The following is a 57,671-nucleotide window of genomic DNA, read 5'->3' on the forward strand; positions in this document are numbered from 1 at the left end:
CGGAAGGACTGTTCGCGCCGGAGCGCAAGCGGCCGCTGCCGCGCTTTCCGCGCACGATCGGCGTCGTGACGTCGCCGACCGGCGCGGCGGTGCGGGATATCCTGACGACGCTGCAGCGCCGTTATCCGCAAGCGGCCGTGATCCTGTACCCGGTATTGGTGCAGGGCAAAGGCGCGGCGCCGTCTATCGTCAAGGCGATCCGGGCGCTGAACGCCATGGGCGAAGCCGACGTGCTGATCGTCGGCCGCGGCGGCGGCTCGCTCGAGGAGCTGTGGGCGTTTAACGAGGAGCAGGTCGCGCGGGCGATCTATGAATCGGCGGTGCCCGTCATCTCGGCCGTCGGCCACGAGACGGACTTCACCATCGCCGATTTCGCCGCCGACCTGCGCGCCGCCACGCCCACCGCCGCCGCCGAGCTCGCCGTGCCGCATACGGCCGAGCTGCGCGCGCTGCTGCGCCAGCGCGAGCAGGTGCTGCAGCAAGGCTTGCAGCACCGCCTGCAGCAGGCGCGCGAACGGCTGCGCCGGCTGCAGCGCTCGCCGGCGCTTCTGCAGCCGCGGCGCAGCCTGCTCCAGCACGCGGAGCGGCTGGACCGGCTGTCCATGCGGCTGGCGAGCCGCATGGAGACGCGCCTTACGCTAAGCGGCGCGTCCCACGACCGCCTGCATCAGCGGCTGCTGCGATACCACCCGCAGGAGGCGCTGCGGTTCGTCAAGCGGCGGCGGCAAGAGGCCGACCGGCTGCTGCGGCAGGCGATGCTTGGCGCGCTTAAGGAGAAATCCCGGCTGCTTCAGGCGGGCATCCGCCAGCTTGACGCGCTGAGCCCGCTCAAAGTCATGGGCCGGGGCTACAGCCTCGTCTACGATGAGCGGGGGGAAAAGCTGATCAAAACGTTGGCGGATGTTGAGCCCGGCGATATAGTAAAGGTGAAAATAACGGACGGGGAACTCGATTGTGAGGTAAGGAGCATGATGCGGGAAGGAGCTGGACAAGATGAAGGAACGGGAAGCGCTTGACTTGGGGATGGCGGAGCAACCGGAAAAGAACTTTGAAGAAGCGATGAACGAGCTGGAGAATATCGTTTCGGAGCTGGAGCGCGGCGATGTGCCGCTGGAAAAAGCGATCGATCTGTTCCAGCAGGGCATGCGGCTTTCCCAGCTGTGCAGCCAAAAGCTGGCCCAGGTGGAACGCAAGATCGAAATGATCGTTGAAGAGGATGGAGAAATAGGGAAAAAGCCTTTTCAGCCGCCTTCAGGCGACAGCGAAGATTTCTAAGGAGAGCGGTGAATAGCTTTGCAAAATTCGGCGATTGAACAATATATGGCGGAGGTCTCGGAACTGGTGGCCTCCCGCCTGCAATCCGCGATCCCCGCGGAATGGACCGTGCCGGAGACGCTGGGCAGTTCGATGAAATATTCACTTATGGCAGGGGGCAAGCGGCTGCGGCCGCTGCTCGTCGTGGCTGCGGCGGAGGCGCTGGGAGGAAGCCGGGACGCTGCGCTGCCCGTCGCCTGCGCCGTGGAAATGGTGCATACGTATTCGCTGATCCATGACGATTTGCCGGCCCTGGACAACGACGACTATCGGCGCGGGAAGCTGACCAATCATAAAGTGTTCGGGGAAGCGATGGCGATTTTGGCCGGGGACGGTCTGCTCACCCACGCTTTTTACAGCATTGCGCAGGCGGGACGGGGGTACGGGGTGCCCGCGGAGCAGGTGCTCGCGATTGTGGAGGATCTGGCGCGTTATGCCGGCCCTTCCGGCATGGTCGGCGGGCAGGTGGCCGATATGGAAGGGGAGCAGGGCTTAACCGAACTGGAGCAGCTGCAGTATATCCACGAGCATAAAACCGCGGATCTGATCGTTTTTTCCGTCAAGGCCGGCGGAAGAATCGCCGCGGCGGCGGAAGAACAGCTGAAAGCGCTTGAACAATACGGCCGCTGCCTCGGACTTGCTTTTCAGATTCAGGACGATATTCTGGATCTCGTCGGCGACGAGCGCAAGCTCGGCAAAAAAACGCAAAGCGACGTCAAGCAGCAGAAAGTGACCTTTCCTTATTTTCTGGGCCTCGAAGCTTCCCGCGCCGAGGTGGAAAAGCTCACGGCCGCGGCCAAAGCCGCGATCGGAAGCGGAATCGTGCCTCATCCGGAGCGTTTGTTGGATATAGCCGATGTCCTGGTGCGAAGGGACCACTAAGTTTATTTTTTACCGTTAGACGGGGCTTGATCGATTTCGACAACATCGTGACATATGGTATAATGAACGTTATTAACATCCAGAGGGAAATCCATTTTAGGAAAGCGGGGAATGGCTGTGCTGCTTTCACAAATTCATGAGCCTGCCGATCTGAAAAACCTGTCCGTGGACCAATTGACTTCGCTTGCGGCGGAAATCCGCCGGTTTTTGATCGAAAAGCTGTCGGCGACAGGCGGGCATCTGGCTCCCAATCTGGGCGTGGTGGAATTGACGATCGCCCTGCACTACTGCTACAACAGTCCCGAAGACAAATTTATTTTTGACGTCGGCCATCAGGCCTATGTACATAAAATATTGACGGGGCGGATGGACCGGTTTGACACGCTGCGCAAGTACAAAGGGTTATGCGGGTTTGTCAAGCGGAGCGAAAGCGAGCATGACGTGTGGGAAGCGGGCCATAGCAGCACTTCGCTCTCGGCGGCCATGGGCATGGCTTTGGCGCGCGATTTGAAAGGCGAATCGCACCGGGTCGTCGCCGTCATCGGCGACGGTGCGCTGACCGGGGGCATGGCGTTTGAAGCGCTCAATCATATCGGTCACGAGAAAAAAGATCTCATGGTGATCCTGAACGACAACGAGATGTCGATTGCGCCCAACGTGGGAGCGATGCATAACTATTTGACCAAACTCCGCTCCGACCGCAATTATCTGCGAGCCAAAGACGAGGTGGAGCAGTTGCTCAGGAGGATCCCGGCGATTGGCGGCAAGCTGGCCAGAACCGTGGAGCGGATGAAGGACAGCTTGAAATACATGATGGTTTCCGGCGTTTTGTTCGAGGAGCTTGGTTTTAAATATCTCGGCCCGGTGGACGGTCATGATTTGCCGGGATTGATCGAATCGTTTAAGCAAGCTAACAATGTAAGCGGCCCTGTATTGGTTCACGTGTTGACAACCAAAGGTAAAGGGTATACGCCGGCGGAAATGGATTCGCACAAATGGCACGGCGTCAGCACGCCGTACAAAATCGAATCGGGCCAGCTGCTCAAGGCGGTCGGCAATCCGACATATACGGAAGTGTTCGGACAAACGCTGATCGAGCTGGCCGAACAGGATGAGCGCATTGTCGCGGTCACGCCGGCGATGCCCGGCGGCTCGGGGCTGGTGAAATTCGCCGAGCGCTTCCCGGACCGGATGATTGACGTAGGCATCGCCGAGCAGCACGCGGCGACGATGTGCGCGGCGTTGGCGATGGAGGGCATGAAGCCGGTTTTCGCCGTGTACTCTACCTTCATGCAGCGCGCTTACGACCAGATCGTACACGATATTTGCCGGCATAACGCCAACGTAATGTTCGCCATCGACCGGGCGGGATTTGTCGGGGCGGACGGGGAAACGCACCAGGGAGTTTTCGATATCGCCTTTTTGCGGCATATTCCGAACATGGTGCTGATGATGCCGAAGGATGAAAACGAACTGCGCCATATGATGAAAACCGCGCTGGAATACAACGACGGTCCGATCGGCTACCGTTATCCGCGGATTAACGTTCCCGGCGTTCCGCTGGACGAGGAGCTCGCCTTGATTCCGATCGGCAGCTGGGAAATGGTCCGCGAAGGGGAAGGACCGGCGATCATCGCGGTCGGCCCGATGGTGCAGGTGGCCGAAGAAGCCGCCGACATGATGAAGCGGGAAGGCGTGACGGCCTCCGTCGTCAACGCCCGGTTTTTAAAGCCGCTCGACGAAAGCATGCTGCTGAAGCTGGCGCATGGCAGCGGCGAGCTGATCGTGCTTGAGGAAGCGTCCCAGGCGGGCAGCTTGGGCAGCGCCGTTCTGGAGTTTTACGCCGAGCGCGGCATCACCGGGCTGGACATCCGCCTGATGGGAGTGCCGGACCGGTTCATCGAACACGGCAGCATTAAAGAACAGCTGGAGGAAGTCGGTTTGACGGCGGAGGGCGTTGTTATGGAATTGAAAAAATTCCGTTCCGATCAGCCGTATTCCCTCGCCAAGAAGGTTAAGCCGGTTTAAGTAAATGTGAGATAGACGGGAGATTTTATGTCGGTTTCCAAGGAACGCATAGACGTCCTGCTCGTGGAGCAGGGATTTTTCGACAGCAGGGAAAAAGCGAAGGCGGCCATTATGGCCGGGCTCGTGTTCGGCGGGCAGGAGCGGATCGAAAAGGCCGGCACGAAAATACCGCGCGATACGGAGCTTACGGTGAAGGGCGCGATCCATCCTTATGTCAGCCGCGGCGGGCTTAAGCTGGAGAAGGCGCTGAAGCGGTTCGGGATCGATTTGACGGGCCGGACGATGCTGGATATCGGGTCGTCCACCGGCGGGTTTACCGATTGTGCCCTGCAGCACGGGGCCGGCTACGTGTACGCCATCGATGTCGGATACAACCAGCTTGACTGGTCGCTCCGCAACGATGAGCGGGTTAACGTAAAGGAGCGGACGAACTTCCGCTATATGACGCCGGAGGATTTGGACGGGCCGAAGCCGGATTTTGCCAGCATCGACGTCTCGTTCATTTCGCTGAAAATCATTTTGCCCCCGCTCCTGGCTTTATTGGAAAGGCCTGCGGATATCGCGGCGCTGATCAAGCCGCAATTTGAAGCGGGGCGCGAAAAAGTCGGGAAATCCGGGGTCGTGCGGGATCCCAAGGTGCATCTGGATGTGCTGGAAACGGTGCTTTCCTTTGCCGAGGAGCTGGGGTATTGCGTGCGTGGATTGACCTTTTCACCAATCACCGGCGGGGAAGGAAATATCGAATTTTTGGCCCATCTTCGCCTTGAGACGAACGGCGGCTCAGCCGATCTGGACGGCAGCGGAGAAGCCGGACGGCGACAACGGATACGGGAAACGGCCGAGCGCGTCGTCATGGAAGCGTCCGAAACCTTTAGCGGAGGCCCATCGCAATGATGGGTCTTTTTTCTGTTGCAAACTATTGCCAAACGAACATTTGTTCCCTATAATAAAAGAAGATGAAGCTAGTCCCATATGACGATAAATTGTTGATTATTCCTGACAGGAGCTTGGGCGCAAGCGTCGAAATAGATTGTTTGAGGTGATTTGGAGTGGGGGCATTCTCTGACGGTCTATTGATGGTGCTTATCGCCGCGTTTGCGGTGTATCTGCTTTATCGCGGATTTCGCTCCTGGGTCCGCAAGCCGTTATCCTTAAGAACCAGCATCGGTTTTGCTTTGAACGAGGAAATCTTGGATCATCCGGCGGTCGACCTTCTGGAACAAGCCGGATATACGGTCGTCAGCGACAAGCTGAAGGTGCCGCTCGCCTTTCGGGTGAATCGGGATATTTTGCACAGCCGCTTGTTCATTGACTATATCGCGATCAAAGACGGGGAATTCTATCTGGTAAGGACGGCAAGGGACCGCATCGCGATCGAGTGGACGGGCAGCGGTGTGCGGAAAGAGCTTTTGCCTTACCTGCTCTTATATCCGGAATGCGCCGGCGTTCTTTATGTGGACGCGGAGCAGGGCGACATCCGGGAAATCTCCTTGACGACGGATGAAGACGAAGATGAAGACGAAGCAGCCTTGTAGGGCTTATGGAGGGCATTTATGAAAGGACAACGACATATTAAAATTCGCGAGATCATCGCAGCGAAGGAAATCGAAACCCAGGACGAGCTGGTGGAGGCTTTGCGTGAGGCCGGTTACCAGGTGACGCAGGCGACCGTATCCCGCGATATTAAAGAATTAATGCTGATCAAGGTGCCGACCGATGACGGCAGGTACAAATACTCGATGCCGACCGCGCAGCGTTACAATCCCGTGCAGAAATTGCAGCGGGCCTTGATCGACAGCTTCGTACATATCGATCACACGGGCAATTTGGTCGTGATGAAATGCCTGCCGGGGACGGCGAACTCGGTGGCTGTTCTGATCGACAACATGGAATGGCCCGACCTGCTTGGGACGATTTGCGGGGACGATACGATTTTGCTGATCTGCCGCAGCGAGGAGTACGGTTTATATGTGATTGAGCAGATTATGAGCTATATTTCCGGGTGAATTCCTGAAAATCTCTGATTTAAAGAGGGGAGTGGCCTTCACATGTTGGTTCATTTATCGATTCGCAATTTGGCTGTTGTTGAAGCGGTGGATATTTCGTTTGCTTCCGGTTTTCATGTACTGACGGGCGAAACGGGCGCCGGCAAATCGATTATTATCGATGCGCTTGGCTTGATTGCGGGAGGCCGCGGCTCGGCCGACTTAATCCGTTACGGCTGCGACAAAGCCGAAATGGAGGCATCCTTCGACCTGCCCGAGCATCATCCGGTTTGGACTGCGTTAAGCCGGTTAGGCATCGGCGGCGATCCCGGAGAACTGCTGATCATCCGCCGGGAAATCAGCATGCAGGGCAAAAGCTCGGCCAGAGTCAACGGCCAGCTCGTCAATCTGTCGATGCTGCGCGAAGTCGGCGATCAATTGATCAATCTGCACGGACAGCACGAGCATCAGACGCTGCTCCGCCCGGAGCGCCACCTGGAGCTGCTGGACGCCTACGGCGCCGGCGCGATCGAGCCGATCAAAACGAAATATCAGCAGACTTATGCCGAATTTGTCCGGATCGATAAAGAATACAGCGAGCTTCGCAATACGAGTCAGCAGGCCCTGCAAATGCTGGATCTGTACCGGTTCCAGATCAACGAAATCGCCGCGGCCTCCTTAAAACCGGGCGAAGATGAATTGCTTAACGAGGAAAAGGTCAAGCTATCCCATAGCGAGAAGATGATGGACTCGGTGTCCCGGGCTTATGAACTGCTGTACGGGCCGCAAGGGCTCGATGCCGTCGCCAAGGCGATCGCCCGCTTAAGCGAGGTCGCGGGCTACGACAGCAAAGGGATTGCTCCGCTGGTCGAACAGCTGCAGTCCGCTTATTACCAATTGGAGGACTCGGCATACGGTTTGCGGGGATACCGGGAGCGCATCGAATTTAACCCCGAACGGCTCGAGGAAGTGGAGGAACGGCTTGATTTGATTTCCACCCTGCGGCGCAAATACGGAGACGATGTTCAGGGGATTTTGGATTATTACGAAAAAATCCGCAAGGAAGCGGACACGCTTGAAAATAAGGACGAACTGCTGGAGCAGCTGCAAGCCAAACGTTCGGAAATGACGTCCAAGCTGTTGGCGGAGGCTGCCGAATTAAGCGCTGTACGGCAGCAAATCGCCACGGATCTTGCGGAACAAATCGAAAGCGAATTGAAGGATTTGCAAATGGAGCGGACCAGTTTGCAGGTCAAACTAACCTGGAATGAAGACCCGCAAGGCTTGGAGTGGCAAGGCAAAAAGGTAAGGCCCGGCAAGCAGGGAATCGACAGCGCGGAATTCCTCATTTCCCCCAACCCGGGGGAACCGCTCAGACCGCTGAGTAAAATCGCTTCCGGCGGCGAATTGTCCCGGATGATGCTGGCTTTAAAGAGCATTTTTGCCCGCCATGATCAAGTGCCTGTATTGATTTTTGACGAGGTGGATACGGGAGTTAGCGGGCGCGCCGCCCAATCGATCGCCAACAAGCTGTCGCGGTTGTCCGGCGCGTGCCAGGTTTTTGCCATTACGCATCTTCCTCAGGTGGCTTGTATGGCGGATCGTCAGTATTTAATCGAAAAAATTGTGGACGATGGCCGGACGATGACCCGCGTAAACCCCTTGGATGCGGCAGGGCGCGTAAACGAGCTTGCCCGCATGCTGGGCGGCGTGGAAATCACGAAAAAGACACGGCACCATGCTCATGAAATGCTGAAGCTGGCACAGGCGCAGAAGGATGGCTTATTAAGTACGGCACAATGATTGACAGTAATAAAAGACCTGCCCCGGGGTATCTTAAGGGTACGCAATTGGCGACCACCTTTTCGTCAAGCGAAAGAAGCTAAGGGAGCGTGACAGCCATTGAACCCGAACCTCAGGAAAAGAATGCTCGGTCTTTTACTTGCTTTCTTCTTTTGTTTCATCGGTACGTCCGCAGCAAAGGGACACGCGCCTGTTCTGCCGGACCAACTGCGCCTGTTCCAAGGCCAAGGCACGCAAATTTCGTTAGCACTTCCCGTACAGGCCGAAGTCAGCGTCGATCGGCCCGATGTCATCCGCTTAAACGGGCAGCCTAACCCTTCCATGAAAGTGTCTTTGGGACATCCGCTCAAGCTTTCGTCGCTTCGGAGCGGAGAAGCCAAACTCCGCATGAAATTATTCGGTCAAATTCCTCTTAAGACCGTAAAGGTCAACGTAATTCCTGATTTAAAAGTGATTCCCGGCGGTCAAACGATTGGAGTTAAAGTGAAATCAGCGGGAATTTTAGTGGTTGGCCACCATCAGGTGCTCACGGACACGAGCAAGCTGTCTCCCGGCGAGGCGGCGGGAATTGAGGCCGGAGATTTGATCACGCACATCAACGGCATTAAGTTGAAGGATGTTCGAGATGTGGCGGAAATCGCCGAAGCGGCCGGTAAGAGCAAACGACCGATGCAGGTAACCTACCAACGGGACAGCAAGGAATACACGACTTCTTTAACTCCGGCATTTGACAAGCAAGATCGCGCATGGCGGCTGGGGCTGTATATACGCGATTCAGCGGCAGGGGTAGGCACTTTGACGTTTTACGCTCCTGAACAAGGTGTATATGGGGCGTTAGGTCATATTATTACCGATATGAATACCCAAACGCCGATTGTCGTGGGCAGCGGTCAAATTTTGCAATCCAGCGTTACCTCGATTTCCAAAAGCGAAAGCGGGGAGCCCGGTGAAAAACGCGCCCACTTTTTGAAGGAAGGCAAAATGCTTGGTACTATTGAACGCAACACGCATTTTGGAATTTTCGGAAAGATGTCGCAAAATCCGGAGCACAGCGTTTATCAGAAACCGGTGCCCGTAGCGTTTGCCGAGGAAGTCAAAGAAGGTCCCGCTGAAATTTTAACGGTTGTGGAAGGACAGCGGGTCGAGCGTTTTAAAGTCGAGATCGTGCATGTTTCCAAACAAAGCGTGCCGGAAACGAAAGGACTGGTCCTGCGGATCACGGATCCACGGCTGGTCGAGAAAACCGGCGGGATCGTGCAAGGGATGAGCGGCAGCCCGATTATGCAAAACGGAAAGCTGATCGGCGCCGTGACCCATGTGTTTGTAAACGATCCGAAATCCGGTTACGGTTGCTTTATTGAATGGATGCTGCAGGATGCGGGAATATTGGAACGTCCCCAGAACACTTTCCAAAATCTTAAGGCGAGCTAAAAGCCTTAAGATTTTTTCCTTTTTGTCGACATGCGGCAAGCAGAATGATGTATAGGTTTGTCGAAAACATACGAACAACATCGCTTTGTGTAAATAAATAATTTATTATATCTTAACTCCGCAAAAAAATAAAGAAAAATAATTTTCGACAGAAGGAATTTACTTTTGTGTGTCGAATCCTTATTCTGGGAAGAAGAGAATAACAAAAAACTATCCATTTACTTGAAGGAGGAAGTTGGAAAGTGCAGAAAATCGAAGTGTTGTTGGCGGATGATAACCGGGAATTTACGAATTTGCTTGCGGAATATATTTCGGAGCAGGACGACATGATCGTCTCCGGAATCGCCTATAACGGAGAAGAAGTGCTGGAGATGATCGAAAACGCGGCCAAAGTACCGGATGTTCTGATCTTGGATATCATCATGCCGCACCTGGATGGTTTGGGCGTGTTGGAACGTATCCGTGATTTGAATCTGAATCCGCAGCCTAAAATCATCATGCTGACTGCCTTCGGGCAAGAGAACATTACGCAGCGTGCCGTCCAGCTCGGCGCTTCTTACTACATTTTGAAGCCGTTTGACATGGAGGTGCTCGCCAATCGAATTCGTCAGCTCGTTGGCGTACAGCATATGACGACCGGCGGAGCTCCTGCGGCCGTCTTTACGAAATCGAACGTTGTTCCGCTTGGCAAAGGCAAAAACCTGGATGCGAATATTACTTCGATCATTCATGAAATCGGAGTTCCGGCGCATATTAAGGGTTACCAGTATTTGCGCGAAGCCATCACGATGGTTTACAACAACATCGAAATTTTGGGTGCCATCACGAAAACGCTGTATCCGGCGATCGCGGAGAAATTCAAGACGACGCCATCCCGTGTGGAACGCGCCATCCGGCATGCGATTGAAGTCGCCTGGACGCGTGGCAACATCGATTCCATCAGCCATTTGTTCGGCTACACGATCAATATTTCCAAATCCAAACCAACCAACAGCGAATTTATCGCAATGGTGGCCGACAAGCTGAGAATTGAGCACAAAGTGTCGTGAAAGGGTAAGGAGTAATGGTACGGCAAAGGATTTCGGATTTTGGCAACGGCATCTAGCCAGTTTAATTTTGGAGGCAAATATCCAAAAAAACCAAAAATACCGCTTATTTATTGGTTCCTTCGGAAACCGGTAAAGGAGCGGTGTTTTTTAACATTATAGAAGGCTCAAAACCGAGATCAGTGCTTGACAAATAAATTATGACTGCCTTGGTATCCTGCATGCTGCTTTGCATGATTATCCCTCTTGTTCAGGGGGTAGAGGGTGGGGGATACTCACGGTCCTTTCATTTTTCTTCTCCTGAATTTATCTTCCTCTCTGCTTCCGGATCAAATGGGATAATCGTGCAAAGCGTCCGGACAGCGGATGTTGATCTGCTGACCAACTCTTTATGAAGCGGAACGCGAAGTTCCAAAAATTCGTTTACCTACAGGTTGTGCATAGAATGGCCTCCTTATTCTTCTGCAAATCAGCTGTTTTTTTGTTAAGCCGTGAGTTAATCCGAAATTGATATGGAGTCACGCATCGCTGATAACACTGACAGTAAGCTCGGAAAGTATTAATAACTTTTGAGCTTTTTTATTCGAACGGAATGCATGAAGCGTAACGGCGACACTAAGGCGGGGTCAAAGACAACAGATAAAACGAAATTTGTAAATCATCTTGCCGGAACATACATGTACTAGATCACCAATGCAAGCGGCCGCTTTTCATTTTTGCGGGTTGTGCGGGTTGACAAGATGCGCCGGCAGAGATATTCTGCCAAAGAACATATGCTCATGTACAATAATTGCTGGAGGCAGTTTTCATGGAAAAAGATGTGCATTCGTTTTTGAGTCCGGATACGCTCGAAAAAGTTTCGACGATTTTCAAAGCGCTGTCGGATCCTACCCGAATTAAAATTTTGTATTTGCTCTCCGAAGAGGAATGTTCGGTGACGCATATGTCGGAGGTGCTGAACTTGTCGCAATCGGCGGTATCCCATCAGCTTAGCATGCTGAGGAATTTGCGCCTGGTGAAATACCGCAGGGAAGCAAACACGCTGTACTACAGCTGCGATGACGGGCATGTCATCTCGCTGCTGACCCAGGCGATCCAGCACGCTAAATGCGATTAAGAGAGGATGAGGGGATGATGGAGAACGATTTGGAGTTGGATTTTGATTTGGAATCTTGCCGGGAATTGGCGGAGCGTTCCGGGCAAAGCGAAGCGGACAGACAACTTGTGCGCGAGCTGATCGGCCAAGCGGAAAAGCTGTCGGCGGAGAATGTCCGGCTGCGCAAAGCGCTGCTGCGGGCTTCCCGGAACGGGGCGCGGATGTCGAGCAAACTCAAAGAAGCGTTATACGAATAAACTAAAAAAAGCTGTCCCGCGTAAGTGAAGTCAATTCGCCGGGAACAGCTTTTATTCATGTGCCGGATTGATTTTGCTCTGTTTGCGCGGGTTCTTTTTTACGAAATCTTGGTCCAACATAATTGCGTTTGCGGTCGCGGAAAAAAATCCAGCCGCCCAAAAAGCCGACGCCTGCGGCAAACAGCAGCAATCCAAAACCGAATTGCAGCCAGTCGAACGTGACTTTGGCAAGCGAATCGTCACCGTGTTTGGACATATAATCAAATAGGGCATCCTTTATTTTAAGGAACCCGGTCATGGCGGCTATGCCTGGTATCACCAGCATAAGAATGGCAATGAACCGGGAAATCATCAGCTTCATGGAGCAGGATCGTCCTTTCCGATCAGAAATGGCATTCCTCTTCATCATACCTTGTTCGGCATGTTCTGTCCATTTCAGGACCGGATTTGTATTAAGGGCAAAACAGGGTAAAATAGGAGTTGGATTTATGGCGCAAACGCATGGGACTTATATATAGCGATTTTAAAAGAATGGTGGAGATTTGATTATGGCAATCCAATGTGATGTGGCGATTTTAGGAGGGGGCACGGGAGGTTATATTGCCGCGATTCGCGCTGCCCAACTCGGCAAGGAGGTCGTAATTATCGAACAGGACAAGCTTGGCGGAACCTGCCTGCACCGCGGCTGCATTCCGAGCAAGGCGCTGCTGCGGAGCGCGGAGCTGTATGCGCAAATGAAGGAGAGCGCCGCTTTCGGCATTGAGACGAGCGGACTGACATTGGTGTTTCCCAAAGTGCAGGAAAGAAAAGGGCAAATCGTCGAGCAACTGCACAAAGGTGTTCAATATTTAATGCGGAAGCATAATATCAAGGTGATTCAGGGCAGGGGCAGGGTCACCGGTCCTTCGATCTTTTCTCCGAAAAGCGGGGCGGTTGCCGTGGAGCTGGCGAATGGTGAAATGGAGACGGTCGTCCCGGCCAATCTGATCATCGCCACCGGTTCGCGGCCGCGTACACTGCCCGGTCTGGTTCCCGACGGAAAGCATGTGCTGAGCAGCGACGAGGCGCTCGTGTTGGAGGAGCTTCCGGGTTCGATGATCATCGTCGGCGGCGGGGTGATCGGTGTCGAATGGGCTTCCCTGCTGAGCGATTTCGGGGTGGAAGTCACGATCGTGGAAGCGGCGGATCAGCTGCTCCCGGCGGAGGACGAGGATGTGGCCCGCGAACTGCGCAAGCAGTTGGAGAAGCGGGGCGTAAAAGTGCTGACCGGGGTGAAGGTGGATCCCGAATCCTGCGAGATTCAGGAGGGGCAGGTACATATAGCGGCACTGCAGGGAGAAAAGCCGCTGCGGCTGCAGGCGGACAAGCTGCTGCTTTCGATCGGCCGGCAGGCGAACGTGGAGAACATCGGGTTGGAAAATACCGACATTGGTTTAGACCGGGGCTTCATCCGGGTAAATGAAAATATGCAGACGACGGAACCGCATATTTACGCGATCGGCGATTGCATCGGCGGTTTGCAGCTGGCCCATGCCGCAAGCCATGAGGGGCTGACGGCCGTGCATCACTTGGCCGGAGAGAGCTCGCATGCTTATCACGCCTCCCAAGTGCCGCGCTGCGTCTATACCCGCCCGGAGGTCGCTTCAGTGGGGCTTACGGCCAAAGAGGCCAAAGCCAAAGGATATGAAGTGAAGGAGGGCAAAGTTCCATTTTCGGCGATCGGGAAAGCGCTGGTGCAGGGGGAAAGCGGAGGGTTCGTCAAAATGATCGCCGATGCTCGCACGAACGACATTTTGGGCGTTCACATGATCGGTCCGCATGTCACCGAGCTGATCAGCCAGGCTGCGCTTGCGCAGCTGCTTGACGCGACACCGTGGGAAATCGGACAAGCGGTGTTTGCCCATCCGACGCTCTCGGAAATTATCGGGGAAGCGGCCTTGGTTGTCGAAGGAAACTCGCTTTCTTTATAGAGGTTGTGCTGAAAACCCGACTTTTTGAACACGCACTTATAAGCATTTCGCGGATAAAGTTTTCTTTTTGGCGGAAAAGCGTTTATAATAAGGTTATTCCAAGTCTTAGTACCAGGTTTTAAGATTAGATGTAACAAGGTGCTAATCTTGCATTTCAACCCAATGTAAGTTAAACAAAGGAGGTAACTCCCATGAACGCCAAAAGTTCAGTGCAAACCAAACCGCAACATGAGCAACTCGGATTGTCGGACACGGAAGTCGTCGAGATGTACAAATACATGGTGCTCGCGCGCAAATTCGATGAGCGCTGTCTGCTGCTGCAGCGGGCGGGGAAAATCAATTTTCATGTCTCCGGCATCGGGCAGGAAACGGCTCAGGTTGCCGCAGCGTTTGCGCTTGACCGGCAGCATGATTACTTTTTGCCCTATTACCGCGACTACGGCTTTGTAATGGCGGTAGGCATGACGTTGGAGGAACTGATGCTGTCGGCGTTCGCCAAAGCGGGCGACCCGAACAGCGGCGGACGGCAAATGCCGGGTCACTTCGGCAGCAAGCGGCTGCGCATCGTGACGGGCTCCAGCCCGGTAACGACGCAGGTCCCGCATGCCGTCGGCTTTGCTTTGGCCGCCAAAATGCAAAAAAAGACGAGCGTTTCGTACGTAACGTTTGGGGAAGGCTCCAGCAACCAGGGCGACTTCCACGAAGGCCTGAACTTTGCCGGCGTTCAGAAGCTGCCGGTCATCTTCCTGTGCGAAAACAACCAATACGCCATCTCGGTGCCGATCAAGAAGCAGCTTGGCGGCCGGGTGGTCGACCGGGCCCAGGGCTACGGCTTTCCGGGCATCCGGGTCGACGGCAACGACGCCCTTGAGGTTTACCGCATCGTGAAGGAGGCCAGGGAGCGGGCCGTTAGCGGAGAGGGGCCGACGTTGATCGAAGCGATGATGTACCGTTTGTCCCCGCACTCCACTTCGGATAACGATCTGGCTTACCGGACGAAAGAAGAAGTCGATAAGAACTGGAAAAAGGACGGCATCCCGAAAATGAAATCCTATCTGATCGAACACGGCTTATGGAGTGAGGAACGCGAAGAAGCGCTGCTTAAGGATATCCAGCAGCAGCTAAAGGACGCGCTGAAGGCGGCGGAAGACGCGCCGTACCCGAAACCGGAGGATACGCTGCTGCACGTGTACGCCAGCGAAGGAGAGGTGTAAGTTATGCCGGTAATGGAATATATCGACGCGATTCGTCTGGCGATGAAAGAGGAAATGGAGCGCGACGAAAGCGTGTTTGTGTTAGGGGAAGACGTCGGCGTCAAGGGCGGCGTGTTTACGACGACGAAAGGGCTGCAGGAGCAGTTCGGGGAGATGCGCGTGATCGATACGCCGCTGGCGGAATCGGCGATCGCCGGCGTGGCGATCGGCGCGGCCATGTACGGCATGAAGCCGATTGCCGAAATGCAGTATTCGGATTTTATGCTGCCGGCCACGAACCAAATTATTAGCGAGGCGGCGAAGATCCGCTACCGTTCCAACAACGACTGGAATTGTCCTGTCGTGGTGCGCGCGCCGATCGGCGGCGGCATTTTTGGCGGGCTGTACCATTCCCAGTGCCCGGAATCGATCTTTTTTGGCACCCCGGGCCTGAAAATCGTCGCCCCTTATTCGGCTTACGATGCCAAGGGCTTGCTGAAAGCGGCGATTCGCGACCCCGATCCCGTGCTGTTCTTTGAGAACAAGAAATGCTACAAGCTGATTAAAGAGGACGTCCCCGAGGACGATTACATCGTGCCGATCGGCCAGGCGAAGGTGCTGCGCGAAGGCACGGACATTACCGTGATCGGCTACAGTCTGCCGCTGCATTTCGCGATGCAGGCCGCCGCGGAGCTGGAGGCGGAGCAGGGCATCAGCGCGCATATCTTGGACTTGCGCACGCTCCAGCCGCTGGACCGCGAGGCGATTATTGCGGCGGCCCGTAAAACCGGCAAAGTGCTGATCGTGCACGAGGACAATAAAACCGGCGGCATCGGCGCCGAGGTGGCGGCGATCGTTTCCGAGGAGTGCCTGTTCGAGCTGGATGCGCCGATTGGGAGATTGTGCGGGCCGGACGTGCCGGCGATGCCGATCAGTCCGCCGATGGAGAAGTTTTTTATGCTTAGCAAGGATAAAGTCAAAGAAGCGATGCTTCAATTGGCGCTTTATTAACGGGAGTGAGGATTTCATGCCAAACCAAAAAACGTTAACCGACGTCGCGTTGCCCCAGCTAGCGGAATCGCTCGTTTCGGCGACCATCGGAAAGTGGCTGAAAAAGCCGGGAGATCCGGTTGAGCAATACGAACCGATTTGCGAAGTGATCACGGATAAAGTCAACGCTGAAATTCCGTCGACGGTGGACGGGATTATGGGCGAACTCCTGGCCCAGGAAGGTCAGGAAATCCAGGTGGGAACGGTCATCTGCCGGATCGAGACGGCTGCGGAGGCGGCCGGTTCCGCAGCCGGCGATACATCCCTGGCTACCGCCGGACCAGGTTCGACGGTGGCCCCTGCGCCGAGCCTCGCGGCAAGCGACGGTACGCAGCGCAGCCGTTACTCGCCGGCGGTGCAGACGCTGGCGGCCGAACACGGCCTGGATCTGCGCAAGATCGCCGGCACCGGGCTGGGCGGGCGCGTGACCCGCAAGGACGTGCTGGCCTTTATCGAGCGCGGCGGGGCCGCTTCGGCGGCTTCTGCATCCGCGGGAGCAGCGGCCAACCAGCCGGCGCAGCCATCGCAGCAGCAGCCGGCTCAGCCGGGCGCAGCATCTGCGGCAGCGGTTGAGCCGGCCCCGTACGCCGCTCCGGCCAGCCCGATCCCGGCCGGACTGAACGCCGCCGTTTCCGAGCCGGTTCGCAATTCCGGCCTGCATTTGACGGAAACGCCGCGTATTCCGACGATCGAAGTGGAGAATGGCGACCGCTCCGAATATTTCATCGACGTGACCCCGATCCGCAACACGATTGCGACGCGGATGCGCCAAAGCGTGTCGGAAATTCCGCACGGCTGGATGATGATCGAGGTGGACGTGACGAACCTCGTGCAGCTCCGTAATAAGCTGAAGGATGAGTTTAAGAAAAAGGAAGGCGTCAATTTAACGTATTTGGCTTTCCTTCTTAAAGCCGTTGTCGGCGCGATCAAGGATTATCCGATCATGAACTCGGTCTGGGCGGTGGACAAAATCATCGTCAAACGGGACATCAATATCTCGCTTGCCGTAGGCACCGAAGATTCCGTCATGACGCCTGTGATCAAAAAAGCCGACCAGAAAAACATCGCCGGCCTTGCCCGGGAAATTGAAGAGCTGGCGTCGAAAGTCCGCTCCGGCAAGCTGAAGCTGGATGATATGCAGGGCGGAACGTTTACCGTGAACAACACGGGGTCCTTTGGTTCTATTTTGACGCAGCCGATCATCAATTATCCGCAGGCCGCTATTCTAACGTTCGAGTCGATCGTCAAAAGACCGGTCGTCATCAACGACATGATCGCCGTACGTTCCATGGCCAACCTTTGTTTGTCCCTTGACCACCGCATCCTGGACGGGGTCATTTGCGGCCGTTTCATGCAGCGGGTGAAGGACAATATGGAAAGCTACTCTTTGGATACTCAGGTATATTAATTCCAACCTAAAAGAGGCGAAAAGCAGATGAACAACATTCCCTTGAAAGTAATGTATTATCCGATGATGGAGTACGGGGAAGCGTGGGAACTGCAAAAGCGCTTGGTTAAAGCGATAGACGGAGAACAGCAGCAGGAGCACCTGCTGCTGCTTCAGCATCCGCCGACATATACGATCGGTTCCCAGCGCCACCCCGAGCATTTGCTGCTTGGTCCGGAAGAGCTTAAGCAGCGGGGGATTTCCGTGTTTGAAATCGACCGCGGCGGAGATATTACATACCATGGTCCGGGACAGCTGGTCGGGTATCCGCTGCTCTGGCTGGAAGCCGGCCAGGGCCTTAATTTGCACGGTTATCTGCGCCAGCTGGAGCAGGTGATTATCAATTATTTGGCCCGTTTTGGGGTGGAAGGCAGCAGGAAACCGGAATACACCGGCGTTTGGGTCGGGGATGTCAAAATTTGCGCCATCGGCGTGAAGTTTAATAAATGCCGTCATAAAAGAGGGTTTATTACGAGCCACGGCTTTGCTTTGAATGTGAAGTCGGGCATCCAGGAGGATGGCTTCCGCGGCATCATTCCCTGCGGCATTCAGGAATACGGGGTAACTTCGCTGGAAGACGTCACCGGCCGGAACTTTACCGTTGAAGAGGCTGCGCGCGATCTCGTTCCGCTGTTTTCCGCGGTGTTCGGCCGGTCCGGAGCGTTCGAGCCGGCGGTTAACGAATAAAAAGCGGCTCCAGGAAGGCGAGCAGCGTGGAAGCCAGCATCGCAAACAGCATCAAATATACGACGATTCTCATCCATTTTTTTTGCATAGAGAAAACTCCTCCAACATAAACGTATATTTTCACTTATTCTATCGTAACGAAGAAAGCGAGGAAAGTCCAATGATCAACGAAACCAGAGTCATCGGACAGTTTTTGGAGCTCGTGCAAATCGACAGCGAGACCAAACACGAACGCCTTATTGCGGATTATTTGAAAAACAAGTTGTCCGAACTTGGCTTAGGTCTGGTGGAGGACGGCTCGCAAGCCGAGACCGGCCACGGCGCCGGCAATTTGATCGCGACCCTGGCGGCCAGCGGAAGCGTTGACGCCGAGCCGTTCCTGTTCTCCTGCCACATGGATACGGTAGAGCCCGGGAAAGGGATCAAACCGGTCGTCGGCGAAGACGGATGGATCCGCAGCGACGGAACGACGATTTTGGGCGCGGACGACAAAGCCGGTCTGGCCGTACTGCTGGAAGTGATCCAGGTGCTGCGCGAACGGAATATCCCCCACGGAAAAATCCAGTTCGTCATCTCGGCCGGCGAGGAGTCGAACCTGAGAGGGGCAAGGGCGCTCGACGTCAAGCATCTGGACGCCAAATTCGGATTCGCCCTTGATACGAACGGCGAAGTCGGGACGATTTGCGTCGGGGCTCCGACCCTGGCGCGGGTCGAAATCGAAATTTTCGGCAAATCGGCGCATGCCGGGGTCAATCCGGAAGACGGCATCAGCGCGATTCAGGTCGCCGGCAAGGCGATTGCCCGGATGAATCTCGGCCGCATCGATGACGAAACGACGGCCAATATCGGAAAATTTGAAGGCGGCGGCCCGACCAATGTCGTACCGGATCACGTCAAATTGTACGGCGAGGCGCGCAGCCTTTCCCAGGTCAAGGTGGAGCGGCAGCTGGAGGAAATGAAGGAGGCCGTGGAGGCGGTCTGCCGGGAGTACGGAGCCAAAGGGAATTTTCACAGCGAGATCATGTACCGGGGATTCCTCATTTCCGAGGAGGAGACAGCGCTGCGGATTGCCCGGAAGGCGGCGGCAGCGCTGGATATGTCCGGCGATACTTTCGTCTCCGGGGGCGGCAGCGACGCCAACGTGCTGAACGGCTACGGGATTCCGACCGTAAACCTTGCGATCGGTTATGAGAACATTCACACCACCGAGGAAAAAATCAAGGCGGACGATATCGTCAAAGCGGCGGAATTCGCGCTTGAAATCGTCCGGCAGTCCTGCATCGTGTAAACGGTCCGGGAACGCGGCAGCCCAGGGCCGGAAAGGCTCCCTGGGCTGCCGTTATGTTAATGCAGCAGCGTTGCCGCCCGGGCCGGCCTGGGTTCCGTTTGTTCCGCGGAACTAACGGTGCGCCAGCCCGAGGTTTGAATAATATGTAGGGTTTGGTTGAAATCTTCCAAATACTTGCGGATTTTGATTCGCTCCGCTTCGGGCGGATGGTAGATTTCCATTCTGCGCCGCAGGTTTAACATCGCTTCCTGCAAATAACAGGAAGCCGCGCCGAAGCGGGCGGCGGCCAAATTCCCGCTCTGTTCGGCGATCGCCTCAAAGATCGCTGCGGCTTCCCGATAATATCCCTCGTCATAACGCATTTCCGCCCAAATGTAGCTAAGCTCCAAAAAAGGGGGAGATGGCCTGCTTAGCGTTTCGGGATCGATCAGGGCGATCCGTTTTTTGGCCAGCTCCGCGTAACCTGCTTTATATAAGGACTGCACCAGCGCGCTGAGCAGATGGATATCGCTTTGTCCTGCGATTTTATCGGCAAACTGGATTCGTCCTTTCTCAACGGAGTTTTGAATCAACTGGACCATTTTGGCCATGTTCTGAGGTTGTCCGACGGGACTACGCATAATTCACCCCCCGCTTTCTATTAACCTGAAACGATGCAACTGAATAACCGGCAGCCGGGAATCGATCAGATCCGTCAGTTTTGCCTCCGGCCCCGCTTCTTTCAGCCATTGCGCCAGCAAAACGCGGATTTGCCACGCCTTGCCCTGGGCCCGGACGGCGGTCGGAGAAAAGCAGCTTTTCATTTTCAAAGGCTCCTTTCCTGAGCAGGTTTGGTATAATAACAGCATATGCCCTTATTGGACAAGTTATGTGCAAGAATTCGCGCGTTTCTTTACGCGTTATATAAAAGGAGGACGTTAAACATGGCAGCTGATCAATTAAAAGAAACGACGGTTTCGACCGATCCGGTATTTTCCGGGAAAATGATCTCTTTGCAAGTCGACACGGTCAAGCTTCCCGACGGTACGCTGGCGACGCGGGAGGTTGTGAAGCATCCCGGGGCCGTTGCGGTGCTGGCGGTCCATGAGGGGCGGCTGCTGCTCGTCGATCAATACCGTCAGGCGATGGGGCGCTGCGAGCTGGAGATTCCGGCAGGCAAGCTGGAAAAGGGAGAAGATCCGCTGGAGGCGGCGGCTAGAGAGCTTCAGGAGGAGACGGGCTATACCTGCGGCAAGCTGACGCATCTGCATTCTTTTTACACGTCCCCGGGGTTCGCGGATGAGATCATCCATCTGTATTGGGCCGAGGAGCTAAGCGCCGGCGAGATGGCCCCGGATGCCGACGAATTTCTCGAAGTCCACGAGGCGACGCTGGAGGAAGCGCTGCAGCATATCGCCGAGGGCCGGATCGCCGATGCGAAGACGATTTTGGCCGTATACATCTGGCAGCTGCGGCTCACTTGGGAAACGGCGGTCCGCTAAATCATGCGGCTGGAAACAGAAGGACTGCACACCGTGTTTGCCGATCTGCACATTCATATTGGCCGGACCGGGCGGGGGGAGCCGGTCAAAATCAGCGGCAGCCGCGATCTGACCTTTGCCAACATTGCGAGGGAAGCCGCCTTGCGCAAAGGGATCGGCCTGGTCGGCATCATCGACTGCCATTCCCCCGGCGTGCAGGAGGACATTGCCCAATGTCTGGAGCGGGGGGAGATGCACGAGTTGGCCGAGGGAGGCGTCGCTTATCAAGAGACGACGCTGCTGCTCGGCAGCGAGCTGGAGATTCGCGAGCCGGGGATGGGGCCGGCGCATTTGCTGGCGTTTTTTCCGACGTTTGCCGCGATTCGCGGGTTTACCGGCTGGCTGGAAAAAAGGATGAAAAACGTCATGTTAAGCTCGCAGCGCGTATACACGCCGGCGCGTACACTGCAGGAAGAGGTGTATGCGCGCGGGGGAATGATCATTCCGGCGCATATTTTTACGCCGCACCGCAGCATTTACGGCAGCTGTGCGCCGCGCATGGACGACGTGCTCGACACGGCGCTGATCAGCGCCGTCGAGCTGGGCCTAAGCGCCGACAGCGAAATGGCCGGGCTGATCAGCGAACTGGATCCGTTTACGATCCTGACCAATTCGGACGCCCATTCACTCGGCAAGATCGGCCGGGAATACAACGAGCTGCTGCTTGTCGCGGCAAATTACCGGGAGTTCGCCAAAGCGCTGAAGCAAGAGGACGGCCGGCGCGTCGCCGGCAATTACGGGCTGAATCCCCGGCTCGGCAAATACCACCGGACATACTGCGGCAACTGCAGCTATATTATCGACGAAGCGGAGGCGGCGGTGGAACGCTGCCCGTATTGCGGCAGCCCGAAGCTGGTGCGCGGCGTATACGACCGGATTCGCTCGATCGCGGACCGTCAGGCGCCCGCTGTTCCGGCGCACCGGCCGCCGTACCACTACCAGGTGCCGCTGGAGTTTATCCCGGGCCTGGGCCCGGCGAAGCTGGAGCTGCTGCTTGCCGCATTCGGCACCGAGATGAACATCCTGCACCATGTCCCGGAAGCGAAGCTCGCCGAAGTCGCCGGGCCGGAACTGGCCGCCCGGATCGCCGAGGCGCGAAGCGGCAGGCTGGAGCTGGCCGCCGGGGGCGGGGGGATTTACGGCAAAGTGAAGAAATCCTGAGCGCTGGCAGGCGCTGGTTAGGCATAAGGAAGGAAGCTTGTTCATAAATTTTTTCTAAGGCACAAGTATTTGAACAAGCGAGGAGGCTTTCTTACATGCTTCAACCGATACGCCATGCGCTTAAGGATCAAACCCCGTTGTACGTATTCGTTGCGGTGCTGTTTTTAATGGGCGTCGTGTTCGGAGCGCTGATGGTCAATGCGCTGACGCTGGAGCAGCAGCAGGATTTATCGCGATATTTCGGCGACTTTTTCTTATCGATCAACGAAGGCGGAACGGAGTTTCAGCCGATGTCGTACTGGGAGGTCGCCGTTTTACATTTGAAATGGCTGGGTTTGATATGGCTGCTTGGACTTTCCGTGATCGGTCTTCCGGGGATACTGATTCTCGATTTTTTGAAAGGCGTATTGATCGGCTTTACGGTGGGCTGCCTGGTCGGGCAATACACTTGGAAAGGGCTGCTGTTCGCCCTCGTTTCGATTGCGCCGCATAATCTGATCGTCATCCCCGCTTTGTTGATTGCGAGCGTGGCCGCCGTCAGTTTTTCGCTCAACATCATCCGATCGCGGGTCCTGCTGGGTGGCAGCGGCAACGCATCGCGCCCGTTTCTCTCCTACACCGGCCTGACGCTGGCGATGGCCGCCGTGCTGCTCGCGGTATCTTCGTTCGAAACATGGGTCACCCCCGCGATGATGGCTTGGGTTACTCCTATGATATCGCCGAATGCCTTGTAGTCGCATTTACTGCAAATCGTCTGCATTCGGGATGCTACCGAAGTGAATTTTCACTTTTTCGGAAGCATCCTGTTTCATTTTCTCTTAGAAGGGAACGTTCCCGTCGCCGCGAACGAAATACAGATTCGGATCGTATAGGCCCGGGCAGTACGTCCGGAATATGACGGACGTTCGGATGCTGGTGCAGCCGCCTGCCAACCAAAGGCCGGCAGGGATTGTAGAATTGGGAGTACATCGGCCTTTAAAATAGCGGCATTTTATGTACTTATTTTTCTAAGAATGGTCCAGAAATACGGGGATTTCATTGCGGCGGGGAAAATAACGGCATAAACCGCCTCTATTTCTCTCGAACGAACGGAAATCTCCGGAATAGCGGGCGTTTTTGCTTTTATTTTTTTCGCTGGAGTTGCTTTTTTTGGCATTGGTTTTTGTTTCGGAGGCAAAACAAAAAAGCGCCGCTGCCGCTGATTTTAAGAGGAGTCCAGCTCCTCACAGCAGGCTCAGAATGCCGAATATCCAAAAAATTACACCTAACGCTATGCTGATAACCCCGGCAAATTTGATGTAGTCGATAAAGCCGGCGCTTGGGTCCGAGTCCTTTGGCAAACCTATTGGCCGAAAAAGCCAAGACGTTGGCTTCTTGATCGCAAATATGCCCAAACAGACGATTAGAGCTCCAAGCAGGAGCAGAAAAATAGTAAAAAGCACGGGATCATCTCCTTAACAAATGTTACGGGCAGGATGGGGAATGGTTTCAGACTCTAGCAAAATGTTTGACTTTGTGGAATGACTCCCCCTATAATGAAAGAAGTGGTTATTGAAGTTTAATTGGATGTGCGGGAATGGCTGGGGGAGGGAGAACATGGAAGCAAAGATCGAAAAAATCAAACAACAGCTGCAATCCCACGGTTACAAATTGACGCCCCAGCGGGAAGCCACGGTACGCGTGTTGCTCGAAAACGAAGACGATCATTTAAGCGCGGAAGATGTTTTTATGCTCGTAAAGGATAAAGCGCCGGAAATCGGACTGGCGACCGTATATCGCACATTGGAACTGCTCAGCGAGCTTCATGTTGTCGAGAAGATCAATTTCGGCGACGGGGTGGCCCGGTACGATTTGCGCACGGACACGACAAAACATCACCATCATCACCTGATTTGCGTGCAGTGCGGGGCGATGGACGAAATTCGCGAGGACTGGCTCGGCCCATTAGAGGAGCGGCTGGAGAAAGAGTTTAATTTTACGGTGTTGGACCACCGCCTGGATTTTCAGGGGATCTGTCACCGGTGTAAAGATAAAAACAACGACCCGTCGGGGACTGGCGATACGAAATAATGTTCAAGGTGAGCTCCATACGGCTGCGTGCCGTAAGGGGCTTTTTAGTTGTGTGTCGGGACTTCTATGTCAGCGGAAGCCGAGCTAAAGCTCCCCGCTTTTTCCGAGGCTAACGCATACTCGTCCTTTCCTCTTTATATACTGAAAGAGAAGGCGCCTGCCCCTTGCCGGCAAGGGGGGCAGAAGTTCGAGGAAAGAGGGATGACCGATGGTGATTTCGCTTCGCCGCTGGCTGCGGTCCGTCAAATATTTGCTCCTGTTTGCGGCGCTCACGTATACTTTGTATAGAACGTTTGGGCTTTTGGAGGCATATATGTTTTACGAGGATAAGTACCGGATTCCTGACGGTTCTGCCGTGAAGGTGTTTCATGCCGATCTTCCCGGCGGCGGGGAGAGGGCGTCATTGGCCGACCGGCTTAAGCTGTTTTATTGGTACGGAGAATGATGGACTTTTTTGTCCAACTTCTTGGGACGATCGGCAGGGAATCGGACCGTGAACGTGGAATATTGATCTGACCATAGAAAGGGGGGCGCGGAGCATGGAACAATATGCGGCCTCTTTTATTGCATTTTTGGCGGAGCGGCGGGAATTAAGCGGTTCGACGCTGGAAGCCTACGCACGGGATGTGAAGCAGTACATAAATTATTTGCGGCGGCGGCGGGTGGAGCATTTCCGGGAAGTGACGCGGGCCGGAATCCAGCTTTATTTCTCGGCGATGAAAGAGGAAGGCAAGGCTCCCGCCACGGTGATGCGCGTGTCGGTGACGCTGCGCGCTTTTTTCGAGTATTTGCTGCAGGAGCGGGTGATCGATCAGGACCCGTTTGTCATGGTGGAGCTGCCGAAGCTCGACAAAAAGCCGCCGCAAACATTAACGGTGGAGGAAACGGAGAAACTGCTGGAGACGCCGGATCCGGCCGCTCCGCTGGGCCTGCGCGACAAAGCGATGCTGGAGCTGCTGTATGCGACGGGAATCCGCGTGTCCGAGCTGATCTCGCTGGACGTTCGGCATGTGGATACGGCGCTGCGGTTTTGCCGCTGCCGCGGAGATAGCGGGAAGGAGCGCATCATTCCGTTCGGCGGTGTGACGGCGGAATGGCTGGAACGCTATTTGCGGGAAGGCCGGCCTCATTTGGCGCAAACGGAGGACGATCAGGCGCTGTTTCCGAATCGGCGCGGCGGGCGGATCAGCCGCCAGGGCTTCTGGAAGGTGATCAAGAAATACGGGCAAGAGGCCGGAATTAACGCCGACATTACGCCCCATACGCTGCGGCATTCCTTTGCCGTCCATCTGCTGGAACGCGGAGCGGACGTAAGATCGGTGCAGGAGATGCTGGGCCATGCCGATATGGCCACGATCCAGATGTACTTAAATCAGGCGAGACCGAACCTGAAATCGGTGTATGACGCCGCCCACCCGCGTGCCGGGCGCAAGCCGGAGCAGGGGAAAGGCACGGCGGCTCCGTCGTATTAACCGGCGGTATGGTTTTGGCCTGGCAAGGAATAACTAAGCAGCGAACATTAACGAGGTAGTTCAAAAAGGAGAGATCCCATATGCAAAACGGAAATCGGTTCAGAAAAATATCGGTGATCGTGCTGGACAGCGTCGGAATCGGCGAGCTGCCCGACGCGGCGCAGTTCGGCGACGAGGGGGCGCACACGCTTGGTCATATTTTGCAAACGGCTCATGGCACCAAGCTGCCGAATCTGCAAAAGTTGGGCCTCGGCAATATCGCGGAGCTGCCGAATTTGGCTCCTGCCGCAGACCCTGCCGCCTATTACGGAAAGATGGCGGAGATTTCCGCGGGCAAGGACACGATGACCGGCCATTGGGAGCTGATGGGGCTTAAAACCGAAACGCCGTTTCAAACGTACCCGAACGGATTCCCTCAGGACTTAATCGCCCGTTTCGAGCAGGAGACCGGCCGCAAGGTGATCGGCAACAAGCCGGCTTCGGGGACGGAGATTTTGGTCGAGCTCGGGGAAGAGCACATGAAAACGGGGGCGTGGATCGTGTATACGTCGGCGGACAGCGTGTTTCAAATCGCCGCGCACGAAGAGATCATCCCGCTGCCCGAGCTTTATCGCGCGTGCGAAATCGCGCGCAAGCTGACGCTTGAGCCGGAGCATTCGGTCGGCCGGGTTATCGCCCGCCCGTTCGTCGGCTCGCCGGGGAACTTCCAGCGCACGCCGAACCGGCACGATTACGCGGTGAAGCCGCCGGAGCCGACCGTGCTGAACGCGCTGAAAAACGCCGGTAAAGAAGTGGTGGCTGTCGGCAAGATCGGCGACATTTTCTCCGGCGAAGGCATTACGGCGTCGTTCCCGACGAAGAGCAACCGGCACGGCATCGAGGAAACGCTGCAGCGCCTGGATCAGGATTTTTCCGGCCTATTGTTTACGAATCTGGTCGATTTCGATTCCCTGTACGGCCATCGCCGCGATCCGCAAGGATATGCCCGCGCCTTGGAGGAATTCGATGCGGCTGTGCCGGATCTGCTCGCCAAAGTCGGCGAAAACGACCTGCTGGTGATTACCGCGGACCATGGCAACGATCCGGTCCATTCCGGGACGGATCATACGCGCGAATACGTGCCGCTGCTCATTTACGGGCCGTCCTTAAAGAACCCGGGCAGCCTCGGGGTGAGGGGAACGTATGCCGATCTGGCGGCCACGATCGCGGACAATTTCGGCGTTCAGGCCCCTGAGCACGGCATCAGCTTTTTAAGCCAATTGAAATAAGATACGGGAGGACCATGTGTATGACGACAACTTTAACGATAGGCATGATCCGGGACGCGGCGGACTATATCCGCTCCCGGGCGGCGCACACGCCGAAGGTGGGCCTTATTTTGGGCTCGGGCCTCGGCGTGCTCGCCGATCGCATCGAGCAGCCGGTCACCATCGCCTATAAGGACATTCCTTATTTTCCGCAATCCACGGTGGAGGGGCATGCGGGCGAGCTGCTGATCGGCACCGTTCAGGGAACGGCAGTCGTGCTGATGAAAGGCCGTTTCCACATGTATGAGGGATACGGCCCGGAGCTGACGGCGTTTCCCGTGCGCGTCATGAAGGAGCTTGGGGTATCGACGCTGCTGGTGACCAATGCGGCCGGTGGCGTGAACACCTCCTATTCGCCGGGCGATTTAATGCTGATTTCGGACCACATCAACCTGACCGGCAAAAATCCGCTCATCGGGCCAAACGATGGGGAACTGGGACCGCGCTTCCCGGATATGTCCCAAGCGTACAGCCGGCGGCTGCGGGAAACAGCCCGCCAGGTCGCTGGCGAAAAAGGCGTTCCGCTTCAGGAGGGCGTCTATGCCGGGCTGCTGGGTCCGTCATACGAGACCCCGGCGGAAATCCGCATGCTCCATACGCTGGGAGCTGACGCGGTCGGGATGTCGACCGTTTCCGAAGTAATCGTCGCCAGACATGCGGGGCTTGAGGTGCTGGGCATTTCCTGCATCAGCAACATGGCTGCGGGGATCTTGGATCAGCCGCTTTCCCATGCGGAAGTCATGGAGACGACCGACCGCGTGCGCGAGAAATTTTTAAGCCTTGTTTTGGCCATTATTCCTAAAATGTAATCCCATAAGAAGAACGGAGGTAAGGATCGATGAGAGCTGTAGATCTGATCCGCAAAAAAAGAGACGGCCAGGAGCTGACGACCGAGGAGATCGGCTTTTTGGTCCGGGGGTACAGCGAAGGACGGATTCCCGACTATCAAATGTCCGCCTGGGCGATGGCCGTTTATTATCAAGGCATGAGCGCGCGGGAGACGGCCGATTTGACGATGGCGATGGCTTCGTCCGGCGAAACGATCGACTTAGGTTCGATTCGCGGCGTCAAGGTGGACAAGCATTCCACGGGCGGCGTCGGGGACAAAACGACGATCGTGCTCGGTCCCTTGGCGGCGGCGGCGGGCGTGCCTGTCGCCAAAATGTCCGGCCGGGGCTTGGGCCATACCGGCGGAACGATCGACAAGCTGGAAGCGATCTCCGGATTCTCCGTTGAGCTGGGCAAGGAGCGGTTCTTTCGGCAAGTGAACGAGCTCGGCCTCGCCGTCGTCGGCCAAAGCGGGAATATGACGCCGGCCGACAAGAAGCTGTACGCGCTGCGCGACGTCACCGCGACGGTGGACTCGATACCGCTGATCGCCAGCAGCGTCATGAGCAAAAAAATCGCCGCCGGCGCCGACGCGATCGTCCTGGACGTCAAAACGGGCAGCGGCGCGTTTATGAAGACGCTGGAGGATTCGATTCGCCTGGCCAAAGCGATGGTCGATATCGGCACCCAGGTCGGACGGCGCACGGTGGCGGTGATCAGCGATATGGACCAGCCGCTCGGCTACGCGATCGGCAATGCGCTGGAGATCAAGGAAGCCGTCGCCACGCTGCGCGGCGAAGGGCCGGCGGATTTGGAGGAGGTCTGCCTGATTTTGGCTTCCCACATGCTGATTCTGGGCGGAAAAGCGGCTGACGAAGAAGAAGCCCATGCGCTGCTGAAGGCTAAACTTCAAAGCGGCGAGGCGCTGGACAAGCTGAAGGGCATGGTTTCCGCCCAAGGCGGCGATACGTCCCAGATCGATCGCCTTGACCTGCTGCCGAGCGCCGAGCTGCAAATCGAGGTGCGTTCCGAAAGCAAAGGTTACGTCGATTCGATCCAGGCCGAGGAGATCGGACTGGCGGCGATGATGCTCGGTGCCGGACGGGAAACGAAGGATTCCGTCATCGATCTGGGCGCCGGCGTCGAACTGCGTAAAAAAATCGGCGATCCGGTCGAAATCGGCGACACGCTGGCCGTGCTGCACTTAAACCCCGCCCGCGAGAGCGGCCGGGCCGAGGCGGAACGCCGGGTGCTGGGAGCTTACGGCATTTCGGGGACGAAGGTTCCGAGAAGGCCGCTGGTGTTTGCGCTGGTCACGCCGGACGGCGTCAAAAGGTTCTGAGAGGTAGTTCAAAAAGTCGTCTTTTGAAGATTTAAGAATGAATAGTCACCGAAGCGTTTCTTCCTTAAATCGCAAGAAAAACTTCAACTCAGGGCGGTCTGTTTCTTTGATTGTTCGTCGATCATCCAACCTTCTCGGTGCTGAAAAGCCGACTTTTTGAACAATCAATAGAGCTTTATACGGCATTTTCCGGAAATCGCGGGGTTCGCGATTTCCGGGAGGTGCCGTTTTTTTGCGTTCAGGAATAAAATCCCGCTTTGCAGCCGATACTAGGTTAGCAGAATCCAGAGTTTTTAAAGGGGGACTAATCTTGAACAGACGGCTGTTAATCTGGTTAGCCGCGTTCGTTCTGGCCGTTTCGGTTTGGCCGAATTACGCATTCGCCAACCACGGCGGCCCGCATGAAGAAGATGACGCTATCGCTCTGGCGGACAATGCCCGATCCGCCGTGCTGATCGATGCGGATACCGGCACGGTAATTTACGAAAAGCAGAGCCATGAGCAATTGCCTCCGGCCAGCATTACGAAAATCATGACGATGCTGCTGACGATGGAGGCGGTCGACAAAGGGACGCTGAAGCTGAGCGACAAGGTGACGGCCAGCGAATACGCTTCGTCGATGGGCGGCTCGCAAATCTTCCTGGAGCCGGGCGAAGTGATGACGGTGGATGAGCTGCTGAAAGGCGTGGCGATGGCTTCCGGGAACGACGCCTCCGTGGCGCTTGCGGAAAAAATCGCCGGCTCGGAGAAAGCGTTCGTGAGGCTGATGAATGAACGGGCCAAGCAGCTTGGCATGAAGGACACGCATTTTGCCAACTGCAACGGTTTGCCGGTGGAAAATCACTACAGTTCGGCTCACGACATCGCCATCATGAGCCGGGAGCTGTTGAAGCATGAGGGGATTACAAAGTATACCGGGGCTTATCAAGATTACTTGCGTCAGGGCACGGAAAAGCCGTTTTGGCTTGTCAACACGAATAAGCTCGTCCGCTTCTACAGCGGCGCCGACGGTCTGAAGACCGGCTACACCTCGGAAGCGAAGTTTTGCTTGGCGGCTACCGCCAAACGCGACGGACTGCGCCTGATCGCCGTCGTGCTCGGCGAACCGAATACGAAGACGCGGAACAGCGAAGTTTCGGCGATGTTCGATTATGCTTTTTCCCAATATACATTGCATCCGATATATCAAGCCGGGGAAACGATCGGCAAGGTGAAGGTGCAGAAGGGGATGAGCGCGCAGATCGACCTGACCGCCGCCAAGGCGCTCAATGTGCTGGTAAAAAAAGGCGCTCCGGCGGAAAGCATTACGCACAAGCTGATCGCTCCGGAAAAATTGGCGGCGCCGGTTAAAGCGGGGCAATCGATCGGCAAGCTCGTCGTTTATCAGGACGGAAAGGTTCTTACCGAATTTGAGCTGACCGCTCCGGCCGATATCGGTAAGGCGGGCTGGTGGACGCTGTTCAAACGGACGGCCGCACACTTGTTTTTTGTAGATTAATAGGGCTTTTCTTCTAGTTTTGTCACCCGGCAGGAATCGGCCGGCGGGCCGTAGAATTGTTGTGTTCATGTCAGGGAGGAGAGTGAACAAAACGTGAATTTGCATGTGGAAATGGAAACGCGCCGCGACACGCTGATCGTACGCTTAAGCGGAGAATTGGACCATCATACGTCGGACGGCGTCCGGATGCGGATGGACGAAGAGATCGCCCGGGGGAACTGCCGCAATCTCGTTTTAAGTCTCAAAGAACTGCAGTTTATGGACAGCTCGGGGATCGGCGTCATTCTCGGAAGATACAAGCTGATCAAGCAAAAGGGCGGCAAAATGGTCGTGTGCGACGTGAATCCGCCGGTTTACCGGTTATTGGAAATGTCGGGATTGTTTAAAATCATGCCGATCTTTGAAAACGAGGGATTGGCGCTTTCGGATTTGGAGGTGGCCCTGTGAGCATGAATCAAGGCAGCAATTTTATGTCGCTCAAGTTTGCCGCCAGATCCGAAAACGAATCGTTTGCCCGGGTAACGGTGGCCGCATTCGTATCGCAACTCGACCCGACAATGGACGAGATTACCGATTTGAAGACGGTCGTGTCCGAAGCGGTGACGAATTCGATCATTCATGGCTATGACGGAAATCCGGACGGGATTGTGACGATTTCCGCCGAGATTGAAGGCGATACCGTCACGCTGATCATCGAGGATCAGGGCCGCGGAATCGAGGACGTGGAGCTGGCCAAGCAGCCGCTGTACACGTCCAAACCCGAGCTGGAGCGTTCCGGCATGGGATTTACGATTATGGAAAACTTCATGGACGAATTCGACGTCGTGAGCGAAGTGGGCGGCGGCACACGCATCCGGATGAAGAAAAGGATTGTATCCAAGAAAGCTTTATACAATTAGGGGTTGGATCTATGGATGCCGAAGTGAAGCAAACCTCGAGAGAGTTTTTGGACGACGCGGAAGTAAAGCGGTTAATCGCTCTGAGCCAGGCAGGGGACAACGCCGCCAGGGACCGGCTGGTAGGCTGCAATATCCGGCTCGTCTGGTCGGTCGTGCAGCGGTTTATGAATCGGGGGTACGAACCCGAAGATTTGTTTCAAATCGGCTGCATTGGACTGCTGAAGTCGGTGGACAAGTTTGACCTCAGCTACGATGTGAAGTTTTCGACCTATGCGGTTCCGATGATCATCGGGGAAATTCAGCGGTTTTTGCGCGATGACGGGACGCTGAAGGTCAGCCGGTCGCTGAAGGAAATGGCCAACAAAGTGCGCAAAAAGAAGGATGAATTGTCGAAGCTGATGGGCCGTCTCCCCACCGTCAAAGAGGTGGCCGAGGAGCTTGGGGTGACGCCGGAAGACGTCGTATTTGCCCAGGAGGCCAATAAGCCGCCGGCTTCCATCCATGAGACGGTATTTGAAAACGACGGGGATCCGATCACGCTGATGGATCAAATCGCCGACGAATCCCAGGAACGCTGGTTCGACAAGCTCGCCTTGCACGAGGCGATCGACGGTTTGACCGACCGGGAACGGCTGATCGTGTATTTGCGGTATTACCGGGACCAGACCCAGTCCGAGGTCGCTACGCGGCTGGGCATCTCCCAGGTGCAGGTTTCCCGGCTGGAGAAAAAAATACTGCAGAACATCCGCGATCAGATCGCGCAATAACGGTTAAGTTACCAGGTAGTTAACAGGCAAATGAATAGAGCCGAACCCTTCCAGTGATGAAATCCCCTCCAAGCAGGCGTTGCCAATGCGGCGTTTTGACTTGGAGGGGATGTTTTTGTGTTGGCGACTGGAACAGCTCGCGTATTCTATACGGGCGATGCGACATCCTATATAATAGAAGCATGTTCGACTATAAATTGAAAGCAAGGAGATTTTAACGATGAGTGTACATATCGCTGCCAAACCGGGCGACATTGCGGAAACGATTCTTTTGCCGGGCGATCCGCTGCGGGCGAAATTTATTGCTGAAACGTATTTGGAAAATGCAATATGCTACAACGAAGTGCGCGGGATGCTCGGATTTACCGGAACCTACCAAGGCAAAAAAATATCCGTCCAAGGAACCGGCATGGGCATTCCCTCCATCTCGATTTACGTTAATGAATTGATCAAGGAATACGGGGTCAAAAATTTGCTCCGCGTCGGCACCTGCGGCGGGATGCAGGAGCATGTGCATGTCCGCGACGTTATTTTGGCCCAGGCTTCCTGCACGGATTCCAGCATGAACCGCCATGTGTTCGGCGGCTTTGATTTTGCCCCGATCGCTAGCTTCCCGCTGCTCAAAACCGCTTACGAGTTCGGCGTCAAAAAGGGGCTGAAGCTGCATGTCGGCAGCATTTTCAGTTCGGACATGTTCTACCGCGACGATACGACCGTCACGAAGCTGCTGATGAAATACGGCGTGCTTGGAGTGGAGATGGAGACGACCGCGCTCTATACGCTGGCCGCCAAATACGGCGTAAACGCGCTGACGATTCTGACGGTGAGCGACCACCTGTTGACCGGCGAGGAGACGACCGCCGAAGAACGGCAGACGACCTTCAAGCAGATGATGGAAGTGGCGCTGGACACCGCGGTGACGTTGTAAGATCAAGCCGGATTTCAGAAGTAGAGGGACCGCACTGCCTGCGTTTTATGGAGGCCGCGGAAATAGCGGTAAAAATGATCCTTATTTTCGTCAAAAAAGGCGACATGACCCCAATAAAGGCCTTTTTTACCATTGCCATTGCATTAACTTTTGCTCAAGGTTTTTTTACAAGCGTTGGCTTTCCGAATCGATACTGTCCGCCCGCCGGAAATCTAACGGTTGCAGCAGCGGCTATTTGCCGAAAAAAGACCTTTTCGAAATGCTAACGGTTGCCAGCGCCGTTATTTGCCTGAATCCAAGCAAAAATTACCGGTTTTCGGCGAAATAAGCTCCATGGCAACCGTTACAATTTGAAATCAACGGTATTGGAACAAATAGCGCTTGTGGCAACCGTTAGAATATTGGTGCAGCTAAAAAATGCCGTCACCATCCACACTTCAAAAAACCGCCTGAGAAAATTCTCCGGCGGTTTTTTGGCGTTATGGGCATTCTCATTGAATTTTGTTGGCCTTATGTTAAACTCATGGATTGACCGATGGCTTTAGCAACGGCTGCCGTTTCAAACTAAAATAAAATGAGAACGCTTTCCTGACGTATGGTGCGAGCCGGCTGCCGCTAATGTTATCCAAATTGTCCTGGGGAGGAGACAAGCTATGAAAAGAATTTTTACCGATCGGCCGATCCAGTCCAAACTGCTGATTTCTTTTTTGCCGATATTGGTGCTGTCGGTGGCGATGACCGGATGGTTTTCTTATCTTTCGGTTGCCGGGAAGCTGCAGCAGACGACTTATTATTCGCTGTCCGATCTGGTCCAGCAAACCTCGCTGTTTCTGGACGACAAATTCGCCACGGTGTTCGAGCAGTTGGTGAGCATTGAGGACCATCCTTCGTTCCGCAGCATTTTGGCGGGGGAAGGGCAGGGCTACGACCAGCGCCGTTATGACGACATCATCGGGCTGCACGACCGCTTCGAGGAGATTTACCATACTTATTTTCAGATGATCGATTCCATTTATGTCGGCTTCAACAATGGGCGTTCATTTAATTTGCAAAAAGAATTCGTCCCCCGCCGGGTGAGCGCGGACCTTGCCGATTGGGTGGGCGAATATCAGCAGGCCGAACGCGGTTATTACTGGCTGAACAGCCATCGGGACAGGGTGTTCGATACGGTAGAGTCGCGAAAGGTGCTGAGCAATTTCAAGATCATCGGCACGCCAAGCTCGGAAGTGAGCGGACTGATTCTGATCAACCTGCGGGAGAGTTATTTTCGCGACATTATGGAAAACGTCAAAATCAGCCCAAGCGGGACGCTGGCGCTGATCAGCCCGGACGGGACGCTGTTCTCCAAGCCGCTGGACGAGCGTTACGAAGTTGCCGAGGAGACGATCGCAGAGCTGCGGTCGCTGGCCGGAGAACGGGGGAGCCTGACCGCGCGGAGCTCCAGGGGGGAGAAGCTGACCATCGCCTACGACACGCTGCCGCTGAATCAGTGGGTGCTGGCGGCGATCGTGCCGGAACGCGATATTTTGGCGGGTGTCCATTCGATTAAATACATATCTCTTGGGATTACGCTCATCGTCCTGCTCGTGTTTATGATCGTGGCCGCCTGGGTGGCCCGCAAGCTGACGGACCCGATCCGTTACTTGTCCAAACAGGTGAAACGCTTCGAGCAAGGCAATATGCAGGTGAACTTTCAGCTCGATGAGCGCAACGAAATCGGGGTGCTGGCGAACGGTTTGGCCAGTCTGTCGGAGGCGGTCCGGCAGCTGCTGCAGGAGGTCCGCGACAAAGAGCGGCAAAAACGCCGCATTGAGCTCCATGCCTTGCAGGCGCAAATACAACCGCATTTTTTGTACAATACGCTGTGTTCGATCAAGCACCTGATCGATTTGCGGGAGAAGGAGAAAGCGTCGCAAATGGTCGCGGCGCTGACCCGTTTTTTCCGCATCGGCATCAGCAAAGGGAAAGAGGTTATTCCGATCGGTGAAGAGATCGAACATGTCCGCAGTTATTTGCAAATCTTGCACCTGCGCTACAGCAAAGATTTCGAGTTTAGGATTGATGTGGCGGACGAGCTGCTTACGCTATCCATCCCTAAGCTGACGCTGCAGCCGTTGGTGGAGAACGCGATTTACCACGGCATCAAAACGAAGCGGGGCCGGGGGACCGTTTCCATTAGCGGGCGCCGGACGGGCGGTAAAGCGATCCTGGAAGTGTACGACAACGGCTCGGGTATCGCCCCGGACAAGCTGGAGCGGCTAGCGGGTTCTATCCGGGCCGACAGAATCGATGAAGCCGAAGAGCCGATCACTTACGGTCTGCGCAATTGCCACCGGAGGCTGGCGCTGCATTTTGGCGCTCCGTATGGTCTAAAATTGGAAAGCGTGCACGGGGAATACACCCGGGTGATCGTTGAATTGCCTTTTACGGAGAAGGGGGAGGAATATGACAGTGAAGCTGCTGATCGCTGACGACGACGAGTGGATTTGCGAAGGGCTGAAGCGAAATATCGATTGGAGCGGGGCCGGGGTAGAGTTGGTCGGCACGGCCTCTGACGGTGAAGCCGCCTGGGAGCTGGCGCTTGAGCTTACGCCGGACATCGTGCTGACGGATATCCGCATGCCTTTTATGGACGGGCTGGAGCTGGCCGCGAAATTGCGGGAGCTGAGCCCGCGGGTCAAAACGATTTTCCTCACGGGTTACGACGATTTCAACTACGCCAAACAAGCGCTGAACTTGCAGGCGTTTGACTATATTTTGAAATATGAGGACAACGGCAAAATTTTGCAAACGGTCGTTGCCGCCGGAGAGCGTCTGCTCCGGGAACGGCAGGAGGAGGAAAAGTTAAGCAAAAGCCGGACGCTGATGGAAAATCAGCTGTTTGCCCATCTGTTTGAAGGCTGCTTTAACGGGGAGTGGGTGTCGCGCGAGCTGGAGCTGTTGGGCTTGAAGCTGTGCGGGAATGATTTTCAGGTGGCCGTCATCCGGCCGGAAAATTTGATGCGTTACTCCAGATCCGCCGATTACGAAGAAATCGACCTGCTGTTATTCTCCATCCGCAATGTATGTACGGAGTTGCTGGTGGACGGCGGCGATGGCGGCGCCTGGCCGCAGTGTTTCTTCGCGGTTTACAACCGGCAGGCGAATTTGGTCTTCTGCTTGCCCCAGCCCGGCGCTGCGGTCGAGCTGTTGCCTTTGCTGGAACGGACGCGGCGGGCGCTTGCGCAGGTACTGAAAATTCCGTTCAGCATCGGATTGGGCGGATGTTTTTCGGGGTATGACGGGATCGCCGCATCATACCGTGAAGCGCTGGCGGCGGTTCAGGTCCGGGAGGTGGCCGGCGAACCGGGGGTTTTTGTCAGCGGCGAGATTTTATCGCAGCAGAGCTCGCATCAGCTCTTGCTGAAAAAAATGGAAGCCTACATTCACGCCCATCTCTGCGACGAGAGCCTGAGTCTCACGGCCATCGCCGCCGCGGTGCACATTTCGCCCCCCTACGTCAGCACATTGTTTAAAAAATACAAACAAGTCAACCTGGTCGACTACATCATCTCGGCACGGATGGAGCGGGCGGCGGAAATGCTGGTGAAAACCGATTTCAAAGCGTATGAAATTGCCGAAAAGACAGGTTATTCGAACCCGCACTACTTCAGCGTTCTTTTTAAAAAGCATCACGGGCTGTCCCCGACGGATTACCGGAAGAAGCATCAGCCGCCTCAACCATTTTGATCATTTAAAGTGGTAGTTCAAAAAGTCGTTTTTTGATCACGAAGCTGGTCAGGAAACGGGCTCGACATCGAATCTTGAAATTCAGCCGGGCCTTCCGGTGCTCACGTACCCAAAACGTACGCGCTCCTGACGTCCCTAGCTTCATCCAACCTTCTCGGTGCTGAAAACCCGACTTTTTGAACACGTATTTAAAGAAAACAAACATTATTTAAAAAATATTGAATTCCGCCGTCTAACGGGTCTGGATTACGATAGACGCGGAGGTGCTGTTATGGAGACAACAAGACAGGCGCAAAGCGCGGGCCCGGCCCCGGCTGCCGGCTTAACGCGGGGCGGCAGGGAAAAAGAGAGATTTCTGCCGTATCTGTTTATCGCGCCTACGCTGCTGTTGATTGCGGGAGTGATGGTTTTTCCCATCCTGCGCGTGTTTGACCTCAGCCTGCAGAGCTACGATTTCACTCGTCTGCATGAGGCCGGGTATATCGGCCTGGCTAATTTTCGCCGTATTTTTACGGAGGACGCGCTGTTTTACGAATCGCTTGGCATCACCGTCAAATGGGTGCTGCTGGAGGTGGCGCTGCAGCTGATATTTGGGCTGATCGTTGCTTTGCTGCTTCATGAGAGCTTCAAGCTGCGCGGGCTGGTGCGCTCGCTCGTGCTGATTCCGTGGGCGGTGTCCGGGGTGCTGACGACGATGTTGTGGTCGCTGATGTATAACCAGCATATCGGGGTCACCAACGATCTGCTGATGCGGCTTGGTTTGATCAAGGAAAATATCGCCTGGCTGGCCAACACGGACACGGTGTTCGGCTCGGTCATCGTGGCCGAGCTGTGGCGCGGCATTCCGTTTTTCGCGATTACGCTGCTGGCCGCACTGCAGACGATTCCCCGCGAAGTGTACGAATCCTGCGAGGTGGACGGCGCGGGCAGGTTCCGCAAACTGCTGCATATTACGCTGCCGTATTTGAAGGAGTCGATCGTGTTCGCCACTTTGCTGCGGGCGATTTGGGAATTCAACTCGATCGACATGATTTTCACCATGACCGGCGGCGGACCGATGAATATGACGACAACGCTGCCGATTTACATGATGAAGACGGCGATTCTGGAAGGGAATTACGGATACGGATCGGCGCTCGGAGCCGTCACCTTCCTGCTGCTGCTGGTGTTTGTCGTCGTTTACTTGAGACTGAACCGATCGGAGGCGGTGTAAATGAGCCGGCGATGGGGCCGTATCGGGGCCAGGCTGCTGCTGTTTTATGTCCCGCTGGCGTTAACGCTGTTGTTTGTGCTCGTTCCGTTTTTATGGGCGCTGTCGACTTCGCTGAAGCGCGAGTCCGATGTCATAAGCAGTGCGGTTTCTTACATCCCGCAACCGGTAACGCTGGAAAATTACGTAAAAGTGTGGACGCAGAACAATTTCTCCGGTTATTTTCTCAACAGTTTGCTGGTGTCGGTGGTGTCGGTCGCGGTGATCACCGTGCTGGCCCTGCTGAACGGTTATGCGCTGAGCCGTTTCAAGTTCCGGGGACGGGGGGCGTTCATGCTGATATTGCTGGCCACGCAAATGATGCCGGTGATCCTGTTCGTCATTCCGCTGTTTCTCATTTTCAAAAATTTAGGACTGATCAACTCGCCGCTGGCGCTCATCCTGTTTTACATCGTGTCGCAGGTGCCGTTCAACACGATCCTGATGCGCGGGTTCATCTCCGGCACGCCGCAGGAAATCGACGAGGCGGCGATGGTCGACGGGGCCGGGCGGATGCGGATTATCTTCTCCATCATCACGCCGATTGTGCTGCCGGGGATCGTGGCGACGAGCGCGTTTGCGTTTATCGGCGTGTGGAACGAATTTTTGGTCGGTTTTTCCTTTATTACGACGCCGGAGCGCTTTACGATACCGATCGGGCTGAAATTTATGATCGGCGAATTCAGCGTCGAGTACGCCTCGCTTGCGGCGGGCAGCATCATCGGACTGATCCCGCCGGTACTGCTGTTTATGTACATCCAGCGCTATTTGATCCAGGGCCTTGGCGGGGGCGCGGTTAAAGGTTAGTCCGGGCCCGGCGCCAAATCTATTTTACAGGGGGATGAAGTATGAAAAAAACAAGTTTTCGCTCATTATTGTTGTTAACGCTTTCTCTGGTGCTGGTGCTTGCCGGCTGCGGAAGCGCGGCCAAAAGCGGGGAGGGCGGTTCCGGCGGCGGGGTGCAGGGGGAGGCCGCCGCGCCAACGAAAATCAGCTTTTGGGCCGCTGCCGTTACGCCGGAGCGCAACGCTTTTTTTGAACAAATCATCCAGGAGTTTGAGCAGCAGAATCCGGATATCCAGGTGGACTATCTCGGCGTTCCAGGAGACCTGTCCGCCTATGAGCAGAAGGTCAATGTGGCGATTTCCGCCGGACAGGCGCCCGATATTATGAACGATTTCAAGGCCGATCTGATCACCCGCGACGTGCTTGAACCGCTGGACGATTATTTTGCGGCTTGGGAAGACAAGGACTTGATTTCGCCGGAGATCATCGCGAGCAACCGGAAGCTGGATGCGAAAGAAGGAAAGCTGTACGCGCTGCCCTACAGCTCGCAAACGTGGAATTTGTGGGTGCGGCCGGACTGGTTTAAGGAAGCCGGGCTTAAGCTGCCCGAGACATGGCCGGACTTCTTTACGGCGGTGGAGAAGCTCACGGATAAGGGGAAAGGCCGTTACGGGCTTAGCATCCGCGGCGGAGCAGGCAGCGCCAACACGCTGGAGATGCTGATGTATTCCTATTCGGGCATTACCGATTATTTTACCGCGGATGGCAAGCCTACGATCAATGACCCGCTGCATGTGGAATTCGTCGAAAAATATTTGGGCGCCTATAACGTGTTCACCCCGGAAGACGACTTGAACAAGGGGTGGAGCGAACTGGCGGCCACGTTTCAGTCGGACAAAGCGGCGATCGTCGTGCACAATCTTGGCTCGGCCAGTTCGCATGAAAAGGCGTTTGGCGGCGACCGCAATAGATTCGCGGCGGTTCCTTTTCCGGCCAGCGTGAAAGGGTATAGGGAGCATCCGGGCCTTGCGCCGCTGGGGCTGACAATGTCGAAATCGGCGCAGCACAAAGACGCGGTGTGGAAATTTATGACCTTCTACTTGTCGCATGACATCAACAGCCGCTACTCCAAGCTATATGGGGAAATTCCCGCCAACAAGGAGGCGGCGCAGGATGCCTGGGTGCAGGAGATTCCGTACATGAAATCGGCTTCCGAGCTGCTAAACTCTCCGGACACGAAGTTCGCCGACACGCCTTATTATTTGCCGGGATACAGCAATGTGCAAAAAGCGGTGGAGCCGTTGATTCAAAAGACGATGGCCAAACGGATGAGCGCCCGGGAACTGCTTGACGAGTGGGCGGACCTGCTGGCTAGAGAAAAAGCGAGCTACGACCAATCCGCCAATTAACAGGGCGGAGGTCATCATGCGATTGGAGGAACATGTAATGCGGATCAATGAGATCGGGCGGCGGGGGTGGGCTCCCGACCTGGGGGACGGGACGTACCGGAATCCGATTATTTTCGCGGATTATTCCGACCCTGATATCATCGCGGTTCATGATGAATTTTATATGGTCTCGTCGAGCTTCAATCATATGCCCGGCTTGCCGCTGCTGCATTCCCGCGATCTGGTCAATTGGACGATCATTAATCATGTGGTCCCGAGTTTCGATTGGCCCGGATACGACCGCGTGCAGCACGGGAAAGGCATTTGGGCGCCAAGCCTGCGTTATCATGACGGGAAGTTTTGGGTGTTCTTCAGCACGCCGGACGAGGGGATATTTATGTGCCAAGCCGCCGATCCGTTTGGGATGTGGACCGCGCCCCATCTCGTGCGCGCGGCCAAAGGCTGGATCGACCCTTGTCCGTTCTGGGATGAGGACGGCCAGGCCTACCTGGTGCATGCCTTCGCCTTCAGCCGCTCCGGCCGCAAGCATTTGCTGCAGCTTTTCCGCATGGCGCCGGACGGCACCCGGCTGCTGGATGAAGGGCGGATCATTATCGACGGCACGGCTCGTCATCCGACGCTGGAAGGCCCGAAAATGTATAAACGGGGCGGGTATTACTATATTTTTGCCCCGGCGGGCGGTGTGGAGAACGGCTGGCAGAGCGTGTTCAGAGCGAGGGCGATTGACGGGCCTTACGAGGACAAAATCGTGCTGCATCAAGGAGAGACGGATGTAAACGGCCCGCATCAGGGCGGTTACGTCGAGCTTGAATCGGGCGAGTCATGGTTCGTTCATTTTCAGGACAAGGGCGCTTACGGGCGGATCGTTCATCTGCAGCCGATGCGGTGGGTCGACGATTGGCCTGTGATGGGCCGGGTTTCACCCTTGGGCGGCGAACCGGACAAGAATGGCGGAGCAGGTGAGGAAGAGCTAGCTGATGGTGGGTCAGGTGGGTGTGAGTTAGATGAAGGGGCGTCAGTTAATGGAGAACTTAGTGCTGGAGAACTCGGTGTAGGTGAAGTAGGTGAGGGAGAGCTAGGTGAGTGTGGATTAGACGAGTGTGCGCCCGGTGAGTGCAGGTCAGGTGCGAGCGAACTAGGTGAAAATAAGTTGCACGAGAGTGGTCCCGGGGAGCCGGTGGAGCGTTGGAGCAAACCGCAGACGCGGGCGGTGTTGTCCGGCAGCGTAAATCCGGATATTCCGCAGACCTCGGATGATTTTCGTGCGGCAACGCTGGGTTTGCAGTGGCAGTGGCAGGCCAATCCGCGAGCGGAGTGGTACGAGCTGCGGCCGGAGGCGGGACGCCTGCGCCTTTACGCGCTGCCGCTGCCGGACGGGTGCGAACGCCTATACGATGCGCCGCCGCTGCTGCTGCAAAAGTTCCCGGCGCCCTCTTTCAGCGCGACAACGCAGCTGACGCTGGAGCATCTTGCCCCGACGGGCCGGGCGGGGCTTGTCGTGTTCGGCCGGCGGGCGATGGCGCTGCTGGTTAGACCGCTTGAGGACGGGCGATTCCTGCTCGAGCAGGTCGCTTCGGAAAGCGGGCGGCCGGACGATGCGATCGTCGCGGGCGTGGCGGTGGATACCGCCGGGATTGTGCTGCAAGCTGTCGTGCAAGAGCCGGGGAACTGCCGGTTCAGGTATAGTCTGGACGGCGGCTGCCGGTTTATGGACATCGGCGAATCGTTTATCGCGGAAAAAGGCGCATGGGTCGGAGCGAAGGTGGGCATCTGCGCGTTTGAGGCGAACCGGGCCAGACGTTCGAGCCAAGCGTCTCAGGCTGGCTGGCCGAGCCAGGCCTCCCGGGAGGGCCGGCCGGCGGCGCCGTCGAGAACCGCTTGCTCAGGCTTAAGCTCAAGTTCAACGCCTTGCGCCGATTTCAAAGGCTTCGATATCCGGGTAATTTGAAGCAGCGGCGAGAAGGAGGCCCAAAAGTGTCGATTTCTGATTGCATCGGTATTAGGGCGCCTAATTCGATCACACCAGGTCGATTCGTGTTTAATGAATTTCTAGCTATGATGAACGTAAACAAAAGACAGCCCTCCATATTGCTACATCTCGTAGGTTAAAATGGATAGTGAAAACCAAACCATTTCAGAGCTACATAGCAAAGGAGAGCTGATACTATGCAGTCTACCACAAAATTCGTCGGTTTAGATGTATCCAAAGAAAAAATTTCGGTTGCTATTGCAGATGCAAGCGGTGAAACTCCTCGCTATTACGGGAGCATTCCTCACACTCCGGCGGCGCTGCGCAAGCTGATCAAAGAACTGGGACCGGCCGAAACGCTATCGTTTTGTTATGAGGCAGGTCCGACAGGTTACGAAACCTATCGCTGGATCACCTCCATGGGAGCCCATTGCGTTGTCATTGCTCCGTCGCTTATTCCCAAACGCCCTGGTGATCACGTGAAGACGGATCGACGGGACGCCGAGCAGCTTGCCCGTCTGTTTCGTGCAGGAGAATTGACTCCTGTCTACGTCCCGGAGCGGGAAGACGAGGCTTTGCGGGAGTTGGTTCGCGCCCGGGAGGCCGCCAAAGAGGACGCGCATCGGGCACGCCAGCGGATATTGAAGTTCCTGCTCCGCCATCAAATCGAACCGCCGGCTACGATAAAGCGTCGTTGGACCCGGAAGTACCGTTCCTGGCTGGAGCAACTGACATTCCCTTATGAGCCCATGCAAGTAGCCTTCGACGAGATGCTCCATACCTTAAATGAGATCGAGCAGCGGATGGGGCGTTTGGAAAAAGCCTTGGTTCAGCAAGCCACGGTCGGCTCCAAGGCAACTCTGATTCGGGTGCTTCAGTCCCTGCGTGGGATTGGACTACTGACGGCCGTCACTCTAGCTGCTGAGATCGGTTCATTTACTCGCTTCCGCTCCCCGGCCCAACTCATGGCGTATTTAGGGTTGGTTCCTCGTGAGAGTTCAACCGGCCTGAGTACTCGGCGCGGAAGTATGACCAAAGCCGGTAACGGGCGCTTGCGCCGATCCTTGGTGGAATCCGCCTGGAGCTACCGTCATCGGCCTGCGGTGAAAGGAGATCTCGCCAAGCGTTTGGATGGCATGCCGGCCGATATACAACTGTTGTCGTGGAAAGCGCAAGAAAGATTGCATTACAAATACCGTCATCTCATTTTTGGAAAGAACAAACACAAAAATGTGGCCGTAGGCGCGGTGGCCAGGGAGCTAACCGGGTTCATATGGGCTGTTGCTCGAACGGTGGAACAACCGGTGGCTAACTAACGCCCCTTCCGTCCCCTTTGGGGAGACGCAGGGAGCGTTGCCCCCTGCACCCCCACACTCGCCGTGAGGCGTTCCTCATTTCCAATGAGGAATAGGAAAAGTGTTGATTTGAACCTAACCGCTTGTCAAGAAAAGCGCTTGACAAGCTCACGCCTGAGCACGAGGCCCGGGAGCAAACGAAGGTTCCGGGAGAGAATTTGCGTCAACCGTTTGCACTAGGTGAGTAACTGAACGTGCGCTTCTAGCTTGCAAGAGCTCTCCTTGACGAAGGCATAACATGTGGTACCAACCCACGGATAGCAGCGTGCCGACCGTCGCTCGCATTTTTGCTCTCGCGCCACGTGCTCAGGCACCTCTCACACGGAGGGCTTGACAAAAACGTTCATAGCAACGGTTGCCATCGCCGTTAAATCGTTGATTTTGCTCGTTTAAAAAATCTAACGGATGCCACCGGCGTTATTTGAGCTATTTTCGTCCGTTAAGGGTGATTATGGGGCAAATAGCGTCGATTACATCCGTTAGAAATTCGGATGCCTCATTTTTGCGGGAATAGCGCTTGTGGCAACCGTTAGAGCATTGAAGCACGAGCAGATTACAGCAAGAACATCGCAGAGGAGCATCACAGCAAGAGCGTTACAGCAAGAACTTTTAAAGTACGTTCCTGAGCCGATAAGTGCGGTATCGCTGCTTTCCGCTGGCGACCATCAGCAGTTTCTTATTTACTAGTGAACGGAGGACAATCCTCGTGCGGTTTTCCGACAGGTGCAAATGTGCGGCCAGTTCGCGAGTTTCAAATGCGCGCAGCAATCTGCGTCCGAACCGCAATGTTTCCGCTTCTGCCCAGCTTAGTTCGGAGGGGGTGTCCATAGACAAGAATTTTCCGGCAAAAGAAAGGACCAGTTGCTTGCACATTCCGGGATCACCACGTATGGACAAGTAAGCGATAGGCAGGAAATACCAATCGTCAAGAACGAGCAAAGCTTGTTTCATACATAAATCTTTAAATCGGGAGACCTCTACGTCCCGGGCATGGGAGCGATAACCGAGGATTTCAATACATCCTTTAGCGCCGCCGGGCATATAGGCTAGATCGAGATAGCGGTAGCCGTTGTTAAACTCCCGCACCTCATATTCGGGATATAAATGATCAAGGCTTCCAATGGCCGGGAACCAGATACTGCGCAAAAAATCAACCGTTCCATGGCCTAATCCACTCTGCAGCAATTCCCGTCTTCTTGGACTTTTCTCATCGGCAATTTGCTTCCCTAGCCAATCATAATAGACCTCTTCAAACAAACCAACTGCACCACCTAACTTATGGAATCAAACAAAAAGCCGCTCTGACAGACAACCCAAACAGAGTTGTATGGTCAGAGCGGCATGTGCTTCACACCGTTTTTTTCAAAGTATCATATTTCGAGCAGTTCATCAAGCAGGTCGAAGTTTGGGTTAAGTTTATGTGTGAATTTTATTTCTGCAGCGGCGGAAGCGCTGAGCAAAATGGCACAGCAGTTGAAGGATCTGATCGGTAAGTTTAAACCGTAAAAAGAACATGGACCGAATCGGGGTACGGCGGGTTTTCCCGTATCCGGTTCCGGATTAATACAGGACCATCCCTCCCGGATGGTCCTGTTAATTTAAAGCGACGGTCCGGTACGGTCCACGGCTCAGCACTCCCGCCTAAGAGTAAACCGCCCCCTCCCTTGGCATACTATGGGCATACGTTAGTGAAGGGGTGAAACGGTTTGGAGAAGGATGCCGCTTCGGCCGTCTATTTGCGTCTTCGCAAGCAGGCGGGCCTGCCTGCCGGAGTTCCGATCCGGCTGGGGGATGTGGCCAGCGTACTGGCGGATTCCGGGCTTGAACGGAGGCTGCTGGAGCTGGTGCTGATCCGTCCGGAGCAACGTGACGGAAATTTGATCGTGATTGACATGATGCTGGTGATCTCCGTGATCCGGGAGCGTTTCCCCGGTCTGCGCGTCGAATTTATCGGCGAACCCCAGGTGCTTGTCGAGATGGTCAAAGAGGAGAAAAAACCTTCGCTGATCTTGTTTTGTTTCGTATGGCTGCTGCTGTTTTTCGGAGCCGCGCTGACGATTATGAACTTTCATGCGGATGTGAGCATGCCGGAGGTGCAGGTGCGGATCGTGGAAATGCTCACCGGCGAGCGGGACGAGCATCCTTACCTGTTTCAGGCTGCTTATTCCGTCGGCATCGGCCTAGGGATGATCGTCTTTTTCAATCACTTGTTCAAGAAAAAATGGAACGAAGAGCCTACCCCGCTGGAAGTGGAAATGTTTTTGTATCAAGAAAATTTGAATCAATACGTCATCGCCGAGGAATACAAAAAAATGCATCAAACCGGCGCGCCGAAGGAGAAGTCCTGATGCCCCCTTTAACCGCGGGAGTGGCTGTTTTTATCGGCCTCTCAGGAGGCATTGCCGTCGGGGCGGGCATGATCGCGTTTTTTATTGTGCTGGACATCATTCCCAGACTGGCTCAGCTCACGAACTCTTACGGTAAAGTTCATTGGTATGAAGGCGCGATGGTGAGCGGCGCTTTTTTGGGAACGGTCGCCGATTTCTGGAATTGGAAGATGGCCGGTTCCTGGACGGCCGAAGGGCTCGTCGGCCTGCTGAACGGGATCTTCGTCGGCATGCTGGCGGCGGCCTTGACCGAGGTGCTTAATGTGCTGCCGATTTTGGCCAAACGCTTGCATATGCAACGGTATTTATTTGGACTTATGCTGGCCATGGTGTTCGGCAAGATGGCGGGCTCTTTATTTGAATGGTTTGTTTACGGACCTTAAATTTGTATAGTAGGGAGGTTGACCGGTACAATGATGGAAAATGAACAAAACGGACCGAGGCAAGATGATGCGGACCATCCGCAGGTGATTCCGGATTTCGTTCCGGGTGAAGAGGAGAATGTGCTCGTCAGCGATCACTACCCGGAGAGCGGAACGGAATATCGGAAAAAGGAGATGGAACGGTCCGATAACATCAAGGAATCGATCATATACTGGCAAAAAAGCGACAACATCAGCAGAAGCTTGTCCACAACGAAACATACGCTGAAGGAAGTCGTCGGCCTGGGCGAAAGCTTTGACATGGTAATCCGGGACATGGCTTTCGGCGGCAAAAGCACGTTTTTGTTTTTTATCAACGGTTTTGCCCGGACTGAAGTAATGCAGGAAATCCTTAAGCGCTTGACTTACCTGACTGCGGAAGATCTCACGGAGGGAGCGCTGCGTTCATTTTTCGAGCTGTATATCCCCCATATTCAGGTGGAGAAGACGGACAAATTAAGCGATGCGGTAAACAAAGCGCTGACCGGCATGAGCGTATTGTTCATCGACGGGGAACAAACCGCCGTGCTGATGGATACGCGCAGTTATCCGATCCGCAGCCCGGAGGAGCCGTCGCTGGAACGGGTCGTTCGCGGCGCCCGCGACGGATTCACCGAAACGCTCGTCACCAACGTCACGCTCGTACGCCGCAGACTTCGCGACCCCGGGCTCAAGTTCGAAGTAGTGAGCGTCGGACGCCGCACGCGTACCGATGTTTGCATCGCCTATGTGGACGATATCGTCGATAAAACGCAGGTGGATTCGGTTCGCGAAAAAATCAAGGCGGTTAATATCGACGGTATCCCGTTGGCCGATAAGCAGTTGGAGGAGGCCATCGTGCACCGGGGCTGGAATCCGTACCCGCTGGTGCGCTATTCGGAACGCCCCGATGTGGTCGCTTCCCATTTGCTGGAGGGCCGGGTCGTCGTGTTTGTGGACACTTCGCCCAGCGTCATGATTTTGCCCACGACCTTTTTCGATTTGTGCCAGCACGCGGAGGAAAACCGGCAAACGCCGTTTATGGGCACTTATTTGCGGTGGGTGCGCTTTTTCGGCATCCTGGCATCCTTGTTTCTGCTGCCGCTCTGGCTTCTGATCGTCGTTCATCCCGAATACAAACCGGCGCTGCTCGCTTTTCTCGGACCGGAGAAAACCGCGAAAATCCCTTTGATCGCCCAGTTTCTGATCGTGGAATTCGGCGTCGATTTAATGCGGATGGCCGCGGTCCACACGCCAACCCCGCTGGCCTCCGCTATGGGTCTGATCGCGGCCATCCTGATCGGGGACATCGCCGTACAGACCGGCTTTTTCGTCAATGAGGTCGTATTGTACATGGCCGTGGCGGCGATCGGGATGTTTGCGACGCCGAGTTATGAGTTGGGCTTGGCCAACCGGATCATCCGGCTTGCTCTTTTGCTTGCGGTGGCGGCATTCGGGGCCCCTGGATTCATTGTCGGGGTAACTGCGTTTATCGTGCTGCTGACGATGCGGCGCTCGTACAACGCTTCATATTTGTGGCCATTTATACCATTTAATGCAAAGGCTATGGCGGCCGTGTTGGTCCGCGTTCCGGTCATGACTTCCAAACAAAGACCGTCGTCCAACAGAACACGGGACAACACGAGAATGCCGAAAAAATAAGGGTTATTGGCTTGTCTTGCACAAAACACAAATGTTATTCGAAAAAATCCATTTTTCAGCGCACCGGTTGTTTGCTATACTGGTGTAAAATTGAAAGTGGAGGACTGCATAGAATGTATTTACACGGTACCAGCAAAATCAACGCAAAAGGCCATCTCGAGATCGGCGGTTGCGACACGGTTGAGCTGAAACAACAATTCGGCACGCCGCTATATATCGTAGATGAAGCACTCGTTCGGCAAAGATGCCGTGAATATATGGATGCTTTCCGGGCATCGGGGCTGTCCTTTCAGGTAGCTTACGCCAGCAAAGCATTCTGTGTCATGGCGATGTGCCGGCTGGCCGAAGAGGAGGGATTGTCGCTTGACGTCGTCTCCGAAGGCGAATTGTATACGGCTTTGCAAGCAGGCTTTCCCGCGCAGCGCATCCATTTTCATGGCAACAACAAGACGCTGGATGAACTGGAAATGGCCATGTCGGCAGGCATCGGCTGTTTTGTGGCGGACAATTTTACCGAGCTCCACATGCTGCAGGCGCTCGCCGCGGAGAAAGGCATCAAGGTTAACGTGCTGCTGCGCGTGACGCCGGGCGTTGAAGCTCATACGCATGAATATATTTCCACCGGGCAGACGGATTCCAAATTCGGATTCGACATTGGCAACGGTTCCGCGTTTGAAGCGGTGGAACTGGCTTCCCGGAGCCTTAATCTGAATCTGCTCGGGGTTCATTCCCATATCGGATCGCAAATTTTCGAAACGGAAGGTTTCCAGCTTGCCGTAGAGCGCGTTGCCGCGTTTGCGATGCAGGTGAAAGAGAAGCTGAACGTCGTATTTAAGGTGGTCAACTTGGGCGGCGGGTTCGGCATCCGTTATACGGAAGAAGATACTCCGCTGAAGGTGGCGAACTACGTCCGCGCGATCACCGATGCGGTGAAGCAGCATTTTTCGAGCTATCCCGAGCTTCCGGAAATTTGGGTCGAACCGGGCCGGAGCATCGTCGGCGACGCCGGCACCACGCTGTACACGGTGGGAACGAGCAAGGACATCCCCGGCGTGCGCAAATATGTGGCGGTCGACGGCGGGATGACGGACAACCCGCGTCCGGCGCTGTACGACTCCAAATACGAAGCCATGCTGGCTAACCGCGCTTATGACGAGAACGAGGAGACCGTATCGATCGCCGGCAAATGCTGCGAAAGCGGCGATATGCTGATCTGGGACGTGGAACTGCCGAAAGTAAATAGCGGCGACCTGCTTGCCGTCGCTTGCACGGGGGCTTACAACTACGCCATGGCCAGCAACTACAACCGGATTCGCCGTCCGGCGGTCGTGTTCGTCCAGGACGGGCACAGCGATTTGGTCGTGAAGCGGGAATCGCTGCAGGATCTGGTCGCGTGCGACGTGATTCCGGAGCGGATTTCGAAGCAACCTTCGCTGAAATAATCAGATCTTTTATAAGAGGCGGAACCGGTTGCGTCTTTCCACCAGCGAAAGCGGACCTGTTCCGCTGTTTTGCGTGCCGGGCTTTTTTCTAGTAAACTGAAAGAGGTTTGTCTAAGACCTTAAAGAAGAAGGGTGTGTAACGATATGAAAAAAGGCAAAATCGTCTTGGAAAAAGGCGGGGAGGTAGAAATTCAATTTTTGCCGGAAGAAGCTCCGGGCACGGTAGCCAACTTCGAGAAGCTGGCCAACTCCGGTTTTTATAATGGACTGACGTTCCATCGCGTGATTCCGGGCTTTGTGGCCCAAGGCGGCTGTCCAATCGGCAACGGCACCGGCGGGCCTGGCTACACGATCAAATGCGAGACGGCAACCAATACGACGAAGCACGAACGCGGCGTACTGTCGATGGCGCATGCCGGCAAAGACACGGGCGGCAGCCAGTTCTTCATCGTGTATGAGCCGCAGCCGCATTTGAACGGGGTTCACACGGTATTTGGCAAGGTTACTTCGGGGATGGAACTCGTGGATGAAATCCGCCCTGGCGACAAGATGAAGGAAGTTAGCGTTTGGGACGAAGCCTAAACGAAAAGCATAGCGAAGGGGTGCCCGCATGGCTAAACAACTTGGCCGTGGAGCACCCCTTTTCTTGGTTTAATATTTTTGAACAACCTCTTTAGGATTTTCTCTGATGCGCAGCCTCATCCTTCACTTCTTCGCGCATACCTTCAATGGCGTTCAGCCGTCTTTCGTTTTTCTCCTCGATATGCTGTTTCTCTCCGCCGGAGATTTCGTCGGCATGCTCGCTTAGGTAATCCTGTCCTTCACGGAAGTTTTCGATCGTATCTTGAATGCTATCCTGCAGTTTCTCCACGTTATCGGAACGGTCATCTGGTTTGGCCACGTTAAATTCCTCCTGAAGTGTAATGATTATTCGTTGGGGATTTCCGTGGTTATGGTTGCCTTTTTCGGCGCGATTTATTCACTTTTGGCGGGCGTGGTGATGATTTTTCGATATTCCAATGGGGTCATGCCGATTGATTTTTTGAATTGCTTGCAAAAATAGGACGTATCGGAGAAACCAACGGAAGCCGCAATCCAGTTTACCGTTTTATCCTGGTCCGCGAGCAGTTGCTTGGCTTTGTTCAGACGGATCGACAACAACAATTGCAGAGGGCTCATACCGTATTTATGTTTTACGCAGCGAATAATATGCGCGGGATGGAAGGCGTATTGCTCGGCGAGCTCGTTCAAAGTAAAACTTTGCCCATAGTTTAAAGTAAACAGATCGTAAATCTCCGCCGCAACGTCTTTTTCAACGGTACGTTCATTAGAGTCGCAAAAAATGGTCAATATTTTAAGAAACAGCTGTTGATATTGTATTTGCGAAATGGTGGAAGGGTAAAACAGCTTTTCATTGTGATATTTATCGATTTTGACTTGCGAGATATCGTCCATGTGGCTTTTTAGGACGTCGTGTAGGCTCTTATCGATCATTCCGTACTGCGGCAGTGAAATGTAAAAAGTATCTTTTTTATAATACTTGTGTTTGTTCATTTTGGCGGATGCATAGGAAATGGGACTTTCCGAATAAGAGTAACTGCCCGTTGTGGAGAAATGAATCCAGGAAAAGGCAGTGTCGGTCGTGCACGGTTTGTATCCCTTATGCAGATTGTCCGGCGGCAACATTAAAAATTGCCCAGGCTCCACGATATATTTCCGTCCGTTTTCCTCCAGATAAAGCGCTCCGCTAAATACGAAGATCAAATCAAAGGTATTGTTAAGAATGCGCCGTTCATGAATATCGCCTTTCCGAAAAAGTGAAATGCCCCCAACAATCAGATGGGGCAGTGGAGGACAACTGAAATTGATATATAACATTCCGAATTCCTCCCATGTTCATTTTGTTTTATTTAAGATATCACTTTAAATGGGGAGAAATCAATGACAAGAGTTGGAGACCGGATTCGGCGAAGGTGCTGAAGTTTATAAAATGCTAATAATGTTATATTTTAAAAGTTAATAATGAACTATTCTTTGCTAATTTTAATAATTTTAAAAACCCGTCCCGGCTTCCATACTTAGGTTATAAAACTTTTTCATTCCGTCGACGGTGAAGCAGTTTTGTAAGCGTTATTATCCAAGGTAAACAACATCATGAATGAGGTGAGAGCAATGCTGGGTGTTTTAAAAAATTATAAATTTTCGATTATTTTGCTGGCCGGCGTGTTGGTCGGCGGGATTGCCGGTACGATTCTTGGCGAACGCTCATCCGTATTGCAGCCCTTTGCGGATGTTTTTCTGAATCTGGTGTTCTGCATTATCGTTCCGCTGGTTTTTGTGTCGATTGCCAGTTCGATCGCCAGTATGACGAACTTGAAAAAGCTAGGAAAAATTCTTGGCATCTTTTTTATGGTGATTGTGGTTACGGGCTTGATTACTGCCGTACTGGCGCTGATCAGCGGGCTCATTTTTAATCCGGCGCTGAACTCGCACGTAACTTTCGGGGAAGCGGTGCAAACCGACAACAGCTCTTTGGATCTTGTGAGATTGTTTACGGTTTCCGATTTTGTCGAGCTTTTGTCTTTAAAAAATATGATGGCCTTAATCGTGTTTGCCATCTTGTTCGGGATATCCGTAAGCTCGATCGGGGAGATTGGAGAGCCTGTGGTCAAGCTGCTAAACAGCTTGTCCGCCGTGCTGAACAAAATCGTATCGATCATCATGTATTACGCGCCCGTCGGCATCGCCTGTTATTTCGCCACATTAATCGGAAAAGTCGGCAACCAGGTGGTATGGTCCGTGGCCCGGGCTTCCATTATTTACTCCGTCTTCTGCATCTTGTTTTTCATCTTATTTTGAGTTCTAGCATCATATTACGGCGGGGGGACCACCGGGCTTAAGAGGTTCTGGAAAAATATATGGCTGCCGCTGACGACCGCCATGGGAACCTGCAGCAGTACGGCTTGCATCCCGGTCAACCGGCTGGCTGCCAAAGATATGGGCATCCCTGATGAAATCAGCGATATCATTATTCCGCTAGGGGCCAGCGTGCATAAAAACGGGGTTGTCAGCGTTCAAATGATTAAAATCGTGTTTTTGTTCGGAATTTTAAACATAACGATGGGGCCGGCGGATATGGTTACGGCGATTCTCGTGGCTTTGATCAGCGGAATTATCGTTGGCACGATCCCGAGCGGAGGATTCATTGGCGAGATGTTTATCTGTACTGCTTTTGGCTTTCCCATGGAAGCGGTTCCGATTCTGGTGATTATGGGCACGATTACGGATCCGTTCTGCACGATGGTGAACGTGACGGGTGACACGGCTATAAGCATGGTCATTGCGCGGATTATCGAAGGGAAGAACTGGGTGAAAAACAAAATCGGCAACTTGACACAAGCTTGAGATTAGAGAGGATGTACGCATATGGATAGGGAAGAGGTCAAAAAACACCGCCAGGAGATCGTGAAACTGGACTGCGATAGCATTTATATAGGTAATTTGTATACGGTGGATACCGATCTGGAGCTGCCTTCCACAGGCAAGCATGGCTCATCCATTACCTGGGAATCGAAAGAAATTCTTTTTTTAAGTCATACTGGCAAGGTCACCAGACCAACTTTTGGCGTTGGAAATCGAATCGTTCCTCTGGTAGCCACGGTTACCTTTGAAGGGGAATCCCTACAGAGAACCTTTGATGTCACCGTGCTGGAAGAAGAGTATAAAGCCGAAATCGTTGAGGTCTATCCAGTTGAGGTCCAAACGGCAGCAGGAATCAAGCCGGAATTGCCGACCGTCGTTGTCGTCCGAAACGATACCGGAAGCCGGACAGTAAGCCATGTCTCCTGGGAGCCGATCGAAAGGGAAAGGTATCAACAAACGGGTGGCTTTACGATCCAAGGCAAGCTGGAGGAAACCGGATGGCAGGCTGAAGCAAAAGTGACAGTGATGACGGATACGGATGAAGTGATTCCGCACACCCCAAAAGTATATGCTTTTGGCGGTCAAAGCGTACGGCTTGAGGCGGATACGGAGTTTGCAGCGGCGATGAACCGTTCACTGGAGTATCTGTTATCCGTGGATGACGATCAGATGCTGTATAATTTTAGGGCGGCCGCCCATTTGGATGTTAAAGGCGCCAAACCGATGACGGGCTGGGACGCTCCGGAGTGCAACCTAAAGGGGCATACGACAGGGCATTATCTATCCGCTTTAGCGCTTGCCTATAGTGCTACAGGGGGAAATTCGGCCATCAAAGACAAAATGGACTATATGATTGCCGAGTTGAGCCGCTGCCAAAACGTCATGTCGGAGCTGCCCGGTTATCATCAGGGATTTCTTAGCGCTTACTCGGAGGATCAGTTTAATCTGTTGGAAGAGTATTCCACTTATCCGACGATTTGGGCGCCTTATTATACCTTGCATAAAATTATGGCCGGACTGCTGGACTGCTATACTCTGGCCGGGAATAAACACGCCCTGGTGATGTGTGTTCGCTTAGGCGATTGGGTATACCGGCGGCTGAGCCAGCTCTCCAAGGAACAACGCCAGAAAATGTGGTCACTCTATATTGCCGGAGAATTCGGCGGCATGAACGAGGTTTTGACGAACCTGTACCTGATCACGCAGAACCGGAACTACTTGGCAGCCGCAAAATATTTTGATAATGAGCAATTATTATTCCCGATGAAGGAAAATATCGATACCCTCGGCGATATGCACGCCAATCAGCATATTCCGCAAATCATCGGCGCTTTGAAACTATTTGAGGCGGAAGGCGAGAAAGCCTATTATGAGGCGGCCAAAAACTTTTGGCGTATGGTTACGGAAGACCACGCTTATCAAATCGGCGGCGTCGGCGAGACGGAAATGTTCAAAGAGCCCGGCAAGATCGCCGCTTATTTGACCGATAAAACCGCAGAGACCTGCGCCAGCTACAATATGTTAAAGCTGACCAAAGAACTGTTCTGTTTCGAACCTAAAAAGGAATACATGGACTATTATGAGAGAACGCTTTACAATCATATTTTGGCAACGGGAAACAGCAAGCGGGCAGATGGGGGAAGCACCTATTTCCTGCCTTTAGCCCCGGGTTCTTGCAAGAAATTCGATACCCATGAAAATACCTGCTGCCATGGCACCGGTTTGGAAAACCATTTTAAATATCAGGAAAGCATTTATTTCCATGATCAGGATAACTTGTTCGTCAACCTGTATATACCGTCCACTTTGTCGTGGAAAGAGAAGGGGATTACCGTATCCCAAAAAAGAAATAGAGGAGAGTTTGCCGAGACCGTGCAGTTTTTTGTTGACGGCGGGAAGGAGTTAAACATCCGCTTTAGAATTCCCGAGTGGGCGGCGGAGCGCTCCATCAGGGTAAAGATGAACGATGAAATTGTAGCGGCCCCGCGCCAAGAGGACGGATATATTCAAATCCAAAATGTCTGGGAACACGATAAAGTAGAACTTATTTTTCCTTACTCTTTAAGATTGGTAAGCACTCCGGACGATGCTCGCATAAAAAGCGTTTTGTTCGGGCCTTATGTTCTGGCGGCGATCCATGAGGAACAGGATTTTATCGCCTGGCCTTACAGTGAAGAACAATTCGTAGAGCGAATGAAAAAATCGGAAGGAGATTTGCATTTCACTCTGGACGGCACGCGGTTTGTTCCGTTGTATCAAATCCAGGATCAGCGGTTTCATGCTTATTTTAAGTTTTGAAGATCAAAAGGCCAGTTTTGTGATAAACTGGTCTTTTTTTGCATGAGTTGGTTGCAGATCAACATCCGGTGGCCGGACACTTTGCACGATTATCCCATTTGCTCAGGAGGCAAAGAAGAAGACAAATTCAGAAGAAGGGGATATAATTGGGCAAGGTAGATATATTTGGAGTAGGGGATATGTCTGAGATAGGTGGGCATGTTTTCTTCCGCTCCGGGTAGGCTCAGCCGACGCCGTCCGGTGTACTCGTTTAGGTACTTCTGCAAGTGCTTCAGTCCCAAAGCTACATACGTACCCTTCAGCGATTCTCATGCCTAGTACTCTACTCAAGCCGGAAATCTCGCTTGAACCGCCTCATTTATTCCCTAAACTCTTTTTCTTTATCCCGTCACAGCCCTCACCCCCTGCCCCCCTGAACGAAAGGGATAATCGTGCAAGCAGCATGCAGGGACACTAAGATATGAACGATGTATAAGATTTTAATTTTGGAGATGAAAATTTGCCCTTTTTCAACAATGGGATGGGGAAAATGAAAGATTTTTCAGTATGATGCATGAGAATAAAAAAGATTGTAAGTTGAAGATTAACAAACTGAATAAAGCAAATCCCTCAGCCGATGAGGAAATAATAAGGAAGATACCGTTTTGAAAAAATTATTAACTGTACTAATTTGTGCATTAACTTTAATAGGGTGTAATCATGAATCCAGTATTATTGAACCAAATGCAACTGATCCCGAAAGCGAAACAAAATCAGTTTCGCCGATAGTCTATAAAACTTTTGCAAATGAAGAATTCACCATCCAATATCCGGAGGATTGGGATGAGTTCGATATCACTATATTTAATAACCCCATGATCAAAATGGCTGTGAAAAACAATAATTCTGAAAATTCGTTTGCTGACAATATCAATGTGGTAGTCGAACCCAACAATTTCTCGAGCATGTCGGCCAAAGATATTGCAGAGTATGCCGTAGAAAATTTAAAGCAAAATCAAAGTGCTGCGGGGATGGATAATTTTAAGAAGCTGAAATTCGAGGATAAAATGTTCTTTAGTAGGGATGCAGGTATTTTAATATGTGAATACAAGCACAGCGCTACTGGCGCCCAAGTTATTTTGACTCAGTTTATTGTACCGCTAGAGTCAAATATCTACACAGTTTCTATCTCTTTATCAAATGATTCTTATAAATCGATCGGAGAAGATTTAGTCAAAAATGTATTTGGGTCGTTCGTGGTCAGCGATATAGAAAAGAATGCCGAGGAGAGTCAAGCAGCGTCTCAAAATCAAGCAACTAACGGTTCTTATGAATGGAACCTTGCTGATGAAAACCCAGAAACGAATGGAAATGTTATCATTGCTTTAGATTACTTAATTGAGTCTGGACCATTAACGGAAGGCAGTCATGAAGATATTGCCAAAGTTTTTAAGGCTCCGTGGGATTATTATGGAAAGCCCATTGCCTTTGAAGGAATCGTTAGTTTAGTCCAAGACTACCCACCTGAATCTGAAACTTTTTTACGTTCAGAAGTATTACTGTCAACTGAAGATAACACTATTATAGATATACTTTCAACAGTTCCAAGTGGTAACTTAAAAGAAGATGACGCAGTGTCGATTAACGGATTGGTCGTCGGAAGAATGGAAGTAGAAAATGCAATCGGCGGCACCTTTACCCACCTTATTGTTATCACAAATAATCTGGAGTAACTAACTTATCTCATTGATGCGCAGCTTGTGAATAATATCTAAACTTAAACGTTGGCTGGACCATGAAGATTTGCAGTTAGCGGTGATCGTCCGAATCGAGCTGCAAAAGAAACAGGCTATGGTGCTCTAGAGCCTGTTTCTTTGGATTCTATTGGGAAGAAGAGGTGAAGTCAATGACCATACGGCCCTGGATTTTGCCTTCCTCCATCTCCTCAAAGATATGGTTGATGTCCTCAATCGGACGTTTGCTGACGATCGGCACGACTTTGCCTTCCGCGGCGAAGCGGAAAGCCTCCTTCAGGTCTTCGCGGGTTCCAACCAGGGAACCGATGACCTGAATACCGTCCAGAACGAGACGGGGAATGTCCAGGTCCATCTTGTCCGTCGGAAGGCCTACGGCTACAACACGAGCGCCTGCCTTGACCACGTCAATCGCCTGGTTGAACGGCTTCTTGGCCACGGCGGTAACGACAGTGGCGTCAAGGCCGGCTCCGTTGGTCAGCTCCTTGGCTTTGTCGGCCGGATTCTCCTTCAGGCTGTTCACGGCATAATCCGCACCGACACTAAGCGCCAGCTCCAG

The 57,671-nt window shown here is 54.0% G+C and carries 55 protein-coding genes and 1 pseudogene (2 of these 56 running past the window's edge); 47 read left to right on the forward strand and 9 right to left on the reverse strand.

All coding sequences use genetic code 11. The features are described 5' to 3' along the window. From xseA to NYE74_RS15700, 12 genes are all read left to right on the forward strand, one after another. Positions 1-1,016, forward strand: the 3' portion of a protein-coding gene (xseA, locus tag NYE74_RS15645; RefSeq protein ID WP_036621771.1) for an exodeoxyribonuclease VII large subunit. It extends 361 nt beyond the left edge of the window; only the last 1,016 of its 1,377 coding nucleotides appear in the window; its start codon lies beyond the left edge, outside the window; its stop codon occupies positions 1,014-1,016. Positions 1,017-1,023: 7 nt separating this feature from the next. After that, the gene (gene xseB, locus NYE74_RS15650) at positions 1,024-1,275 is read left to right on the forward strand and encodes an exodeoxyribonuclease VII small subunit (RefSeq protein WP_036627940.1); all 252 of its coding nucleotides are present in this window, start codon (positions 1,024-1,026) and stop codon (positions 1,273-1,275) included. A gap of 45 nt (positions 1,276-1,320) precedes the next feature. Then, entirely contained in the window at positions 1,321-2,196 is an 876-nt protein-coding gene (locus NYE74_RS15655; protein ID WP_036627941.1) for a polyprenyl synthetase family protein, read from the forward strand. Between the two features lie 111 nt (positions 2,197-2,307). Beyond that, complete coding sequence (gene dxs / locus NYE74_RS15660; RefSeq protein WP_155619841.1) at positions 2,308-4,224, forward strand: 1-deoxy-D-xylulose-5-phosphate synthase; 1,917 nt, start codon at positions 2,308-2,310, stop codon at positions 4,222-4,224. 27 nt (positions 4,225-4,251) lie between these two features. Further along, complete coding sequence (locus NYE74_RS15665; RefSeq protein WP_036621775.1) at positions 4,252-5,118, forward strand: TlyA family RNA methyltransferase; 867 nt, start codon at positions 4,252-4,254, stop codon at positions 5,116-5,118. Between the two features lie 155 nt (positions 5,119-5,273). Beyond that, positions 5,274-5,759 (forward strand): hypothetical protein, encoded by a 486-nt coding sequence (locus tag NYE74_RS15670; RefSeq protein WP_172531689.1) that lies wholly within the window; start codon positions 5,274-5,276, stop codon positions 5,757-5,759. An 18-nt stretch (positions 5,760-5,777) separates the two neighbouring features. Continuing rightward, a complete protein-coding gene (gene ahrC / locus NYE74_RS15675; RefSeq protein WP_036621779.1) occupies positions 5,778-6,230 on the forward strand; it encodes a transcriptional regulator AhrC/ArgR in 453 nt (150 codons plus the stop codon). Positions 6,231-6,272: 42 nt separating this feature from the next. Beyond that, positions 6,273-8,012, forward strand: coding sequence for a DNA repair protein RecN (gene recN, locus NYE74_RS15680; RefSeq protein ID WP_036621781.1), 1,740 nt, complete (start codon positions 6,273-6,275; stop codon positions 8,010-8,012). 99 nt (positions 8,013-8,111) lie between these two features. Beyond that, positions 8,112-9,443: a SpoIVB peptidase gene (spoIVB, locus tag NYE74_RS15685; RefSeq protein WP_036621783.1), complete on the forward strand. Its 1,332-nt coding sequence runs from the start codon at positions 8,112-8,114 to the stop codon at positions 9,441-9,443. Positions 9,444-9,685: 242 nt separating this feature from the next. Beyond that, entirely contained in the window at positions 9,686-10,492 is an 807-nt protein-coding gene (gene spo0A, locus NYE74_RS15690; protein WP_036621785.1) for a sporulation transcription factor Spo0A, read from the forward strand. An 805-nt stretch (positions 10,493-11,297) separates the two neighbouring features. After that, complete coding sequence (locus NYE74_RS15695; RefSeq protein ID WP_036621788.1) at positions 11,298-11,606, forward strand: ArsR/SmtB family transcription factor; 309 nt, start codon at positions 11,298-11,300, stop codon at positions 11,604-11,606. Positions 11,607-11,623: 17 nt separating this feature from the next. After that, the gene (locus tag NYE74_RS15700; RefSeq protein ID WP_341004903.1) at positions 11,624-11,842 is read left to right on the forward strand and encodes a hypothetical protein; all 219 of its coding nucleotides are present in this window, start codon (positions 11,624-11,626) and stop codon (positions 11,840-11,842) included. Between the two features lie 55 nt (positions 11,843-11,897). On the opposite strand, the gene NYE74_RS15705 is transcribed toward NYE74_RS15700, so the two are convergent. Then, on the reverse strand, positions 11,898-12,203 hold the full coding sequence (locus NYE74_RS15705) for a DUF2627 domain-containing protein (RefSeq protein WP_036621794.1): 306 nt from the start codon (positions 12,201-12,203) through the stop codon (positions 11,898-11,900). A gap of 187 nt (positions 12,204-12,390) precedes the next feature. Here NYE74_RS15705 and lpdA point away from each other — a divergent pair, with 187 nt between their 5' ends. From lpdA to lipB, 5 genes are all read left to right on the forward strand, one after another. After that, the gene (gene lpdA / locus NYE74_RS15710; protein ID WP_036621795.1) at positions 12,391-13,812 is read left to right on the forward strand and encodes a dihydrolipoyl dehydrogenase; all 1,422 of its coding nucleotides are present in this window, start codon (positions 12,391-12,393) and stop codon (positions 13,810-13,812) included. A 191-nt stretch (positions 13,813-14,003) separates the two neighbouring features. Further along, a complete protein-coding gene (locus NYE74_RS15715) occupies positions 14,004-15,026 on the forward strand; it encodes a thiamine pyrophosphate-dependent dehydrogenase E1 component subunit alpha (protein WP_036621798.1) in 1,023 nt (340 codons plus the stop codon). Positions 15,027-15,029: 3 nt separating this feature from the next. Continuing rightward, positions 15,030-16,016 (forward strand): alpha-ketoacid dehydrogenase subunit beta, encoded by a 987-nt coding sequence (locus NYE74_RS15720; RefSeq protein ID WP_036621800.1) that lies wholly within the window; start codon positions 15,030-15,032, stop codon positions 16,014-16,016. A 16-nt stretch (positions 16,017-16,032) separates the two neighbouring features. Then, positions 16,033-17,463, forward strand: coding sequence for a dihydrolipoamide acetyltransferase family protein (locus NYE74_RS15725; RefSeq protein ID WP_341004905.1), 1,431 nt, complete (start codon positions 16,033-16,035; stop codon positions 17,461-17,463). Positions 17,464-17,490: 27 nt separating this feature from the next. Continuing rightward, positions 17,491-18,189 (forward strand): lipoyl(octanoyl) transferase LipB, encoded by a 699-nt coding sequence (gene lipB / locus NYE74_RS15730; protein ID WP_036621805.1) that lies wholly within the window; start codon positions 17,491-17,493, stop codon positions 18,187-18,189. Here the strand turns inward: lipB and prli42 are convergent. After that, entirely contained in the window at positions 18,179-18,277 is a 99-nt protein-coding gene (gene prli42 / locus NYE74_RS15735; protein ID WP_115311167.1) for a stressosome-associated protein Prli42, read from the reverse strand. The two genes, lipB and prli42, sit on opposite strands and share 11 nt — an antisense overlap. Before the next feature lie 72 nt (positions 18,278-18,349). On the opposite strand from prli42, the gene NYE74_RS15740 reads away from it, so the two are divergent. Beyond that, positions 18,350-19,477 (forward strand): M20/M25/M40 family metallo-hydrolase, encoded by a 1,128-nt coding sequence (locus tag NYE74_RS15740; protein ID WP_036621808.1) that lies wholly within the window; start codon positions 18,350-18,352, stop codon positions 19,475-19,477. Positions 19,478-19,533: 56 nt separating this feature from the next. Here the strand turns inward: NYE74_RS15740 and NYE74_RS15745 are convergent, their stop codons facing one another. Then, positions 19,534-20,097, reverse strand: a complete 564-nt coding sequence (locus NYE74_RS15745) for a tetratricopeptide repeat protein (protein ID WP_341004907.1) — start codon at positions 20,095-20,097, stop codon at positions 19,534-19,536. 3 nt (positions 20,098-20,100) lie between these two features. Continuing rightward, positions 20,101-20,280 carry a hypothetical protein gene (locus NYE74_RS15750; RefSeq protein WP_036621812.1) on the reverse strand — a complete coding sequence of 60 codons (180 nt, stop codon included), beginning with the start codon at positions 20,278-20,280 and terminating at the stop codon, positions 20,101-20,103. Between the two features lie 120 nt (positions 20,281-20,400). Between NYE74_RS15750 and NYE74_RS15755 the strand changes: the two genes are divergently transcribed. From NYE74_RS15755 to spoIIM, 3 genes are all read left to right on the forward strand, one after another. After that, positions 20,401-20,958 carry an NUDIX hydrolase gene (locus NYE74_RS15755; RefSeq protein ID WP_036621815.1) on the forward strand — a complete coding sequence of 186 codons (558 nt, stop codon included), beginning with the start codon at positions 20,401-20,403 and terminating at the stop codon, positions 20,956-20,958. Between the two features lie 3 nt (positions 20,959-20,961). Next, positions 20,962-22,158 (forward strand): endonuclease Q family protein, encoded by a 1,197-nt coding sequence (locus NYE74_RS15760; protein WP_036621818.1) that lies wholly within the window; start codon positions 20,962-20,964, stop codon positions 22,156-22,158. 95 nt (positions 22,159-22,253) lie between these two features. Further along, a complete protein-coding gene (gene spoIIM / locus NYE74_RS15765) occupies positions 22,254-22,892 on the forward strand; it encodes a stage II sporulation protein M (RefSeq protein WP_124333694.1) in 639 nt (212 codons plus the stop codon). A 489-nt stretch (positions 22,893-23,381) separates the two neighbouring features. Here the strand turns inward: spoIIM and NYE74_RS15770 are convergent, their stop codons facing one another. Next, a complete protein-coding gene (locus tag NYE74_RS15770) occupies positions 23,382-23,600 on the reverse strand; it encodes a hypothetical protein (RefSeq protein WP_124332631.1) in 219 nt (72 codons plus the stop codon). A gap of 154 nt (positions 23,601-23,754) precedes the next feature. Here NYE74_RS15770 and fur point away from each other — a divergent pair, with 154 nt between their 5' ends. From fur to NYE74_RS15860, 18 genes are all read left to right on the forward strand, one after another. Continuing rightward, on the forward strand, positions 23,755-24,228 hold the full coding sequence (gene fur / locus NYE74_RS15775; protein ID WP_036621828.1) for a ferric iron uptake transcriptional regulator: 474 nt from the start codon (positions 23,755-23,757) through the stop codon (positions 24,226-24,228). 208 nt (positions 24,229-24,436) lie between these two features. Continuing rightward, on the forward strand, positions 24,437-24,673 hold the full coding sequence (locus NYE74_RS15780; protein WP_124332632.1) for a DUF4227 family protein: 237 nt from the start codon (positions 24,437-24,439) through the stop codon (positions 24,671-24,673). A gap of 94 nt (positions 24,674-24,767) precedes the next feature. After that, positions 24,768-25,700, forward strand: coding sequence for a site-specific tyrosine recombinase XerD (xerD, locus tag NYE74_RS15785; RefSeq protein ID WP_124332633.1), 933 nt, complete (start codon positions 24,768-24,770; stop codon positions 25,698-25,700). Between the two features lie 80 nt (positions 25,701-25,780). Next, positions 25,781-26,968, forward strand: a complete 1,188-nt coding sequence (locus NYE74_RS15790; RefSeq protein WP_124332634.1) for a phosphopentomutase — start codon at positions 25,781-25,783, stop codon at positions 26,966-26,968. A gap of 20 nt (positions 26,969-26,988) precedes the next feature. After that, positions 26,989-27,816, forward strand: coding sequence for a purine-nucleoside phosphorylase (locus NYE74_RS15795; RefSeq protein WP_341004909.1), 828 nt, complete (start codon positions 26,989-26,991; stop codon positions 27,814-27,816). A 29-nt stretch (positions 27,817-27,845) separates the two neighbouring features. Continuing rightward, on the forward strand, positions 27,846-29,177 hold the full coding sequence (locus NYE74_RS15800; RefSeq protein WP_036621839.1) for a pyrimidine-nucleoside phosphorylase: 1,332 nt from the start codon (positions 27,846-27,848) through the stop codon (positions 29,175-29,177). 310 nt (positions 29,178-29,487) lie between these two features. Beyond that, on the forward strand, positions 29,488-30,675 hold the full coding sequence (locus NYE74_RS15805; RefSeq protein ID WP_270618673.1) for a D-alanyl-D-alanine carboxypeptidase family protein: 1,188 nt from the start codon (positions 29,488-29,490) through the stop codon (positions 30,673-30,675). A gap of 93 nt (positions 30,676-30,768) precedes the next feature. Continuing rightward, positions 30,769-31,122, forward strand: coding sequence for an anti-sigma F factor antagonist (spoIIAA, locus tag NYE74_RS15810; RefSeq protein ID WP_036621841.1), 354 nt, complete (start codon positions 30,769-30,771; stop codon positions 31,120-31,122). 2 nt (positions 31,123-31,124) lie between these two features. Next, positions 31,125-31,574 carry an anti-sigma F factor gene (gene spoIIAB / locus NYE74_RS15815; RefSeq protein ID WP_036621843.1) on the forward strand — a complete coding sequence of 150 codons (450 nt, stop codon included), beginning with the start codon at positions 31,125-31,127 and terminating at the stop codon, positions 31,572-31,574. Positions 31,575-31,585: 11 nt separating this feature from the next. Next, positions 31,586-32,341 carry an RNA polymerase sporulation sigma factor SigF gene (sigF, locus tag NYE74_RS15820; protein ID WP_036621844.1) on the forward strand — a complete coding sequence of 252 codons (756 nt, stop codon included), beginning with the start codon at positions 31,586-31,588 and terminating at the stop codon, positions 32,339-32,341. A 220-nt stretch (positions 32,342-32,561) separates the two neighbouring features. Next, positions 32,562-33,269, forward strand: coding sequence for a purine-nucleoside phosphorylase (deoD, locus tag NYE74_RS15825; RefSeq protein WP_036621845.1), 708 nt, complete (start codon positions 32,562-32,564; stop codon positions 33,267-33,269). A 653-nt stretch (positions 33,270-33,922) separates the two neighbouring features. Beyond that, positions 33,923-35,740: a sensor histidine kinase gene (locus NYE74_RS15830; protein WP_051985379.1), complete on the forward strand. Its 1,818-nt coding sequence runs from the start codon at positions 33,923-33,925 to the stop codon at positions 35,738-35,740. Continuing rightward, a complete protein-coding gene (locus NYE74_RS15835; RefSeq protein ID WP_278738188.1) occupies positions 35,715-36,998 on the forward strand; it encodes a response regulator in 1,284 nt (427 codons plus the stop codon). Before NYE74_RS15830 ends, NYE74_RS15835 begins: the two co-directional genes overlap by 26 nt. Before the next feature lie 271 nt (positions 36,999-37,269). Further along, complete coding sequence (locus NYE74_RS15840) at positions 37,270-38,211, forward strand: carbohydrate ABC transporter permease (RefSeq protein ID WP_341004911.1); 942 nt, start codon at positions 37,270-37,272, stop codon at positions 38,209-38,211. Further along, positions 38,212-39,054: a carbohydrate ABC transporter permease gene (locus NYE74_RS15845; protein WP_270618670.1), complete on the forward strand. Its 843-nt coding sequence runs from the start codon at positions 38,212-38,214 to the stop codon at positions 39,052-39,054. Between the two features lie 41 nt (positions 39,055-39,095). Further along, a complete protein-coding gene (locus NYE74_RS15850; RefSeq protein WP_270618669.1) occupies positions 39,096-40,442 on the forward strand; it encodes an ABC transporter substrate-binding protein in 1,347 nt (448 codons plus the stop codon). A 37-nt stretch (positions 40,443-40,479) separates the two neighbouring features. Beyond that, complete coding sequence (locus tag NYE74_RS15855) at positions 40,480-42,390, forward strand: glycoside hydrolase family 43 protein (RefSeq protein WP_341004913.1); 1,911 nt, start codon at positions 40,480-40,482, stop codon at positions 42,388-42,390. Between the two features lie 218 nt (positions 42,391-42,608). After that, complete coding sequence (locus tag NYE74_RS15860; protein WP_036623922.1) at positions 42,609-43,727, forward strand: IS110 family transposase; 1,119 nt, start codon at positions 42,609-42,611, stop codon at positions 43,725-43,727. Positions 43,728-44,375: 648 nt separating this feature from the next. On the opposite strand, the gene NYE74_RS15865 is transcribed toward NYE74_RS15860, so the two are convergent. Next, positions 44,376-45,023, reverse strand: a complete 648-nt coding sequence (locus tag NYE74_RS15865) for a transcriptional regulator (RefSeq protein WP_270618667.1) — start codon at positions 45,021-45,023, stop codon at positions 44,376-44,378. Positions 45,024-45,472: 449 nt separating this feature from the next. On the opposite strand from NYE74_RS15865, the gene NYE74_RS15870 reads away from it, so the two are divergent. The 5 genes from NYE74_RS15870 (at position 45,473) to NYE74_RS15890 (ending at position 50,240) form a co-directional block, all read left to right on the forward strand. Next, a complete protein-coding gene (locus NYE74_RS15870; RefSeq protein WP_036621854.1) occupies positions 45,473-46,114 on the forward strand; it encodes a stage V sporulation protein AA in 642 nt (213 codons plus the stop codon). Continuing rightward, positions 46,114-46,536 (forward strand): stage V sporulation protein AB, encoded by a 423-nt coding sequence (locus tag NYE74_RS15875; RefSeq protein WP_036621855.1) that lies wholly within the window; start codon positions 46,114-46,116, stop codon positions 46,534-46,536. Before NYE74_RS15870 ends, NYE74_RS15875 begins: the two co-directional genes overlap by 1 nt. Positions 46,537-46,566: 30 nt before the next feature. Then, a complete protein-coding gene (locus tag NYE74_RS15880) occupies positions 46,567-48,216 on the forward strand; it encodes a spore germination protein (RefSeq protein ID WP_124332643.1) in 1,650 nt (549 codons plus the stop codon). Positions 48,217-48,329: 113 nt separating this feature from the next. After that, positions 48,330-49,658, forward strand: a complete 1,329-nt coding sequence (gene lysA, locus NYE74_RS15885) for a diaminopimelate decarboxylase (RefSeq protein ID WP_124332644.1) — start codon at positions 48,330-48,332, stop codon at positions 49,656-49,658. Between the two features lie 144 nt (positions 49,659-49,802). Beyond that, complete coding sequence (locus tag NYE74_RS15890; RefSeq protein WP_124332645.1) at positions 49,803-50,240, forward strand: peptidylprolyl isomerase; 438 nt, start codon at positions 49,803-49,805, stop codon at positions 50,238-50,240. 91 nt (positions 50,241-50,331) lie between these two features. On the opposite strand, the gene tlp is transcribed toward NYE74_RS15890, so the two are convergent. Together tlp and NYE74_RS15900 are read right to left on the reverse strand one after the other, a co-directional pair. Next, positions 50,332-50,559: a small acid-soluble spore protein Tlp gene (gene tlp / locus NYE74_RS15895; RefSeq protein WP_036621859.1), complete on the reverse strand. Its 228-nt coding sequence runs from the start codon at positions 50,557-50,559 to the stop codon at positions 50,332-50,334. Positions 50,560-50,633: 74 nt separating this feature from the next. Beyond that, entirely contained in the window at positions 50,634-51,536 is a 903-nt protein-coding gene (locus tag NYE74_RS15900; protein ID WP_270618664.1) for an AraC family transcriptional regulator, read from the reverse strand. Positions 51,537-51,830: 294 nt separating this feature from the next. On the opposite strand from NYE74_RS15900, the pseudogene NYE74_RS15905 reads away from it, so the two are divergent. From NYE74_RS15905 to NYE74_RS15915, 3 genes and pseudogenes are all read left to right on the forward strand, one after another. Continuing rightward, positions 51,831-53,063, forward strand: a pseudogene (locus NYE74_RS15905) (dicarboxylate/amino acid:cation symporter). A 21-nt stretch (positions 53,064-53,084) separates the two neighbouring features. Next, entirely contained in the window at positions 53,085-55,379 is a 2,295-nt protein-coding gene (locus NYE74_RS15910; protein ID WP_036621862.1) for a beta-L-arabinofuranosidase domain-containing protein, read from the forward strand. Positions 55,380-56,023: 644 nt separating this feature from the next. Then, the gene (locus tag NYE74_RS15915) at positions 56,024-57,091 is read left to right on the forward strand and encodes a hypothetical protein (protein ID WP_036621864.1); all 1,068 of its coding nucleotides are present in this window, start codon (positions 56,024-56,026) and stop codon (positions 57,089-57,091) included. Between the two features lie 148 nt (positions 57,092-57,239). On the opposite strand, the gene adhP is transcribed toward NYE74_RS15915, so the two are convergent. Next, positions 57,240-57,671, reverse strand: partial view of an alcohol dehydrogenase AdhP gene (gene adhP, locus NYE74_RS15920; protein WP_036621866.1) — the end only. The gene runs 594 nt beyond the window's last position; the window shows 432 of its 1,026 coding nt (coding positions 595-1,026); its start codon lies beyond the right edge, outside the window; its stop codon occupies positions 57,240-57,242.

The organism is Paenibacillus sp. FSL P4-0127, from assembly GCF_038007325.1.
Taxonomy (GTDB): Bacteria; Bacillota; Bacilli; order Paenibacillales; family Paenibacillaceae; genus Fontibacillus; species Fontibacillus macerans.

Excerpts from the sequence above, each read along its gene's own strand:
- NYE74_RS15715 (WP_036621798.1), top strand. The coding sequence starts at position 14,004 with ATGAACGCCAAAAGTTCAGTGCAAACCAAACCGCAACATGAGCAACTC.
- spoIIAB (WP_036621843.1), top strand. The coding sequence starts at position 31,125 with ATGAATCAAGGCAGCAATTTTATGTCGCTCAAGTTTGCCGCCAGATCC.
- fur (WP_036621828.1), top strand. The coding sequence starts at position 23,755 with ATGGAAGCAAAGATCGAAAAAATCAAACAACAGCTGCAATCCCACGGT.
- NYE74_RS15655 (WP_036627941.1), top strand. The coding sequence starts at position 1,321 with ATGGCGGAGGTCTCGGAACTGGTGGCCTCCCGCCTGCAATCCGCGATC.
- NYE74_RS15900 (WP_270618664.1), bottom strand. The coding sequence starts at position 51,536 with ATGTTATATATCAATTTCAGTTGTCCTCCACTGCCCCATCTGATTGTT.
- NYE74_RS15840 (WP_341004911.1), top strand. The coding sequence starts at position 37,270 with ATGGAGACAACAAGACAGGCGCAAAGCGCGGGCCCGGCCCCGGCTGCC.
- NYE74_RS15830 (WP_051985379.1), top strand. The coding sequence starts at position 33,923 with ATGAAAAGAATTTTTACCGATCGGCCGATCCAGTCCAAACTGCTGATT.
- NYE74_RS15875 (WP_036621855.1), top strand. The coding sequence starts at position 46,114 with ATGCCCCCTTTAACCGCGGGAGTGGCTGTTTTTATCGGCCTCTCAGGA.
- NYE74_RS15790 (WP_124332634.1), top strand. The coding sequence starts at position 25,781 with ATGCAAAACGGAAATCGGTTCAGAAAAATATCGGTGATCGTGCTGGAC.
- NYE74_RS15760 (WP_036621818.1), top strand. The coding sequence starts at position 20,962 with ATGCGGCTGGAAACAGAAGGACTGCACACCGTGTTTGCCGATCTGCAC.
- recN (WP_036621781.1), top strand. The coding sequence starts at position 6,273 with ATGTTGGTTCATTTATCGATTCGCAATTTGGCTGTTGTTGAAGCGGTG.
- NYE74_RS15695 (WP_036621788.1), top strand. The coding sequence starts at position 11,298 with ATGGAAAAAGATGTGCATTCGTTTTTGAGTCCGGATACGCTCGAAAAA.
- NYE74_RS15665 (WP_036621775.1), top strand. The coding sequence starts at position 4,252 with ATGTCGGTTTCCAAGGAACGCATAGACGTCCTGCTCGTGGAGCAGGGA.
- NYE74_RS15780 (WP_124332632.1), top strand. The coding sequence starts at position 24,437 with ATGGTGATTTCGCTTCGCCGCTGGCTGCGGTCCGTCAAATATTTGCTC.
- dxs (WP_155619841.1), top strand. The coding sequence starts at position 2,308 with ATGGCTGTGCTGCTTTCACAAATTCATGAGCCTGCCGATCTGAAAAAC.
- spoIIM (WP_124333694.1), top strand. The coding sequence starts at position 22,254 with ATGCTTCAACCGATACGCCATGCGCTTAAGGATCAAACCCCGTTGTAC.
- NYE74_RS15910 (WP_036621862.1), top strand. The coding sequence starts at position 53,085 with ATGGATAGGGAAGAGGTCAAAAAACACCGCCAGGAGATCGTGAAACTG.
- NYE74_RS15800 (WP_036621839.1), top strand. The coding sequence starts at position 27,846 with ATGAGAGCTGTAGATCTGATCCGCAAAAAAAGAGACGGCCAGGAGCTG.
- sigF (WP_036621844.1), top strand. The coding sequence starts at position 31,586 with ATGGATGCCGAAGTGAAGCAAACCTCGAGAGAGTTTTTGGACGACGCG.
- xerD (WP_124332633.1), top strand. The coding sequence starts at position 24,768 with ATGGAACAATATGCGGCCTCTTTTATTGCATTTTTGGCGGAGCGGCGG.
- lysA (WP_124332644.1), top strand. The coding sequence starts at position 48,330 with ATGTATTTACACGGTACCAGCAAAATCAACGCAAAAGGCCATCTCGAG.
- NYE74_RS15835 (WP_278738188.1), top strand. The coding sequence starts at position 35,715 with ATGACAGTGAAGCTGCTGATCGCTGACGACGACGAGTGGATTTGCGAA.
- prli42 (WP_115311167.1), bottom strand. The coding sequence starts at position 18,277 with ATGCAAAAAAAATGGATGAGAATCGTCGTATATTTGATGCTGTTTGCG.
- NYE74_RS15850 (WP_270618669.1), top strand. The coding sequence starts at position 39,096 with ATGAAAAAAACAAGTTTTCGCTCATTATTGTTGTTAACGCTTTCTCTG.
- NYE74_RS15700 (WP_341004903.1), top strand. The coding sequence starts at position 11,624 with ATGGAGAACGATTTGGAGTTGGATTTTGATTTGGAATCTTGCCGGGAA.
- NYE74_RS15725 (WP_341004905.1), top strand. The coding sequence starts at position 16,033 with ATGCCAAACCAAAAAACGTTAACCGACGTCGCGTTGCCCCAGCTAGCG.
- NYE74_RS15880 (WP_124332643.1), top strand. The coding sequence starts at position 46,567 with ATGATGGAAAATGAACAAAACGGACCGAGGCAAGATGATGCGGACCAT.
- deoD (WP_036621845.1), top strand. The coding sequence starts at position 32,562 with ATGAGTGTACATATCGCTGCCAAACCGGGCGACATTGCGGAAACGATT.
- xseB (WP_036627940.1), top strand. The coding sequence starts at position 1,024 with ATGGCGGAGCAACCGGAAAAGAACTTTGAAGAAGCGATGAACGAGCTG.
- NYE74_RS15755 (WP_036621815.1), top strand. The coding sequence starts at position 20,401 with ATGGCAGCTGATCAATTAAAAGAAACGACGGTTTCGACCGATCCGGTA.
- NYE74_RS15740 (WP_036621808.1), top strand. The coding sequence starts at position 18,350 with ATGATCAACGAAACCAGAGTCATCGGACAGTTTTTGGAGCTCGTGCAA.
- NYE74_RS15860 (WP_036623922.1), top strand. The coding sequence starts at position 42,609 with ATGCAGTCTACCACAAAATTCGTCGGTTTAGATGTATCCAAAGAAAAA.
- NYE74_RS15890 (WP_124332645.1), top strand. The coding sequence starts at position 49,803 with ATGAAAAAAGGCAAAATCGTCTTGGAAAAAGGCGGGGAGGTAGAAATT.
- NYE74_RS15720 (WP_036621800.1), top strand. The coding sequence starts at position 15,030 with ATGCCGGTAATGGAATATATCGACGCGATTCGTCTGGCGATGAAAGAG.
- lipB (WP_036621805.1), top strand. The coding sequence starts at position 17,491 with ATGAACAACATTCCCTTGAAAGTAATGTATTATCCGATGATGGAGTAC.
- NYE74_RS15745 (WP_341004907.1), bottom strand. The coding sequence starts at position 20,097 with ATGCGTAGTCCCGTCGGACAACCTCAGAACATGGCCAAAATGGTCCAG.
- NYE74_RS15795 (WP_341004909.1), top strand. The coding sequence starts at position 26,989 with ATGACGACAACTTTAACGATAGGCATGATCCGGGACGCGGCGGACTAT.
- NYE74_RS15845 (WP_270618670.1), top strand. The coding sequence starts at position 38,212 with ATGAGCCGGCGATGGGGCCGTATCGGGGCCAGGCTGCTGCTGTTTTAT.
- NYE74_RS15750 (WP_036621812.1), bottom strand. The coding sequence starts at position 20,280 with ATGAAAAGCTGCTTTTCTCCGACCGCCGTCCGGGCCCAGGGCAAGGCG.
- ahrC (WP_036621779.1), top strand. The coding sequence starts at position 5,778 with ATGAAAGGACAACGACATATTAAAATTCGCGAGATCATCGCAGCGAAG.
- NYE74_RS15855 (WP_341004913.1), top strand. The coding sequence starts at position 40,480 with ATGCGGATCAATGAGATCGGGCGGCGGGGGTGGGCTCCCGACCTGGGG.
- lpdA (WP_036621795.1), top strand. The coding sequence starts at position 12,391 with ATGGCAATCCAATGTGATGTGGCGATTTTAGGAGGGGGCACGGGAGGT.
- NYE74_RS15705 (WP_036621794.1), bottom strand. The coding sequence starts at position 12,203 with ATGAAGCTGATGATTTCCCGGTTCATTGCCATTCTTATGCTGGTGATA.